Annotated in this window: 58 protein-coding genes and 1 tRNA gene (2 of these 59 cut by a window edge); 45 read left to right on the top strand and 14 right to left on the bottom strand. The window is 64.2% G+C overall.

Translation table 11 applies throughout. From position 1 onward, the window contains the following. The 4 genes in view from Q9K02_RS00860 to Q9K02_RS00845 are tightly spaced (at most 41 nt apart) and all read left to right on the top strand, a layout consistent with a single transcriptional unit that may run on beyond the window. Positions 1-608, top strand: partial view of a glycerophosphodiester phosphodiesterase family protein gene (locus Q9K02_RS00860; protein ID WP_305931173.1) — the 3' portion only. The gene continues 445 nt to the left of window position 1, outside the view; only the last 608 of its 1,053 coding nucleotides appear in the window; its start codon lies off the left edge, out of view; the stop codon is at positions 606-608. A 41-nt stretch (positions 609-649) separates the two neighbouring features. Further along, positions 650-3,469, top strand: a complete 2,820-nt coding sequence (ileS, locus tag Q9K02_RS00855; RefSeq protein ID WP_305931172.1) for an isoleucine--tRNA ligase — start codon at positions 650-652, stop codon at positions 3,467-3,469. Next, entirely contained in the window at positions 3,466-4,014 is a 549-nt protein-coding gene (gene lspA / locus Q9K02_RS00850; RefSeq protein WP_305931171.1) for a signal peptidase II, read from the top strand. Before ileS ends, lspA begins: the two co-directional genes overlap by 4 nt. Then, the gene (locus Q9K02_RS00845) at positions 4,014-4,424 is read left to right on the top strand and encodes a DUF3035 domain-containing protein (RefSeq protein ID WP_278329498.1); all 411 of its coding nucleotides are present in this window, start codon (positions 4,014-4,016) and stop codon (positions 4,422-4,424) included. Before lspA ends, Q9K02_RS00845 begins: the two co-directional genes overlap by 1 nt. A 249-nt stretch (positions 4,425-4,673) precedes the next feature. Here Q9K02_RS00845 and Q9K02_RS00840 read toward each other — a convergent pair whose 3' ends face one another. After that, complete coding sequence (locus tag Q9K02_RS00840) at positions 4,674-5,570, bottom strand: SDR family oxidoreductase (protein WP_305931170.1); 897 nt, start codon at positions 5,568-5,570, stop codon at positions 4,674-4,676. 85 nt (positions 5,571-5,655) lie between these two features. Here Q9K02_RS00840 and Q9K02_RS00835 point away from each other — a divergent pair, with 85 nt between their 5' ends. After that, a complete protein-coding gene (locus Q9K02_RS00835; protein WP_305931169.1) occupies positions 5,656-6,120 on the top strand; it encodes a PH domain-containing protein in 465 nt (154 codons plus the stop codon). Further along, positions 6,117-7,643: a PH domain-containing protein gene (locus tag Q9K02_RS00830; protein ID WP_305931168.1), complete on the top strand. Its 1,527-nt coding sequence runs from the start codon at positions 6,117-6,119 to the stop codon at positions 7,641-7,643. Before Q9K02_RS00835 ends, Q9K02_RS00830 begins: the two co-directional genes overlap by 4 nt. On the opposite strand, the gene Q9K02_RS00825 is transcribed toward Q9K02_RS00830, so the two are convergent. Next, the gene (locus Q9K02_RS00825) at positions 7,632-7,931 is read right to left on the bottom strand and encodes a GNAT family N-acetyltransferase (protein ID WP_305931167.1); all 300 of its coding nucleotides are present in this window, start codon (positions 7,929-7,931) and stop codon (positions 7,632-7,634) included. The two genes, Q9K02_RS00830 and Q9K02_RS00825, sit on opposite strands and share 12 nt — an antisense overlap. A gap of 51 nt (positions 7,932-7,982) precedes the next feature. On the opposite strand from Q9K02_RS00825, the gene Q9K02_RS00820 reads away from it, so the two are divergent. Continuing rightward, positions 7,983-8,978, top strand: coding sequence for a threonine aldolase family protein (locus Q9K02_RS00820; protein WP_305933414.1), 996 nt, complete (start codon positions 7,983-7,985; stop codon positions 8,976-8,978). Next, entirely contained in the window at positions 8,975-9,910 is a 936-nt protein-coding gene (locus tag Q9K02_RS00815; protein WP_305931166.1) for a DMT family transporter, read from the top strand. The genes Q9K02_RS00820 and Q9K02_RS00815 overlap by 4 nt, the downstream gene beginning before the upstream one ends. On the opposite strand, the gene Q9K02_RS00810 is transcribed toward Q9K02_RS00815, so the two are convergent. Beyond that, positions 9,894-10,679 carry a Rossmann-fold NAD(P)-binding domain-containing protein gene (locus Q9K02_RS00810; protein WP_305931165.1) on the bottom strand — a complete coding sequence of 262 codons (786 nt, stop codon included), beginning with the start codon at positions 10,677-10,679 and terminating at the stop codon, positions 9,894-9,896. The two genes, Q9K02_RS00815 and Q9K02_RS00810, sit on opposite strands and share 17 nt — an antisense overlap. 42 nt (positions 10,680-10,721) lie before the next feature. On the opposite strand from Q9K02_RS00810, the gene pepN reads away from it, so the two are divergent. The 9 genes from pepN (at position 10,722) to Q9K02_RS00765 (ending at position 20,375) form a co-directional block, all read left to right on the top strand. After that, complete coding sequence (gene pepN / locus Q9K02_RS00805; RefSeq protein ID WP_305931164.1) at positions 10,722-13,373, top strand: aminopeptidase N; 2,652 nt, start codon at positions 10,722-10,724, stop codon at positions 13,371-13,373. Then, positions 13,366-14,028, top strand: coding sequence for a peptidoglycan editing factor PgeF (gene pgeF / locus Q9K02_RS00800; protein ID WP_305931163.1), 663 nt, complete (start codon positions 13,366-13,368; stop codon positions 14,026-14,028). The genes pepN and pgeF overlap by 8 nt, the downstream gene beginning before the upstream one ends. Positions 14,029-14,240: 212 nt before the next feature. Continuing rightward, complete coding sequence (gene petA, locus Q9K02_RS00795) at positions 14,241-14,813, top strand: ubiquinol-cytochrome c reductase iron-sulfur subunit (protein WP_305931162.1); 573 nt, start codon at positions 14,241-14,243, stop codon at positions 14,811-14,813. A 23-nt stretch (positions 14,814-14,836) separates the two neighbouring features. Beyond that, entirely contained in the window at positions 14,837-16,132 is a 1,296-nt protein-coding gene (locus Q9K02_RS00790; protein ID WP_278329508.1) for a cytochrome b, read from the top strand. Positions 16,133-16,151: 19 nt separating this feature from the next. Then, on the top strand, positions 16,152-17,003 hold the full coding sequence (locus Q9K02_RS00785; protein WP_305931161.1) for a cytochrome c1: 852 nt from the start codon (positions 16,152-16,154) through the stop codon (positions 17,001-17,003). An 87-nt stretch (positions 17,004-17,090) separates the two neighbouring features. Then, positions 17,091-17,621, top strand: a complete 531-nt coding sequence (locus tag Q9K02_RS00780; protein WP_305931160.1) for an adenine phosphoribosyltransferase — start codon at positions 17,091-17,093, stop codon at positions 17,619-17,621. A 98-nt stretch (positions 17,622-17,719) separates the two neighbouring features. Further along, positions 17,720-19,585, top strand: coding sequence for a cation:proton antiporter (locus tag Q9K02_RS00775; RefSeq protein WP_305931159.1), 1,866 nt, complete (start codon positions 17,720-17,722; stop codon positions 19,583-19,585). Next, positions 19,582-20,214, top strand: coding sequence for an OmpA family protein (locus Q9K02_RS00770; protein WP_305931158.1), 633 nt, complete (start codon positions 19,582-19,584; stop codon positions 20,212-20,214). Before Q9K02_RS00775 ends, Q9K02_RS00770 begins: the two co-directional genes overlap by 4 nt. Positions 20,215-20,301: 87 nt before the next feature. Beyond that, positions 20,302-20,375 (top strand) — tRNA-Gly (locus Q9K02_RS00765). Positions 20,376-20,383: 8 nt separating this feature from the next. Here the strand turns inward: Q9K02_RS00765 and panC are convergent. Together panC and Q9K02_RS00755 are read right to left on the bottom strand one after the other, a co-directional pair. Then, positions 20,384-21,232, bottom strand: coding sequence for a pantoate--beta-alanine ligase (gene panC, locus Q9K02_RS00760; protein WP_305931157.1), 849 nt, complete (start codon positions 21,230-21,232; stop codon positions 20,384-20,386). Positions 21,233-21,322: 90 nt separating this feature from the next. Further along, positions 21,323-22,096: a CsgG/HfaB family protein gene (locus Q9K02_RS00755; protein WP_278329515.1), complete on the bottom strand. Its 774-nt coding sequence runs from the start codon at positions 22,094-22,096 to the stop codon at positions 21,323-21,325. Positions 22,097-22,319: 223 nt separating this feature from the next. Between Q9K02_RS00755 and Q9K02_RS00750 the strand changes: the two genes are divergently transcribed. From Q9K02_RS00750 to Q9K02_RS00725, 6 genes are read left to right on the top strand one after another with little or no spacing between them, the layout of a single operon-like run. Beyond that, the gene (locus Q9K02_RS00750; RefSeq protein ID WP_305931156.1) at positions 22,320-23,129 is read left to right on the top strand and encodes a division plane positioning ATPase MipZ; all 810 of its coding nucleotides are present in this window, start codon (positions 22,320-22,322) and stop codon (positions 23,127-23,129) included. Further along, entirely contained in the window at positions 23,129-23,431 is a 303-nt protein-coding gene (locus tag Q9K02_RS00745) for a J domain-containing protein (protein WP_305931155.1), read from the top strand. The genes Q9K02_RS00750 and Q9K02_RS00745 overlap by 1 nt, the downstream gene beginning before the upstream one ends. Then, positions 23,428-24,834 carry a phosphoglucomutase/phosphomannomutase PgmG gene (pgmG, locus tag Q9K02_RS00740; RefSeq protein WP_305931154.1) on the top strand — a complete coding sequence of 469 codons (1,407 nt, stop codon included), beginning with the start codon at positions 23,428-23,430 and terminating at the stop codon, positions 24,832-24,834. Before Q9K02_RS00745 ends, pgmG begins: the two co-directional genes overlap by 4 nt. Before the next feature lie 22 nt (positions 24,835-24,856). Continuing rightward, a complete protein-coding gene (locus Q9K02_RS00735; protein WP_305931153.1) occupies positions 24,857-25,705 on the top strand; it encodes a DUF2059 domain-containing protein in 849 nt (282 codons plus the stop codon). A gap of 40 nt (positions 25,706-25,745) precedes the next feature. Continuing rightward, the gene (locus tag Q9K02_RS00730; RefSeq protein ID WP_305931152.1) at positions 25,746-26,975 is read left to right on the top strand and encodes a hypothetical protein; all 1,230 of its coding nucleotides are present in this window, start codon (positions 25,746-25,748) and stop codon (positions 26,973-26,975) included. 35 nt (positions 26,976-27,010) lie between these two features. Next, positions 27,011-29,476 (top strand): ligase-associated DNA damage response DEXH box helicase, encoded by a 2,466-nt coding sequence (locus Q9K02_RS00725; RefSeq protein WP_305931151.1) that lies wholly within the window; start codon positions 27,011-27,013, stop codon positions 29,474-29,476. Here Q9K02_RS00725 and Q9K02_RS00720 read toward each other — a convergent pair. From Q9K02_RS00720 to Q9K02_RS00690, 7 genes are all read right to left on the bottom strand, one after another. Continuing rightward, positions 29,467-30,000, bottom strand: coding sequence for an ExbD/TolR family protein (locus Q9K02_RS00720; protein ID WP_305931150.1), 534 nt, complete (start codon positions 29,998-30,000; stop codon positions 29,467-29,469). The genes Q9K02_RS00725 and Q9K02_RS00720 overlap by 10 nt on opposite strands. After that, complete coding sequence (locus tag Q9K02_RS00715) at positions 29,969-30,355, bottom strand: ExbD/TolR family protein (RefSeq protein ID WP_305931149.1); 387 nt, start codon at positions 30,353-30,355, stop codon at positions 29,969-29,971. The genes Q9K02_RS00720 and Q9K02_RS00715 overlap by 32 nt, the downstream gene beginning before the upstream one ends. 203 nt (positions 30,356-30,558) lie before the next feature. Further along, positions 30,559-30,780 carry a colicin V family bacteriocin gene (locus Q9K02_RS00710; RefSeq protein WP_305931148.1) on the bottom strand — a complete coding sequence of 74 codons (222 nt, stop codon included), beginning with the start codon at positions 30,778-30,780 and terminating at the stop codon, positions 30,559-30,561. Positions 30,781-30,999: 219 nt separating this feature from the next. After that, positions 31,000-31,437, bottom strand: a complete 438-nt coding sequence (locus Q9K02_RS00705; RefSeq protein WP_278329523.1) for an ExbD/TolR family protein — start codon at positions 31,435-31,437, stop codon at positions 31,000-31,002. Positions 31,438-31,475: 38 nt separating this feature from the next. After that, the gene (locus Q9K02_RS00700; protein ID WP_305931147.1) at positions 31,476-32,006 is read right to left on the bottom strand and encodes an ExbD/TolR family protein; all 531 of its coding nucleotides are present in this window, start codon (positions 32,004-32,006) and stop codon (positions 31,476-31,478) included. 77 nt (positions 32,007-32,083) lie between these two features. Further along, complete coding sequence (locus Q9K02_RS00695) at positions 32,084-32,908, bottom strand: MotA/TolQ/ExbB proton channel family protein (RefSeq protein WP_305931146.1); 825 nt, start codon at positions 32,906-32,908, stop codon at positions 32,084-32,086. A 51-nt stretch (positions 32,909-32,959) separates the two neighbouring features. Further along, the gene (locus tag Q9K02_RS00690; RefSeq protein WP_278329526.1) at positions 32,960-33,637 is read right to left on the bottom strand and encodes a TonB family protein; all 678 of its coding nucleotides are present in this window, start codon (positions 33,635-33,637) and stop codon (positions 32,960-32,962) included. 369 nt (positions 33,638-34,006) lie between these two features. Between Q9K02_RS00690 and Q9K02_RS00685 the strand changes: the two genes are divergently transcribed. Further along, on the top strand, positions 34,007-34,846 hold the full coding sequence (locus tag Q9K02_RS00685) for a hypothetical protein (protein WP_305931145.1): 840 nt from the start codon (positions 34,007-34,009) through the stop codon (positions 34,844-34,846). A gap of 127 nt (positions 34,847-34,973) precedes the next feature. Beyond that, positions 34,974-36,284, top strand: a complete 1,311-nt coding sequence (locus Q9K02_RS00680) for a homoserine dehydrogenase (protein WP_305931144.1) — start codon at positions 34,974-34,976, stop codon at positions 36,282-36,284. Here Q9K02_RS00680 and Q9K02_RS00675 read toward each other — a convergent pair. Together Q9K02_RS00675 and Q9K02_RS00670 are read right to left on the bottom strand one after the other, a co-directional pair. Then, positions 36,238-36,834: a hypothetical protein gene (locus Q9K02_RS00675; RefSeq protein ID WP_305931143.1), complete on the bottom strand. Its 597-nt coding sequence runs from the start codon at positions 36,832-36,834 to the stop codon at positions 36,238-36,240. The genes Q9K02_RS00680 and Q9K02_RS00675 overlap by 47 nt on opposite strands. After that, entirely contained in the window at positions 36,831-37,250 is a 420-nt protein-coding gene (locus tag Q9K02_RS00670) for a hypothetical protein (RefSeq protein ID WP_305931142.1), read from the bottom strand. Before Q9K02_RS00670 ends, Q9K02_RS00675 begins: the two co-directional genes overlap by 4 nt. 101 nt (positions 37,251-37,351) lie before the next feature. On the opposite strand from Q9K02_RS00670, the gene glpX reads away from it, so the two are divergent. From glpX to Q9K02_RS00570, 20 genes are all read left to right on the top strand, one after another. Continuing rightward, a complete protein-coding gene (gene glpX / locus Q9K02_RS00665; protein ID WP_305931141.1) occupies positions 37,352-38,326 on the top strand; it encodes a class II fructose-bisphosphatase in 975 nt (324 codons plus the stop codon). A gap of 157 nt (positions 38,327-38,483) precedes the next feature. After that, positions 38,484-39,419, top strand: a complete 936-nt coding sequence (locus Q9K02_RS00660) for a ribose-phosphate pyrophosphokinase (protein WP_305931140.1) — start codon at positions 38,484-38,486, stop codon at positions 39,417-39,419. 49 nt (positions 39,420-39,468) lie between these two features. Next, positions 39,469-40,284, top strand: coding sequence for an inositol monophosphatase family protein (locus Q9K02_RS00655; protein WP_305931139.1), 816 nt, complete (start codon positions 39,469-39,471; stop codon positions 40,282-40,284). 25 nt (positions 40,285-40,309) lie between these two features. Beyond that, positions 40,310-41,068, top strand: coding sequence for an SDR family NAD(P)-dependent oxidoreductase (locus tag Q9K02_RS00650; RefSeq protein ID WP_305931138.1), 759 nt, complete (start codon positions 40,310-40,312; stop codon positions 41,066-41,068). Between the two features lies 1 nt (position 41,069). Further along, complete coding sequence (locus tag Q9K02_RS00645; RefSeq protein ID WP_305931137.1) at positions 41,070-41,822, top strand: SDR family oxidoreductase; 753 nt, start codon at positions 41,070-41,072, stop codon at positions 41,820-41,822. Positions 41,823-41,945: 123 nt separating this feature from the next. After that, positions 41,946-42,149 (top strand): 50S ribosomal protein L35, encoded by a 204-nt coding sequence (gene rpmI / locus Q9K02_RS00640; RefSeq protein WP_278329536.1) that lies wholly within the window; start codon positions 41,946-41,948, stop codon positions 42,147-42,149. A 32-nt stretch (positions 42,150-42,181) separates the two neighbouring features. Beyond that, positions 42,182-42,541 carry a 50S ribosomal protein L20 gene (gene rplT / locus Q9K02_RS00635; protein WP_278329537.1) on the top strand — a complete coding sequence of 120 codons (360 nt, stop codon included), beginning with the start codon at positions 42,182-42,184 and terminating at the stop codon, positions 42,539-42,541. 116 nt (positions 42,542-42,657) lie between these two features. Beyond that, positions 42,658-43,527 (top strand): AraC family transcriptional regulator, encoded by an 870-nt coding sequence (locus Q9K02_RS00630; protein WP_305931136.1) that lies wholly within the window; start codon positions 42,658-42,660, stop codon positions 43,525-43,527. Between the two features lie 87 nt (positions 43,528-43,614). After that, positions 43,615-44,505, top strand: a complete 891-nt coding sequence (locus tag Q9K02_RS00625; RefSeq protein ID WP_305931135.1) for a helix-turn-helix domain-containing protein — start codon at positions 43,615-43,617, stop codon at positions 44,503-44,505. A gap of 84 nt (positions 44,506-44,589) precedes the next feature. Next, complete coding sequence (locus tag Q9K02_RS00620; protein WP_305931134.1) at positions 44,590-45,492, top strand: helix-turn-helix domain-containing protein; 903 nt, start codon at positions 44,590-44,592, stop codon at positions 45,490-45,492. 89 nt (positions 45,493-45,581) lie between these two features. After that, positions 45,582-46,682, top strand: coding sequence for a phenylalanine--tRNA ligase subunit alpha (pheS, locus tag Q9K02_RS00615; protein ID WP_305931133.1), 1,101 nt, complete (start codon positions 45,582-45,584; stop codon positions 46,680-46,682). After that, on the top strand, positions 46,679-49,072 hold the full coding sequence (gene pheT, locus Q9K02_RS00610) for a phenylalanine--tRNA ligase subunit beta (RefSeq protein WP_305931132.1): 2,394 nt from the start codon (positions 46,679-46,681) through the stop codon (positions 49,070-49,072). Before pheS ends, pheT begins: the two co-directional genes overlap by 4 nt. Next, complete coding sequence (locus tag Q9K02_RS00605; protein WP_305931131.1) at positions 49,069-49,815, top strand: SDR family NAD(P)-dependent oxidoreductase; 747 nt, start codon at positions 49,069-49,071, stop codon at positions 49,813-49,815. The genes pheT and Q9K02_RS00605 overlap by 4 nt, the downstream gene beginning before the upstream one ends. A gap of 7 nt (positions 49,816-49,822) precedes the next feature. Further along, positions 49,823-51,358, top strand: coding sequence for a peptide chain release factor 3 (locus tag Q9K02_RS00600; protein ID WP_305931130.1), 1,536 nt, complete (start codon positions 49,823-49,825; stop codon positions 51,356-51,358). Between the two features lie 37 nt (positions 51,359-51,395). Continuing rightward, positions 51,396-52,265, top strand: coding sequence for an alpha/beta fold hydrolase (locus Q9K02_RS00595; RefSeq protein ID WP_305931129.1), 870 nt, complete (start codon positions 51,396-51,398; stop codon positions 52,263-52,265). Continuing rightward, the gene (locus Q9K02_RS00590; RefSeq protein WP_305931128.1) at positions 52,265-52,822 is read left to right on the top strand and encodes a pyridoxamine 5'-phosphate oxidase family protein; all 558 of its coding nucleotides are present in this window, start codon (positions 52,265-52,267) and stop codon (positions 52,820-52,822) included. The genes Q9K02_RS00595 and Q9K02_RS00590 overlap by 1 nt, the downstream gene beginning before the upstream one ends. A 6-nt stretch (positions 52,823-52,828) precedes the next feature. Then, a complete protein-coding gene (locus tag Q9K02_RS00585) occupies positions 52,829-53,530 on the top strand; it encodes an endonuclease/exonuclease/phosphatase family protein (RefSeq protein ID WP_305931127.1) in 702 nt (233 codons plus the stop codon). A 146-nt stretch (positions 53,531-53,676) separates the two neighbouring features. After that, positions 53,677-54,015 (top strand): P-II family nitrogen regulator, encoded by a 339-nt coding sequence (locus Q9K02_RS00580; RefSeq protein WP_278329546.1) that lies wholly within the window; start codon positions 53,677-53,679, stop codon positions 54,013-54,015. A 17-nt stretch (positions 54,016-54,032) separates the two neighbouring features. Then, complete coding sequence (locus Q9K02_RS00575; protein ID WP_305931126.1) at positions 54,033-55,376, top strand: ammonium transporter; 1,344 nt, start codon at positions 54,033-54,035, stop codon at positions 55,374-55,376. Between the two features lie 270 nt (positions 55,377-55,646). After that, on the top strand, positions 55,647-56,467 hold the start of the coding sequence (locus tag Q9K02_RS00570; RefSeq protein ID WP_305931125.1) for a TonB-dependent receptor. Its footprint extends 1,561 nt past the window's final position; 821 of the gene's 2,382 nt are visible here — the first part of the coding sequence; its start codon is at positions 55,647-55,649; its stop codon lies beyond the right edge, outside the window.

Raw genomic sequence — 56,467 nt, 5'->3', positions numbered from 1 at the left:
GCGTGGGCGCGATTCCCTCGCTCGAGGAAGCGATGCAGGCATCTGGCCGGGCGCAGTTGCTCTACAATTTCAAGAGCAAGAACCCAGCGGAGGCCGACCTGCTGGCGGCGAAGATGAAAACGGCCGATCGCGACACCGGCCCGCGCGGCGACGCGTTTTACGGTGCGCAAGCGCCGGTGGACCGCATCCGCACGCATTTCCCCGATGCCTGGGCCTTCTCGCTGGAGGAGGGCGAGCAATGCTCGCGCGATTACCTTCTGCTCGGCTGGAGCGGCTATGTACCCGACAGCTGCCGCAACGGCACCGCCTTCGTACCGCTGGACTACCAATGGGCGTTCTGGGGCTGGCCCAACCGCATGATCGCACGCATGGAATCGGTCGGCGCGCACATCGTGGTGCTCGGACCGCAGGGCGAAGGTCGCCCGCGCGGGCTCGACCTGCCCGAACAGCTCGGCGAAATCCCGGCCAGCTTCAACGGCTATATCATGGGCGACGACAGCCTCGCGGTGATCCCCGCCCTGATCCAGCGCTTCGACGACCGCACGCCAGAGGAATTCGAGCGCTTGCAGGCCGGGCTGGAGCGCAGGCGGGCGCGGCGGGGCGATTGACGCTTCACCCCGGGGGCCAAATCCCCTAACGGCTCGCCTGTATGTCCGAACAGCGCGATTATAGAGACACGGTCTTCCTGCCCAAGACCGATTTTCCCATGAAGGCCGGCCTGCCGCAGAAGGAGCCGGGTATCCAGTCGCGCTGGGAGGACAAGCAGCTCTACACCCAGCTGCGCGAGGCCCGCATCGGCCGCGAAAAGTTCATCTTCCACGACGGCCCGCCCTACGCCAATGGCGACATGCATATCGGCCATGCGCTGAACCATGTGCTGAAGGACATGGTCTGCCGCACGCAGAACCTGCTCGGCAAGGATGCGCCCTATGTGCCCGGCTGGGATTGCCACGGCCTGCCGATCGAATGGAAGGTCGAGGAGCAGTATCGCAAGAAGAAGCTCGACAAGAAGGCCGTTCCTCCGGCGGAATTCCGCGCCGAATGCCGCGCCTATGCGCAGCACTGGGTCGATGTGCAGCGCGAGCAATTGAAGCGCCTCGGCGTGATGGCGGACTGGGACAATCCCTATCTCACCATGCAGTTCGACAGCGAGGCGACCATCGTGGCCGAGCTGATGAAGTTCGCCGAAGCGGGCAATCTCTATCGCGGCTCGAAGCCGGTGATGTGGAGCCCGGTCGAGGAAACCGCGCTGGCCGAGGCGGAGGTGGAGTACGAGGACATCGTCTCGACCCAGATCGACGTGGCGTTCGAGATCACGGAGAGCCCGATTCCGGAGCTGGTCGGCGCGCATGCGGTGATCTGGACGACGACGCCGTGGACGATTCCGGTGAACCAGGCTTTGGCGTATGGCGAGGCGATCGAATACGCTCATTTTATGGGCGCAGACGCTAAACATTACTTGGTCGCAATAACCTTGCTTCCCGAATTTCTTGCGCGCTCAGGCCTATGGCCAAACGTGAAGGAGGTTCGCTCTGGCGAGGATACTGGGATCGACTACACAACTTATAAAGGCTCCGACCTCGCCGGAACCGTCGCGCGCCACCCAATGCACAAACTCGGCGGGTTCTACGCCAAGCCCCGCCCTTTCCTGCCGGGCGATTTCGTCACTACCGATAGCGGCACGGGCCTCGTCCATATGTCGCCCGACCATGGCGAGGACGACTTCCTGCTGTGCCGCGAATACGGGCTGGAGCCGCAATTCGCGGTCATGGCCGACGGGCGCTATCGCGACGACTGGCCGTGGCTGGGCGGGGACGACGATCGCCGCCGCGCGGTGATCAACAAGACGTTCAACTCGCCCGACGGCCCGATCTGCTCCGACCTGCGCGAAGCGGGCGCACTGCTTTCGGCAAGCGACGACTACGAACACTCCTACCCGCACAGCTGGCGCTCCAAGGCCAAGGTCATCTACCGCTGCACGCCGCAGTGGTTCGTGCCGATGGACAAGGAGCTGAGCGGCGGCGGCACGCTGCGCGAGCGCGCGACACAGGCCATCGCCGACACGCGCTTCGTGCCGGAGAAGGGCCGCAACCGCATCGGCAGTATGGTCGAAGGCCGCCCGGACTGGGTGCTCTCCCGCCAGCGCGCCTGGGGCGTGCCGATTACGCTGTTCGTGAAGACCGGCACCGGCGAGTATCTGCAGGACCCCGCCGTCAACGCGCGCGTCGTCGAGGCGGTGCGCGAGCAGGGTGTCGATGCCTGGGACGAAAGCCGCAAGGCCGAATTCCTCGGGGCCGACCACAATCCCGACGATTACGAGATGGTCACCGACATTCTCGACGTCTGGTTCGATTCGGGATGCACCCATGCTTTCGTGCTCGAAAGCGGGCGCTGGCCGGAAATGCAGTGGCCGGCGGACCTCTATCTCGAAGGCAGCGACCAGCATCGCGGCTGGTTCCAGTCTTCCCTGCTGGAAAGCTGCGCCACCCGCGGCCGCGCGCCCTATAACCAGATCCTGACCCACGGCTTCACCATGGATGCCAAGGGCAAGAAGATGTCAAAGAGCCTCGGCAACACCATCGATCCGCTGAAGGTCATGGAGCAATACGGCGCGGACATCATCCGCCTGTGGGCGCTCTCCGTCGACTATACCGAGGATCACCGCATCGGCGACGAGATCCTGAAGGGCGTCGCCGACCAGTATCGCAAGCTGCGCAACACCTTCCGCTATTTGCTGGGCGCGCTCGACGGCTTCGTCGGCGACATGGGCGATGCGGGCGAAGTGCCGGAGCTGGAACTCTATGTGCTCGCCCTGCTGGCTGATCTGGACGGCAAGCTGCGCAAGGCGGTCGATGAGTACGACTTCAATGCCTATACGCGCCTGCTGGTCGATTTCTGCAACGAGGACCTGTCGGCCTTCTTCTTCGATATCCGCAAGGACGTGCTCTATTGCGACGGGCCGGACAGCACGAAGCGCAATGCCTATCGCACCGTGCTCGACCTGCTGTTCCACGCGCTGGTCCGCTATGCGGCGCCGGTGCTGGTCTTCACGGCGGAAGAGGTTTGGAGCACACGCTACCCCGATGGCGGAAGTGTTCACCTGCTCGAGTGGCCGCAAGTCCCGGGTGTGACTGCCGACGGCGCGAAATGGGCCAAGCTGCGCGACCTGCGCGAAGACGTGATGGAAGCGATCGAACCGCTGCGCCGCGAGAAGGTGATCCGCTCCGGCCTCGAAGCCGATGTGACCGTGCCCGCCGATGCGGTGCCCGAAGGTTTCACTGACGAGGATCTCGCCGAATTGTTCATCACCGCGTCAGTCACGCGGGGGCAGGGCGACGCGGTGACCGTGAGCCGGACAGACGAAAACAAATGCGGGCGCTGCTGGCGCCTGCTGCCGAGCGTGGCCGAGGACGGCGCACTGTGCGACCGCTGCGAGGACGTCGTCGCCCGGCAGGACGCAGCCGCATGAACCCGGTCATGAAGAACCGCCTGATCGGCTGCATCGTCGCGCTGGTGCTGTTCGCACTCGACCAGTGGTCGAAGAACTACGTCACCAAGACTCTCGGTATAAACGAGATCGGCAAATCGATGGAGCTGCTGCCGATCTTCGACCTGCGCTTCACCCGCAATTTCGGCGTCTCGCTCGGCATGTTCGAGGCGACCAGCCCGGAGATGCGCTGGGGCCTGGTGCTGGTGACGGGCCTGATCGCGCTGGTCGTGACGGTGTGGATGCTGCGCGAGAAGCTGCTCGGCGACATCATCGCGCTGTCCTTCATCCTCGGCGGGGCGCTGGGCAATATCAAGGATCGCTACGAACTCGGCTATGTGGTCGATTTCGCCGATCTGCATTTCGGGGATTTCCGCCCCTTCCTGATCTTCAATGTCGCCGATGCCGCCATTACCATCGGCGTCGTCATCGTCCTTGCGCGCGCCTTCTTCATGCGCGACAATGACGATAAGGAGGTCGACGACCTCATGAACACCAAGGCGGCCGATGCCGCGGAGAGCAAGTGATGACCAAATTCGCCCGTATCGCCCTCATCGCCGGGCTCGGCGCCATGACCGCAGCCTGCGGCAGCGGCGGCCTGCTCAATCGCGACCGGCCCGACGAATTCGCCGTGCAGCGCCAGGCGCCGCTGGTGGTCCCGCCCGATTTCAACCTCGAACCGCCCGCCCCCGGCGCCCCGCGTCCGGCCGAAGGCACCACGGCGGAACAGGCGCTCGACGCCCTGTTCGGCGGTCCGGCCCCGCGCTCCAGCGTGGAAACCAGCGTCCTCGACCGCGCCGGTGCAGCAGCGCCCGGCATCCGCTCGAGCGTGGGCGATCCCGGCACTGCGACGGTGGCCAAGGGTTCGGTCACCCGCGACATCATCGCGGCACCCGAAGGCGACGGCGCAACCGCGGTCGCGGTGATACCGGGTTGATTTAGCCTCAGGCTATCCTCGCTCATGCGACCTGCGGTCGCGTCGCTGCGGGCGGCCGGTCGGCCTTGCCTCGCTGCGCTCGGTGCTCTGGGAGAGGAGGGCTCGCGCAAAATCCGGGCCGGCGGAGGCCCGGCAAGGGCGACCGCCCGCCCGCAGGTGCCTGTCCGAGCGAAGCGAGGGAAGATCAGCGCCGAGGACGCACCGACGGATGTCGGTGCGAAAAACAAAAATCAGAAAGCGCAGCGAAACCTAAATACTCCGCTCCGCCTTATCCTGCGCATTCGTCCCCTTGATCATGTCGCGCATGGCGCTCCATTCCTCGTCGCCGAGGCCGTGCAGCGTGCCCCAGAAGGTGCCGCCGGTCGCCTGGTAGCCTGCTCCGTCGATGGCGATGGTCTGGCCGTTCACCCATTCCGCGCCCGGCCCCATCAGGAAGGTCGCGAGGTTGGCGAGTTCGTGCATCTCGCCGTGGCGGCCCATCGGGTTCATTTCGTCGTTCGAATTGCCGCCGCGCCCGCCGGGTGAGAGCCGCGCGCTCATACCCTTGGTCGGGAAGAGGCCGGGGGCGATCGCGTTGAAACGCAGGCCGTAGCGGCCCCATTCGACGGCGAGGCTCTGCGTCATCGCGTTGATGCCCGCCTTGCTCATCGCACTCGGGACCACGAAAGCGCTGCCGTTCCACACCCATGTCGTGAGGATCGAGAGGAAGCTTGCCTTGCGCTTTTCTGCGATCAGTCGCTTGCCCACTTCCAGCGTGACGTAAAACGTGCCCCGAAACACGATATCGCTGATGGCGTTGAAGCCGTTCACCGACAGATCCTCCGTCCGGCTGACAAAATTGCCCGCCGCATTGTTGACCACGCCGGTCAGCGGCCCGCGCTCCCAGATGGCATCGACCATCGCCTTGATCGCGTCGGCATCGCGGATGTCGCAGGCATGGCCGATTACCGTGCCGCCGTGCGCATCCATCAGCTGTTGCGCGGTTTCGTCCAGCTTGCCCTGCCGCCGTCCGCAAATATGAACCTCTGCGCCCAGCTTGAGGAAAGCCTCGGTCATTACCTTGCCGAGGCCCGTCCCGCCGCCGGTTACCAGAATGCGCTCCCCCTCCATCAGCCCGTCGCGGAACATCAGTCTGTCGATTTCCATAACTCTCTCCTTCGCTGTCGGAGCCTAACGAAACGGGCGGCGGAAACAATTGAAAGCGCGCGCTGTATTGCGTAGCTATGACGGTATGGAAGACCAACCGCTCACGCCGCTCGACCCGGCCTATGCCTCCATGCTCCGCCTGCAATTCGCGATTTTCGCGCTGGTGCTGCTCGCCGGAGCGACGGCGGCGGAAATCGCGATACCGGGCTATACCGGAGCGGTCTGGATCCCGGTCATCGTCATTTCGCTCTGGCTGCTGATCCGCATGCCGATGCGCCGCTATGCCGCGCGCGGATACTCGCTGGCCGAAGAGCGGCTGCGCGTGGTGCGCGGGATATTGTTCCGCTCGGACACGGTCGTGCCGTTCGGGCGGGTGCAGCACATAGATGTGAACCAGGGTCCGCTGGAGCGCTTGTTCCACCTCGCCACGCTCACCGTGCATACCGCCGGATCGCATAACGCCTCGGTGTCGCTGCCCGGCCTTGCGCAGGAGGACGCGGCTGCGATGCGCGAGGAAATCCGCGCTGCCATCCGGCGCGACACGCAATGAGCCCCGAAGCGGCCGGCAAGCCGCAGCGCACCCATCCGAAGACCTTCGCGGTCAAGGCGGCGACGATGCTCACGCAGCTGGTCGTGCCGATCGTGGTGGGCGGCTACACGATTCTCGACGATGGCGATCTGGCGGATCTGCTGACCTATTTCCTGCCGCTGATCGTGGTCGTGATCGGCCTGAACTTCGTGCTTGCCTATTTCCAGTGGACCCGGCTCACCTACGAGGTGCGCGAAAGCGACATCCGGGTCGAAAGCGGCTTGCTGTCGCGCGCTGCGCGCTCCGTCCCCTACGAGCGCATTCAGGACGTCAGCGTCGAGCAGAAGCTCATCCCACGGCTGTTCGGCCTGGTCGAGGTGAAGTTCGAAACCGGCGCGGGTGGGGGCGACGATCTCAAGCTCGCCTACCTGACCGAAGCCGAGGGTGATCGCCTCCGCGATACCGTCAAGGCGCGACGCGAGGGGCGCGAGGTCCCGGAAGCAGCAGTCGAGGTCGAGCGCGCCGAAGCCGACGTGCTCTTTGCCATGCCGCCCCGCCGCGTGCTGACCTTCGGCCTGTTCGAGTTTTCGCTGGCAGTCGTCGCCGTGGTTTTCGGCGCGGTCCAGCAGTTCGATTTCCTGATCGATTTCGACCTGTGGGATATCGACGAATGGCAGCAGCGGCTGGCCGGGCCGGGACAGTATCTGGCCGGGCTCGGCCCTCTCGCCCAGTTCGTGGGCATCGCGGCAGGGGTCGCGGCGCTCCTCGCGGTCGGAGTCGCGACGGGGGTCGTGCGCACGGCCCTTCGCGAATGGGATTTCCTGTTGGAGCGCACCGAGACCGGGTTGCGGCGACGGCGCGGCCTCGTCACGCGGACCGATGTCGTCATGCCGATCCACCGCGTGCAGGCCTTGCGGCTGAAAACGGGCCTCGTGCGGCGCTTCTTCGGTTGGTACGGGCTCGGCGTGGTCAGCCTCGCCAGCGACAGCGCGTCGGCCAATCACGAAGCCGCGCCTTTCGCAAAGATGCGGGAGATCGAGCCGATTGCCGCGACCACCGGCTTCGCCCTACCGAGCAAGGATTTGTACTGGAGCAGGCGCAGCGCCAAGGCGAGCGTCGATGGCGCGCTGATCGATCTCGCCATCATGGGCGCGATCGCCGTTCCCGTGTGGCTGTTCTCGCCGCTGTGGTGGAGCGCTCTCCTGCCGCTCGGCATCGGCGTGTTGGGCGCGGTGCGTGAGTATTACCTCTACCGCTTCGACCGTCATTCTCTCGGCGACCGCTTTATCTATTCCCGCCACGGCTGGCTGGCCCCGAAAACCACCATCGGCTCGAGAGTTCGTCTGCAGTCGGTCGAGATAAAACAGGGCCCGCTCGCGAAACTACGTGGTTATGCCGTCCTGAAGCTCGGCCTTGCGGGCGGCACCTTCGAAGTCGAAGCGATGCCGGTCGATCAGGCGCGGCGCTGGCGCAGCGCGATCCTCGACAGCATTGCCACCACCGATTTCTCGCAGATGCTTGAGCGCGAACCCTCAGGCGCGTAAGTCCGACCATTCGGGATTGCGGCGGAAGGCTGCCTCGACATAGGAGCAGTCGGGCGCGATCTTGAAGCCTTGATTGCGCGCATCGGCGATTAGCGCATCGACCAGCTTACCAGCGATTCCCTTGCCGCGCATCTCGGGCGGCACGAAGGTGTGATTGGCATGGCGCACGCCGTTCTGCGTCACCCAAGTGAGTTCCGCCTGCCGCTCGACGCCCTTTAGGTCGACCGTATAGGCGCCCCGGCTCTCGTCGCCCTTTTTCTCGACAGTGATTTCGCTGCTCTCGCTCATGCATGAATTCCTTTCTGTGCAACCAATGCCTGCCTCGTTATGCGCGTTCCCATGCAGTTCCTGTCCGACAATGCCGCCAGCGTTCACCCTGCCGTGTGGGAGGCGATGCGCGCTGCCGACGAGCCGGACAGCCCCTATGACGGCGACGCGCTGAGCGGCGCGCTCGACGAGAAACTCTCGGCGCTGTTCGGCCGCGAATGCGCGGGACTTTGGGTCGCAACCGGCACGGCGGCCAACTGCATCGCGCTCGCCACCATGGTGCAGCCCCATGGCGGGGTGGTCTGCCACCGCGAGGCGCATATCGAGATGGACGAAGGCGGCGCACCCGGTTTCTACCTCCACGGTGCGAAGCTGCTGCTGGCCGAGGGCGAGGGCGCGAAGCTGACTCCCGAAAGCATTCGCGCGGTGATCGACCCGATTCGCGACGATGTGCACCAGGTCCAGCCACATGCAATCTCGATCACCCAAGCCAGCGAATACGGCGGCAGCTATCGCGCGGACGAAGTCGCCGCGATTGCCGCGCTGGCGAAGGAACGCGGGCTCGGCCTGCATATGGACGGCGCGCGCTTCGGCAATGCCGCGGCTTTCCTCGATTGCAGCGCCGCGGATGCCGCTGGCCCGGTCGATGCGCTCAGCTTCGGCTTCGTGAAGAACGGCGCGATGAGCGCGGAGGCGATCGTGTTCTTCGACCCGCAGGCCGCCGATATTGCGCGCTATCGCCGCAAGCGGGCAGGCCATCTGCAGTCCAAGGGCCGTTTTCTCGCCGCGCAGGTCCATGCGATGCTGAAAGACGATCTGTGGCTTGCCAATGCGCGCTCCGCCAATGCGGCGGCGGCGGAGATCGCCGGTGCGTGCGGCGAGCGCCTGATGCACCCGGTCGAGGCGAACGAACTGTTCGTGCGCTGCACCGCCGCCGAACGCGAGACGCTGCGCGAACAGGGCTTCGGCTTCTACGACTGGGGCGCGGATGCCGCCCGCTTCGTGACCGCCTGGAACACGCGCGAAGAGGATGCGCGGGCACTGTCGAAGGCTATCGCCGACCTATGACGCCAAGCGAGAGCCTGTTCACCCCGCGCAACTTCGGGGCCTTCCTGCTCGTCAGCGTCATTTGGGGCGGGACCTGGCTGGTCATCCGCGACCAGATCTCGAGCGTCCCGCCTGCCTGGTCCATCACCTATCGTTTCATCGTCGCCGCGCTCGGCATGTTCGCGCTGGCCAAGTTGCGCGGCGAGAGCCTTCGTGTCGCAGCTGGCGGATGGCGCTGGGTTGTCGCTCTGGCGCTGTTCCAGTTCTCGCTCAATTTCGGCTTTGTCTACAATGCGGAGCGGTTCATTACCTCGGGGCTGGTGGCGGTGATGTTCGCGCTGCTTGTGGTGCCGAACGCGATGCTGGGGCGCATGTTTCTCGGCCAGCCGATCAGCCGCGAATTCGTGCTTGGTTCGTCGATTGCCGCGGTCGGCGTAGCGATGTTGTTCGCACAGGAGTATCGCGCCTCTCCGGCCACGCTCGGCGAAGTGTTGACCGGCGCGGCGTTGACTGTCGGCGGAATTCTCGCCGCCAGCGCTGCCAATATCGTGCAGGCGATGGAGGGGGCGAAACGCCAGCCGCTGCTCACGCTGCTCGCTTGGGCAATGCTGGTCGGTGTCGCGATCAATGCTGTCTTCGCGCTGGTCGTCTCGGGACCGCCGGTGTTCGACCAGCGACCGGCTTATACGCTCGGCATCCTCTATCTCGGGCTTGCCGGATCGGTGGTGACCTTCCCGCTCTACTACGGCCTCGTCCGCAAGGTCGGCGCTGGCAAGGCAGCCTACAGCTCGGTCATCGTGCCGGTCGTGGCCATGATCCTGTCCACCCTGTTCGAGGGCTTCGTGTGGGGGCCACTGCCCGCAACAGGTGCGGCGATCACGCTGACCGGGATGATCGTGGCCATGCGCGGCCGAGCGGCCCCGCCACCGAGACGCGCTACTCCCGAGCCTTGATCGCAACGAGACCTTTCTGGAAAGTCGGATATTCCGGCTGCCAACCCAGCACCCGTTTCGCCTTGGCGTTCGCCACCCGGCGGTTTTCGGCATAGAAACCGCGCGCCATGGGCGACAGGTCGGCTTCGTCCATCGTCTGAAGCGGCGGGGGCTCGACCCCGAGCAGGCGGCACGCTTCTTCGATCACCGCATTCTGGCCGGTCGGCAGGTCGTCGGCGAGATTGTAGGCGCCGGGCGGTGCATGGGTCTCGACGGCAGCGACCACGCCGCTCACGATATCGTCGACGTGTACGCGGCTGAAGACCTGCCCCGGCAGATCGATCCGGTGGGCCTTGCCCTCGCGTATCCGCTCGAAGGCACTGCGTCCCGGCCCGTAGATACCCGGTAGACGGAAGACCCGCGCGCCCATTTCCAGCCAGCGCGCATCGCAGTCGCTGCGCGCGGTTCGCCGCCCGCCGCCGGTCGGGGTTGCCTCGTCCACCCACGCGCCTTGCCAGTCGCCGTAAACGCCGGTCGAGGAAAGGTAGCCCAGCCATTTGTCGCCGAGCGCCGCGCCATAGCGGTCCAGCACCGGATCGCTGCCATCGGAGGGCGGGACGGAACTCACAACATGGCTCGATGCGGCCAGCGCGGAAAGCACGGCAGGCTCGTCATCGAAGGCGATCGTCCCGTCGCTTCCGGTAGCCTCGACTGACCAGCCGGCGTTGCTCAGCGCTTGCGCGATCCGCTTGGCCGTGTAGCCGAGGCCGAAGATGAACATTTGTGGCATCGGGGCGTATTACCCGAAGACACGCAAAAGCACAGGATTTCCATGGATATCGCCCGCACCCCCGCCACGCCCGAAGGCAATGTCGCGATGGCCGATGCAGCTCCCGAGCCGCATGAGCCCGCGACCATCCGGCGCGAGGACTACACCCCGTTCCCCTGGCTGGTGACCGAAACGCGGCTCGATTTCGAGCTCGGGCTGGAGCGGACCCGGGTCACCGCGACCCTCTCGGTAGAGCGCAATCCCGATGCCGAAGCCTCTCCCACGATACGCCTGAACGGCGATGGGCTGGAGCTGTTTTCGCTGTCCTGCGACGGAGCCGAATGCGCCGGCCACACGATGGATGGCGACGATCTGGTCGTAACGCTCGAGGGCTACAGTCACACGATCGAGATCGTCACCGAGATCGATCCTTCGGCCAATTCGCAGCTGATGGGCCTCTACGCCTCGAACGGCATGCTCTGCACGCAGTGCGAGGCCGAGGGCTTCCGCCGCATCACCTTCTTCCCCGACCGCCCCGACGTGCTCAGCACTTATACCGTTCGCATGCGCGGCCCGAAGGCGCAGTTCCCGGTGCTTCTGTGCAACGGCAACCGCGTCGAGACCGGCGAAGATGGGGAGCAGCATTGGGCCGAATGGCACGATCCCTGGCCCAAGCCCTCCTACCTCTTCGCGCTGGTCGCCGGCGATCTGGTGGCGCGGACCGACAGCTTCACCACCATGGGCGGGCGCGAGGTCGAACTGAACGTCTATGTCCGCGACGGCGATCTCGAACGCACCGCGCACGCCATGGAGAGCCTCAAGCGCTCGATGAAATGGGACGAGGAGGTGTTCGGGCGCGAATACGACCTCGACCTGTTCAACATCGTCGCGGTGAGCGATTTCAACATGGGTGCGATGGAGAACAAGGGCCTCAACGTCTTCAACACGAAATACGTCCTCGCCGACCTGGAAACCGCGACCGACGGCGACTTCGATGGCATCGAGGGCGTCATCGGCCACGAGTATTTTCACAATTGGTCGGGCAATCGCATCACCTGCCGCGACTGGTTCCAGCTGAGCCTGAAGGAAGGCTTCACCGTCCTGCGCGACCAGCTGTTCAGCGCCGACATGGGCAGCGCGCCGGTCAAGCGGATCGAGGATGTGCGCATCCTGCGTAGCGTGCAATTCCCCGAGGATTCCGGTCCGCTGGCGCACCCGATCCGGCCCGATTCCTATCGCGAGATCAACAACTTCTACACCTCGACCGTCTACAACAAGGGTGCCGAGGTCATCCGCATGATGCGGACGATGGCCGGCGAAGAGCGTTTCCGGCAGGGCACCGACCTCTATTTCGAGCGCCACGACGGCGAGGCGGCGACCTGCGAGGATTTCGTGAGCTCGATCGAGGAAGGGGCCGGTCTCGATCTAAAGCAATTCCGTCTGTGGTATTCGCAAGCCGGCACCCCCAAGGTCACGGCTGAGTTGCATCATGAGGGGCAGACCGCCAGGCTGACGCTCTCGCAGGATGTGCCGCCGACGCCTGGCCAGCCCGACAAGCAGCCCATGCCGATCCCCCTCAAGATCGCGCTGTTCGACCGCGAGGCGGGCACGCATTCGGGCGAGGAGCTGGTCGTGCTCGATTCGGCGAAGGCGGAGTACGAGTTCGAAGGTTTCGAGCGCAAGCCTGTGCTTTCAATCAACCGGACTTTCTCTGCGCCAGTCACGATCGAGCGCGACATCCCGCGCGAGGATCTGGTGTTTCTCGCTGCTCATGACGATGATCCCTTCGCTCGCTACGAGGCGATGCAGGAGTTGATGACCGGCCATCTAGCCGCGGCAGCGGGCGGCGGACTGGAGGAGCAGGAACGCGAAGAAGCGGTCGGCGATATCGCCGAAGCGATGCGTGCTGTGCTGGTGGACGAAAGGCTCGACGACCTGATGCGGGGCGAGCTGATGCTGCTCCCGAGCCAGACCTATCTCGCCGAGCAGATGCTCGTTGCCGATCCGGCCCGCATCCATAGCGAGCGCGAACAACTCAAGCGCGAGTTGGGCAAGCGACTGCAAAGCGAAATGCACCGTCTGTACGAGCGGGCGGAGCAACTACCGTATTCGCTCGATCTGGCCGCCCGTGGCGCGCGCAAGGTCAAGACCCAAGTGCTGACCTATGCCGCCGCAAGCGATCCGGCGAAGGCGGTCGAACTCGCAGCGCATCAATACGATCGCGCCGACAACATGACTGACCGGCAGGGCGCGCTGATGGTGCTGGCCGGGACCGACAGTGCCGAGCGGACTGCGCGGCTGCTCGATTTCTACAACCGCTTCCAGGGCAATGCGCTGGTGATCGACAAGTGGTTCGCGCTGCAGGCCTCGTCGCTCCATCCGAATGCGATCGAGCACGTGAGGGCGCTGGCCGAGCATCCGGATTTCACGCTGAAGAATCCCAATCGCGTCCGATCGCTCTACATGGCGTTCGCGGCCAATCCGCACGCCTTCCATGCCGAAGACGGCGAAGGCTATCGCATGATCGCCGACCTCATCCTCGCGCTCGATCCGATCAATCCGCAGACGGCGGCGCGCTTCGTGCCGCCGCTTGGCCGTTGGCGGCGGATCGAGCCCGGACGCGCTGCGCTGATGCGCAAGCAGCTCGAGCGGATCGCGGCCTCGCCCAAGCTGTCGCGGGATACCTATGAGCAGGTGAGCCGCTCACTTGGCTGAGGCACTACAATCGAACCTGCTGAAAGGGATACCGCACGCCTTTTCGACATGCGCGCCGCTCGATCTCGAGGAGATCCTGCCGGACGGCGTGCTCGTCCGTGTGGAGCAAGTCCATTCGCCGGAAGTGGTTTTCGCAACGGAGGCCATGGCCTCACCGCTCGAGGCCGATGCATTGGTCACCGACCGGCCGGGCTTGCTGCTCGGCATCGTCACCGCCGATTGCGCGCCGGTCTTGCTGGTGGACGAACAGGCGGGCGTCGTCGGGGCTGCTCATGCGGGCTGGCGCGGTGCGGTATCCGGCGTACTCGAGAATACGGTAGCGGCGATGGCGCGATCGGGAAGCGATCCGGCCGATATCCGCGCTGCGATCGGGCCGACGATCGCGCAGCCAAGCTACGAAGTGGACGAGGCCTTCAGGGCGAACTTTTCCGACGCGGACGATCAATTCTTCGAGCAGGGGCGCGAGGGCCATTGGCAATTCGATCTACCCGCATTTGCCGCCAACCGGCTGGTTCGGGCAGGTGTCACACAAGTTGATGACCTGCGAGAGGACACCTACTCCCAACCGGACCGTTTCCACTCGTTCCGGCGTGCCAGCCATCGCGGCGAAAATACGACAGGTCGGCAGCTCAGCGTCATCGGCCTGCCACACTGATTGCACCCCATGCCACAAAGCTTGCCAAAATCGCGGTTGGCAAGGGGGCGTTGACCCGCTAGAGGCCCCTCCAAACCGGCTTGCCGGGGGCTTTCGCGCAGGTTTCTCGCAGACGTGCCAATAGCGCCCCTTCGCAGGGTCGGAAGCAATCGCAAACGCACTGTGCGGGCCACCCGCCGGTGCTTCGACAAGGCAGGCAAGGCATAGCGCTGATGGCAGACACGGCTGCAACCGCAACACCCGAAACCGCAGGCGAACCCGGCGACGGCATCCGCCGCCGCGATTTCATCGACATCGCTGCTGTGAGCGCCGCCGGCGTCGGCGGTCTGGCGGTGCTTTATCCGCTGATCAGCCAGATGGCGCCGTCGAAAGACGTGCTCGCCGCGAGCACGACCGAGGTCGACGTCTCGGCGATCCAGCCGGGGCAGGCGATCAAGGCCGTGTTCCGCAAACAGCCGCTATTCGTGCGCCGCCTGACGCCCGCCGAAGTCCAGGCAGCGAACGCCACGCCCGTGGGCGCGCTGCGCGATCCGCAGACGCTCGCCGAGCGTACGGAGGAAGGGCACGAGGACATGCTCGTGACCATGGGTGTGTGCACCCACCTCGGCTGCGTTCCGCTGGGTGCCGCCGAAGGCGAGGTCAAGGGCGAGTTCGGCGGATACTTCTGCCCCTGCCACGGATCGCACTACGACACTGCCGGACGCATTCGTAAGGGGCCGGCTCCGACCAATCTCGAAGTGCCGGAATACACCTTCACCTCCGACACCACCATCCAGGTCGGCTGAGCCAAGAGACGAGAGATACGATCATGAGCTTTCCCTGGGCCAAGGAATATACGCCGGCCAACGGCTTCACCAAGTTCCTCGACGAGAAGCTGCCGCTGCCGCGCCTTGTCTACAACGCCGTGGGTGCGGGCTATCCGGTGCCGCGCAATCTCAGCTATTTCTGGAATTTCGGCGTGCTCGCCGGCTTTTTCCTCGTGCTGCAGATCGTCACCGGCATCATCCTGGCGATGCATTATGCCGCGAACGCTCAGGTCGCCTTCGCGACGACCGAGCACATCATGCGCAACGTCAACTGGGGCTGGCTAATGCGCTATGCCCATGCCAACGGGGCGAGCTTCTTCTTCATCGTCGTCTACCTGCACATCTTCCGCGGCTTCTACTACAGTTCGTACAAAGCCCCCCGCGAAATGATCTGGCTGCTCGGCGTCACGATCTTCCTGCTGATGATGGCGACCGCATTCATGGGCTACGTCCTGCCCTGGGGCCAGATGAGCTTCTGGGGGGCAAAGGTCATCACCGGCCTGTTCGGAGCTATCCCGCTGGTGGGCGAGCCGATCCAGATCTGGCTGCTCGGCGGTTACGCGCCCGACAATGCCGCGCTCAATCGCTTCTTCAGCCTGCACTTCCTGCTGCCCTTCGTGATTGCAGGCTGTGTCATCCTGCACATCTGGGCGCTGCACATTCCGGGGTCCTCGAACCCGACCGGCGTCGAAATCAAGAGCGAGAGCGACACGCTACCCTTCCACCCGTATTATACGGTGAAGGACGGCTTCGGCCTCGGTGTCGCCCTGATCCTGTTCATGACCATGGTCTTCTTCCTCCCGAACGCGCTCGGTCACCCGGACAATTACATCGAAGCAAACCCGCTCTCGACCCCGGCGCATATCGTCCCGGAATGGTACTTCTGGCCGTTCTACGCGATCCTGCGCGCCTTCACGGTCGACTTCCTGTTCATTCCGGCGAAGCTGCTTGGCGTGATCGCGATGTTCGGCTCGATCCTGCTGTGGTTCATCCTGCCGTGGCTCGACCGGTCGCCGGTGCGCAGCGGCCACTATCGCCCGCTGTTCCGCAAGTTCTTCTGGTTCGGCCTGATCCCGGCGATGATCGTCCTGTTCATCTGCGGCGGTGCGCCGGCGGAAGAGCCCTATGTCATGCTCAGCCAGCTGGCGACGGCGTATTATTTCCTTCACTTCCTCGTGATCCTGCCGATCGTCGGCCAGATCGAGAAGCCCGAACCGCTGCCCTATTCCATCACCGAAGCCGTGCTGGGATCGGACAAGAAGGCAGTGCTCGGCGAAAACGCTTCGCCGGCCGTCTAAGCGAGTAACGAGAAAAGACATGACCAAGCTTCTCAGCATCCGCCTCGTTGCCATTCTCGCGGGGCTCGGCTTCGCCCTTGTCGCGCTCTATTCTTTCGTCGTTGGCGCTTTCGCCTTCCTGACCGAAGAGACGGCCCCGCACCTTCCCTACGAGGAACCGCGCGACTTCGCCTTTTCCTTCGACGGTCCTGCCGGCAAGTGGGACGTGCAGCAGCTGCAACGCGGCCTGAAGGTCTATGACGAGGTCTGTTCGGCCTGCCATAGCCTCAAATTTGTCGCGTTCCGCAACCTTTCGCAGATTGGTTACGATGAAGGCCAGGTGAAAGCTTATGCCGCCGCCAAGCAGGTCCCGGGAATCGATCCTGTGACTGGTGAGGCCACGACGCGTCCGGGCTTGCCGACCGACTATTTCCCGTCGCCCTATCCCAATGCGGTTGCCGCTGCAGCGGCGAATAACAACGCTATTCCGCCCGATCTCTCGCTGATCACCAAGGCGCGTGGAGATGGCACCAATTACGTCGCATCGCTGCTTTCGGGCTATCAGGAGCCGAGCGCAGAGCTCCTTGCCGAGCATCCAGAGGCCGCACCCGGCCCGGGCCTTTACCACAACCCGTATTTCCCGAATCTCAATCTAGCCATGGCGCCGCCGCTATCGATGGACGGGCAGGTGACCTATGACGACGGCACCGAAGCGACCATCGAGCAGATGTCGAAGGACGTCGCGGCCTTCCTGACGTGGACGGCTGAGCCTACGCTGGTGCAGCGCAAGCAGACCGGCTGGCCGGTGCTGATCTTCCTTCTGTTCGCCACTGTGCTGGCTTATCTGTCGAAGAACCAGATCTGGGCCGCGGTGAAGCCGAAGAAGAAGTAGGCCGACAAATCATCGCGAATATCGCAACAACGGGCGCCCCTCCATCCACCGGATGCGAGGGGCGCTTTCGGTTTTGGGAGAGAGCAGATGACTCCGACAGAGTTGAAAGCACTGGTGCGCACCATTCCGGATTTTCCCAAGCAGGGCATCCAGTTCCGCGACATAACGACCCTCATCGGCCACGGGCCGGGTTTTTCCGCGTCGGTAGACTGGCTGGCCGAACAGGTGGAGGGCAGCGAGGCGGTCGCGGGCATGGAGGCGCGAGGTTTTATTTTTGGCGCGGCAGTGGCAGCGCGCCTCGGCCTGCCCTTCCTGCCGATCCGCAAGCCCGGGAAACTTCCTTGCGAGGTTATCGGTGTCGATTACGAGCTCGAATACGGAATGGATCGGCTCGAACTCGATCCCCAATCTGTGAGCGACGGGCCATCCGTTGCGATTGTCGATGACCTCTTGGCGACCGGCGGGACTGCCCGGGCCGCGACGAAGCTTTTGCGCGAGGCGGGGGCTACGGTGACCACCGCGGCATTCGTGATCGATCTGCCCGATTTGGGCGGCAGCAGCAGACTGCTGGCAGAGAACGTGGCCGTCCGCGCCCTCATGGATTTCGAAGGCGACTAATCCTCGCTGGAAATTTGGAAATATCCTCGGCTTAGGGCATTGACGTAGGAACACACCTGCGAAGTCCTGTCGCAGGCTCAGCCATAAATGCGAGGGGCATGGAACAGACACTAGTCATTGCGATGGTCGGCATACTGGGCATTGGCGCCCAATGGCTTGCCTGGCGGACCGGCTGGCCGGCCATCGTCCTCATGCTCGCCGCAGGTTTTCTTGCCGGGCCGGTTTTGGGGGTATTCGATCCAGAACATGCTTTTGGCAGCCTGCTTGAACCGATGGTCGCTATCGGTGTCGCCCTCATCCTGTTCGAAGGCGGGCTGAGCCTCGATTTCCGAGAGCTCCGCCATACTGGCAGCGCCGTTATCCGGCTTGCGACAATCGGCGTCATTCTCGGCTGGCTCTTCGGCGCATTGGCCGGCATTTATATCGCCGGACTCGCTCCCGAAGTCGCAATCCTGTTCGGCGGTATCCTGGTGGTTACCGGCCCGACAGTGGTCATTCCGCTACTCCGGCAAAGTTCGATTAAGTCGCGCCCCGCATCGATCCTCAAATGGGAGGCGATCGTCAACGATCCCACCGGCGCGCTCTGTGCCGTGATCGCTTACGAATACTTCCGCAAGGTCGCCGAGTCGCCGGGCGCCAGCCTTTTCGAAGTCGTGCCGCCGCTCATCATCGCAGCCATCATCGCAGGGCTCATCGGCTATGTTGCGGCCGTAGCCATCGCCTGGGCCTTCCCGCGCGGGGCAGTTCCGGAATATCTCAAGGTGCCCGTGCTTCTGACCACGGTAATTTGCGTCTTCGTGATCTCGAACCTGATCGAGCATGAGGCCGGCCTCGTCGCCGTTACTGTCATGGGCGTTGCCCTGGCAAATATGAACGTCTCCAGCCTACGCAGCATTCATCCCTTCAAGGAAAATGTCGCGGTCCTGCTGGTGTCGGGCATATTCATCCTGCTCTCGGCCTCGCTGGAGCCGGCCGATGTCCGCTATTTCAACTGGTCGATCGGTCTGTTCCTGCTGGCGCTGCTCTTCGTCGTGCGCCCGGCGACGATCATTCTGAGCCTGCTCGGCAGCTCGATCCCCTGGAACGAGCGCCTCTTCCTCGCCTGGATCGCACCGCGCGGGATCGTGCTGGTCGCCATCTCCGGCCTGTTCGCGCTGCGCCTTTCTGAACTGGGCTTCAGCGACGGGAATTTGCTAATCGGGCTGAGTTTCGCCGTCGTCGTGGTAACAATCGTGGCGCATGGCTTCACCGTCGACATCGTTGCGCGATGGCTCAACGTGAAGGGAGCAAGCCGCCCCGGCATCCTGTTCGTCGGCAGCACGCCATGGACGATCGCGCTGGCCGAACAGATCCGCGATCTGAAGGCGCCGGTGCTGGTGGTCGACGCCAGCTGGCAGCGGCTGGGCCTCGCCCGCCAGAAAGGCCTGCCGTTCTATCACGGTGAAATCCTGAACGAGGCGACCGAGCACAATCTCGAGCTGGCACCTTACCAGAACCTCGTCGCGGCCACCGAGAACGAGGCGTACAACACGCTCGTTTGCAACGAATTCGCGCATGAAATCGGGCGCGACAAGGTCTTCCAGCTCGGCGAATCCGCCGACGAGGACGACAAGCACGCGCTCCCGATCGGTCTGCGCGGGCGCGCGCTGTTCGAATCCGGTTTCGGCGTCGAGGACGTAAACGAACGGCAGGCGCAGGGCTGGGTCTTCCGCAAGACCAAGTTGTCCGACGAATTCGATTTCGAGGCAGCTCAAGAGCGGTTGCCCGAAGCGGCCAATATGCTGCTGTTGATGCGGGAGAACGGGACGATCCGTTTCTTCACCCATGCCGCGCGCCCCGAACCGCGCGCCGGCGATACTATCATCAGTTTCTCCCCGCCGCAGGAGCGCAGCCCGGAGGGCGTCGCGGCGAAACGTGCAAGCAAGAAGAAGCCGCGTGAAGGTGGCAAGGAGGCACCGGCGTGAGGCCAATCATTACTCTTAAAGCAATGTTTTCGCTGGCCGCCGGCTCGGCTCTGCTTGTCGCGTGCGGCGACCGTGAAAGCGAACCGCCCCCGCCGCCGCAACCGAGCGACGAACCGCGCTCCATCTTTACCGATGGCGAAACCGGCGAGGGTGCCGAGTCAGCGCCGCTCATCGCCCCGCTCGAGACGACGATCGCCTTCCCGGACGGAGCCGAGCTGACCGAAGCGGCCCGGGCCGAACTCGCCACCATCCTTCGCTCGCCCCAGATCGCGCAAGGCGGGGAAATCGTCCTGCGCGGGCATTCGGACGCAGGTGGCAGCGACGAGGCGAACATGACTGCTTCGCAGGAGCGAGCCGAAGCGATTGCGGCGTTCCTGATCGATGGCGGTGTGGCTGAAGACCGGATCGAGATTATCGCGTTCGGCGAGCAGAATCCCGTAGCTCCGAACGCGCTGCCGGATGGAACTCCCAACGAAGAGGGGCGTCGCCGAAACCGGCGCGTCGAAATTTACGTCGCCGCGCCCGATGGCCAGGAAACGTCTGCCGCACCGGAAGAGCCGACTATTGCGGAATCGCTGGCCGGTGAACTGGAAGCCGAGACCGCCGAGGCGGACAACTCTCCACAATAGCAGTCCGACGAAGAAGCCTTGTTGACGAAAGGCCCGAAGCAGTGGCAAGGGCGCTGTTGTCGCACAGGTCATGCGCACCGAGGTCGGGCGGGTATAGCATAGTGGTAATGCTCCAGCCTTCCAAGCTGGCTAGAGGGGTTCGATTCCCCTTACCCGCTCCAAGTTCTCCTCATTCCACCGCCATATTGTCGATCAGTCGCGTGCCGCCGATACGGGCCGCGACGAACAGCCGGGCATTGCCATTGTCGCTGTCCAGCGGGCCCAGGCTCTCCGCATCGCGTAGCTCGGCATAGTCCACCGAATCGAAGCCGGATACGTTCAGCACTTCGCGCAGATTGCCGAGCGGTCTTTCGGGATCCCCACCCTCCGCCAAGACGGCAATCGCATCTCGCATCGCTCTGGGCAGGGCCGCAGCGGCCGCCCGCTGTTCCGCCGAAAGATAGGCATTGCGGCTGCTCATCGCGAGCCCGTCGCTCTCGCGTACGATGGCAACGCCATGAATCGCATCGACATGCGGGCGGACGAGGTCGAGGTCGCGCGCCATTCGCCGGATCACGGCCAGTTGCTGCCAATCTTTTTCGCCGAAGAACGCCATGTCGGGCCGGACTTGGTTGAACAGCTTGCAGACCACGGTCGCCACACCGTCGAAATGGCCCGGGCGGCTGCCACCGCACAGCCCTTCGCTGACGCCCGCCACCGAGATATTGGTCGCATAGCCCGGCGGATAGACTTCACTGGGAGGCGGCGCCCACAGCAGCGCCACGCCCTCGTGTTCGAGCAGTTCGGAATCCCGGGCGAGCTGGCGCGGATAGGCGTCCAGATCCTCGCCTTCGCCGAACTGCCGCGGATTGACGAAGATCGATACCGCCACATGGTCGGCTGCCGCTTTCGCCGCGCGCACCAGAGTGAGGTGGCCTTCGTGGAGCGCGCCCATCGTAGGCACCAGCGCCAGCGTGCCCTCGCTTCGCAGTGTATCGGTCGCGGGGCGTAGCTCGGCGAGCGTCGTGATGGTATCCAAGGCAATTTCTCCGGCGGATAGGCAGCGGATAAAGAAAGGGCGGCGCGACCGTAGCCGCACCGCCCCTCTATCGCGTGTTGGGCTATCGGACTAGCGGGCTTCCGGCGCCGCTGCGGCCGCATCTTCCGGCAAGCCGCCCAACTGGTAGACGAGGTCGCTATAGGCGTTGAGATAGGCGAGCACGATGATCTGTCCGATCGCCGTGTTCTCATAGCTGCCGAAGCCTCCCGCAGCCCCGCCGCCGCCACCAAACAGGCCGCCGCCGGCTGCCCAGCCGAGGTCCTTCTTACGGAAATAGCCTTCGACCAGCGCTTCCTCCACTGTGGTGCGCGCGTTGACGATCGAGAGCGTAACATTGGCCTCGCCCTTCTTGACTCGGATCCCACCGGCCAGCGCGCCTGCGGTGCGGCCGAATAGGCCGCCAACGACGCCGCCAAGCACGCCGCCGCCACCGCCGGAGTTCGAATTGGCCGAGACGATGTCGGGCTGGAGGAAGTAATCGGCTGCCTTCACCTGGCCGCGACCGAGGTTCGAGCCTTCCTGCAACTCGCCCTGGTCGGCCAGCGCTCGCTCCATCGCGCGGCTCTGCATGGACCGACCGCGATTGACGAGCGTGAAGCAGCCAGATCGCTGCACGAATACGCGGATGATCGCTTCGGGGCTGCCGAGATTGAACTCGCGCCACCATTGATTGTCGGGCTCGACGATTGCGACAGTGCCCAGGTTGCGCGTGCAACGCGGAATTTCCATCGTGGCGCGATCCTGCGCCTTGCGGCCGGACGAGCGGCCCTGCGCATTGACCGGCTCGGCTGCCATGCTGAAGGACGCGACCACGGCCAGCGCCGCCACTGCGAACTTGTTCATTGTAAGGTATCCCCCATTCCAACTTTACGGCAGCCGGCTCTTGCCGCGACCACCGATCCATTGCGCCCCTGATGCTCGAGATACGCCAGACTTATGCAGAAGGCTTGTATAGCAACGCCAAATCCCGATTATTCCTCGGTCGGCCAGCTTCGGTGCGTTGCGGCCCGGCGGCGGGTTGGATAGGGGAAAGGGCGATAACTCGTTTTACAGGTATTCTCGCTCGATGACGTCCGTCCCCCACCGTATTGTTTTCGCCAATGAAAAGGGCGGTACGGGTAAGTCGACGACCGCCGTCCATGTGGCTGTCGCACTGGCGTTTCGCGGGGCCCGCGTAGTCGCTTTCGATCTCGACCATCGCCAGCGCACCATGTGCCGCTATTTCGAGAACCGTGCCGACACGATGGCCCGGCGGGGCATCGAGTTGCCTACCGCCGAGTGCCATGTGGTGGACGGAATGGACGAGAGTCAGTTCGAGGCTTTCGTCGGCGAGCATTCCGACGGCGCCGACATCGTCGTCATCGACACGCCGGGGCGCGACGATCCGCTAGCGCGCCATGCCGCCACTACGGCCGACACGCTCGTAACCCCGATGAACGACAGCTTCGTCGATTTCGACCTCATCGGCCAGGTCGAGGGCGAAAGCTTCAAGGTCAAGAAACTGTCCTTCTATGCCGAGTTGATCTGGGAGGCGCGGATCAAGCGCAGCCGCGCAGGCCTCGAGCAGAACCGGCGCGAGATGGACTGGGTCGTCGTGCGCAACCGGACGGGCTATACCGAGGCGCGCAACATGGCGCGCATCGAACAGGCGCTGACCGAGATGTCGAAACGTGTGGGCTTCCGTGTCGCGAAAGGATTGTCCGAGCGCGTGATTTATCGCGAGCTGTTCCCCTCGGGTCTGACCTTGCTCGACAAAGGGCACCTCGGCGATCTCGGCACCAGTCACCTCGTCGCGCGACAGGAATTGCGCACGCTGATCGCGCATCTCCGCTTACCGGGCGCGTCCGGTGCCCAACCTGCCGAAAGCGCCGCCTGATGCTTCGCCTCATCGCCCTGGCCGTGCTCCTGTCGGTCGCCTGTCGGTGGATATTCGGGCGCTGGCCTTGGGAATATCTGCGGGCACGGGACACCCGCTCGCAGGCGTTGTTCAGGGCACGCAAATTGCTGGGCGTGCGCAAGGGGGCAAAGGCGCGCGACATCCGTGACGCCCACCGCCGAATGACTGCCATGATCCATCCGGATCGCGGCGGAACGAATGCCGCAATGCAGGACCTCAACGCCGCGCGCGACCTGCTTCTGGGCGACCTGCCCCACGAACCACCGGAGCGACCCGAATGAGCCACGACTTCGATCCCACCGTGCTGCGCGAATACGACATTCGCGGAATTATCGGCGAAACCCTTAGCCCGGATGATGCGCGCGCCATCGGGCGGACCTTCGGGTCGATGCTGCGCGAAGCGGGCGGCTCGCGCGTGGCAGTCGGCTACGACGGGCGCGTGTCCTCGCCGATCCTCGAACATGCTCTCGTCGAAGGGCTGACGGCGGCGGGCTGCGACGCGGTCCGCGTCGGCATGGGGCCGACCCCTATGCTATATTATGCCGAGGCATCAGACGATAAGATCGACGGCGGCATCCAGATTACCGGTAGCCATAATCCCGCCAATTACAATGGCTTCAAGATGGTATTCCAGGGGCGTCCGTTTTTCGGCGCGGACATTCAAGAATTGGGTCGCCGGTCTGCCGCCGGCGAATGGGCCGACGGGAGGGGCGAGGTCGAAACCCGAGATGTGATGGACGCCTATATCGCCAAGATGGTCGATGCGCTGGTCGATATCGACGGGACGGCGCTCGCAAAGCTGCGCGTCGGCTGGGACGCGGGCAACGGCGCGGCCGGTCCGGCGCTGGAGCAACTCGTCGAGCGGCTGCCGGGCGAGCATCACCTGCTGTTTACCGAAGTCGATGGCAATTTCCCCAATCATCATCCCGATCCGACGGTGGAGGCCAATCTCGAAGACCTGCGCACGCTTGTCGCGGAGAAATCGCTCGATTTCGGTATCGCTTTCGACGGGGACGGGGACAGGATCGGGGCGATCGACGGGCAGGGCCGGGTCATCTGGGGTGACCAGCTGCTGATGATCTATGCCGAGGACCTGCTGGCGCGCCGCGGTGATTCGCCCGTGATCATCGCCGATGTGAAGGCCAGCCGTGCGCTTTACGACCACGTCGCCGCCTGCGGTGGCAAGCCGCTGATGTGGAAGACCGGCCACTCGCTAATCAAGTCCAAGATGAAGGAAACGGGATCGCCGCTGGCGGGCGAAATGAGCGGCCACGTGTTCTTTGCCGACGAATATTATGGTTTCGACGATGCGCTCTATGCCGGGGTGCGGTTGCTCGCGGCGTCGGCGCGGCTCGGCAAGTCGGTCACCGATCTGCGCAGCGCGATGCCGGATATGATCAACACGCCCGAAATGCGCTTCCAGGTCGATGAGAGCCGTAAATTCGCCGCGATCGAGGAGGTCAAGGAGCGTCTGAAGGACAGCCCGGACGAGGTCGACGGCACCGATGGTGTGCGTGTGACCAATGACGATGGCTGGTGGCTGCTACGCGCTTCGAACACGCAGGACGTGCTTGTCGCCCGCGCTGAAAGCGAAACGCAGGCGGGGCTGACCCGCTTGATGGCCCAAATCGACGAGCAACTGGCGCTGAGCGGGCTGGAGCGCGGCGAAAGCGTGGGGCACTGATAGTCAACTAGGGGGATCGACGATGCGCAATGTTCTGAAAACGGCAACCTTCAGCCTGACTCTTGCCATGACGACACCGGCTTTGGCTCAGGACCAAGTCGAGGTTACGAGCGAGGTTCCGGCCGGCGATGGCATGGCCGAGTTCGCAAAGATGATGGGAGGTATTTTCCAGACCGAGCCACTGACTGCCGAGCAGGCGGCGCGGCTGCCGCAGGCCGAGGCACTGGTTGGCACCATGATGCCGGAAGGGTTCTATGGCACCATGATGAGCGACATGATGGACAAGATGTTGCGTCCGATGATGTCGATGTTCACTCAACCGAAATTCGTCCTCGCGGGCCGGCTGGAGATCGACGAAGAGCGGATTGAGGCGCTTGACGATGGCCAGCGTGCCGAGCTCGCCGGCCTGCTCGATCCCGGTTATGCCGAACGCGCCGATGCGATCATCACCGTGATGACCGACAAGATGGGCGGCGCCTTCTCCGTCATGGAAAAGCCGATGCGGGAAGGCTTGTCGAAGGCCTATGCGGTGCGGTTCGACGAGGACCAATTGGCTGACATTGCCACTTTCTTCGCGACGCCGACGGGGGAGATCTATGCGCGCGAGCAGATGGCGCTGTTCGCCGATCCACAGGTCATGCAATCGAGCATGCAGGCATTGCCCGCGATGATGGGCAGTTTTGGGGACATGGAGACCGCAATGACGGAGGCGATGGCGACATTGCCGGCAGAACGCAGCTATGCCGATCTTACCGACGCAGAGCGAGCGAGGATGGCCGGATTGCTGGGAGTTGATGCAGCGACATTGGAAGACGTGGTCAAGCCACCCAAACCGATGGATGAAGCCGACGGCGAACTGGAAGAACTGTAGGGGTACGGTGTCCGGGTAGCACTGGTGGTTTTGACAAGCTGTGGCTGAGTGGCCCTGGTCCGCACTTGGTATCGGAGAAACTTCCGACAAGGAGGCAATCCGCACAGCCTATGCGGCGCAAAAGGCCGAGCTCAACAAAGCGATGCAGATCTCGGCCTTCGCGCGCCTGACCGAGGCGCGCGAGAAGGCCCTGTTTCTGGCTTCCGAGATGCTCCGCGCGGCAGAGCGCGGGGATTGTGGCCCGGCAGGGCGACCGAGCGTTGTGGCGCCGCCGCCGATCGCGGATCTCGCACCGCCCCCAGTTCCGCCCGAGATCGCTCTGCCCGAAGCCGAGGAACTCGATGCGGAGGATTTCAGGCCCGCTCCGGTTGACGCGACGGCGCTGGAAACAGAGTCACCCGCTCGCGCTCCCGAAACAGGTTCGGGGCGTATCCCCCGACTGCCAGTGGCCGAGTATGTCGATCCCTCTTTCGAACAGGCCGGTCGGCTCGTCGTCGGGAGGCCGAAGGATGTGGCGCAGTCGAGCGGGGCTCCGTCGAAGGAGCGGACATCATCCGGTTGCGTAGTGCTCGTCCTCCTTCTTGTGGCGGTCTTCGCGTTCACCGAGTTCGCCGAATACGCTGCGGATCGATCCGATCCTTCGGAACGCGTCGTCCAGGATTTGCAGGACCGCGCGTCGTCGGAGGATCTAGCCGAGGCGGACCGGCTGCTGGCCGAGGCTCTCGGGGCGGATGCGACCGTGGCCTATGTCGGCGAGCGAGAGCCACGTCTGGTTGCCGGAGTGCTCGGTAATATCATGCGCGGCAACGACCCCCATTTCAGGCTGCGCGAAGATCTGAGGGTCGGGATCCTATCGGCGCGCGACATTGCCGATCGGGAAACACTGATCGCCATCGACAGGCTCTATCTCGACTGGCTTCGCGCAGCGCGGGACTCAGGCAATGGCAACTGCCGCGAGGTGCTCAGTCGCAGCTTTTTCGAAGGCATACCGCAGCTGTCGGGCGAGTCGGCCGTGCGCGAGCGGCAGGTGGCGCGAGACTTGCTCGATCGAGGCTGGCTGCGGCCGCAGCTTCAGGAGGAGGAAGGCTACACCATACCGGAAGACATTGCGGCTGCCGCCACTGCCGAGACAGGCCTGAGCGTCACCGAAATCGCTCGGGCCCTCGGCGACGAAACCCATCCTGCCGCCTGCGACGCGCGCATCGCAGTCGTCGAAGCGGCGCTGGCCGATCCGGAGGAAGCGCCGACTGCTTTGCTCCGCGCCATCTGACGGGAACGCTCGCCTTGCGCCAGCGCTCTATTCTGATGAAGCCCGGTGCCGTGCCTCCCGAAATCGCCGAATGGTTTGCGGCGCGTGACTGGCGCGTTCGGCGACATCAGGCGGAGATGCTCGGCGCCAGCGATGCGGGGCGGCATGCGCTGCTGGTGGCCGATACGGGGGCGGGCAAGACGCTGGCGGGCTTCCTGCCGACTCTTGCCGACTTCGCGTCTTCGCGGCTTGATGGCGCCGCGCCACCTGATGGTCTCCACACGCTCTATGTCTCGCCTCTCAAGGCGCTGGCGCATGACGTTCAGCGCAACCTGCTGACGCCGATCGAGGAGATCGGCCTGCCGATCCGCGTCGAAACCCGCAGCGGCGATACACCGTCGGGTCGCAAGAAACGCCAGCGGACGAAGCCGCCGCATGTGCTCCTGACCACGCCGGAAAGCCTGTCGCTGCTGCTCAGCTATCCCGATAGTTTCGAGCTGTTCGCCGGTCTCAAACGCATCGTAATCGACGAGGTGCATGCTTTCGCCACCGGCAAGCGCGGCGATCTTCTGGCGCTGGCCCTGTCGCGCTTGCAGGGGATTGCGCCGGACCTCCAGCGCGCCGCGCTATCGGCCACCGTCGCCGAACCGGAGAAATTTCGCGAATGGCTTGCGCCTTGGGGCGATATCGACACGGTCGAACTGGTCGAGGGCGAGGCCGGCGCGCCGGCGGAGGTCGAGATCCTGCTGCCCGACGAAGAGCGCGTGCCATGGGGCGGGCACGCCGCGACCTGGGCGATCCCGCAGCTCTACGAGCAGATCAAGACCAACCGTACCTCGCTGATCTTCACCAACACCCGCTTCCTTGCGGAATATATCTTCCAGCACCTATGGGACGTGAACGAGGACAACCTCCCCATCGGCGTCCATCACGGCTCCCTCTCGAAAGAGGCGCGGCGCAAGGTGGAGGGCGCGATGGCGCGCGGCGAATTGCGCGCGCTGGTGGCGACGGCCAGCCTCGACCTCGGGGTCGACTGGGGCGATATCGACCTCGTCGTGCAGATGGGCGCGCCGAAGGGCTCGAGCCGCCTGCTCCAGCGTATCGGCCGCGCGAATCACCGGCTGGACCAACCGAGCCGCGCGCTGCTGGTGCCGGGCAATCGCTTCGAATTTCTAGAGGCGACGGCAGCGCGCGAGGCGGTGGACGAGGGGCAGCGGGACGGCGAGGATTTTCGCCCCGGCGGGCTGGACGTGCTTGCCCAGCATGTGATGGCGTGCGCCTGCGCGGCGCCGTTCCATGAAGACGAATTGCTCGCTGAAATACGCTCCAGCCTTGCCTATGCCTGGGTCGACGAAGAGGCATGGCAGCGGGTGCTCTCCTTCGTCGAAACCGGCGGCTATTCGCTCAAGGCCTACGACAAGTTCAAGCGCATCTTGCGCGACAAGCAGGGCGTCTGGCGGCTCACCCATCCCGAACAGGCGCAGCGGCACCGGATGAACGCCGGGATCATCATCGACAGCGAGATGCTGGAGGTGCGGATCAACTCGGGGCGCGGGCGCGGCGGGCGCAGTCTCGGCAAGATCGAAGAGCGGTTCGCCGCCTCGCTGTCACCCGGCGACACCTTCGCCTTTGCCGGGATGAGCCTGGAGGTCGTCAAGCTGCAGGACATGGAAGTGCTGGTGAAGGCCGCGACGTCCAATGCGATGATCCCGAGCTATGGCGGCCAGCGCATGCCGTTGACAACGCACCTTGCCGAGCGGGTGCGCGAAATGCTGGTCGATCGCGCTGGCTGGGCGCGTTTCCCGGACGATGTGCGCGAATGGCTGGAGGTGCAGGACTGGCGCAGCCGGATGCCGGGGCCGGGCCAACTGCTGGTCGAAAGCTTCCCGCACGCCAAGCGCCACTACAGCGTCTATTATACGTTCGAGGGGTGGAACGCGAACCAGAGCCTCGGCATGCTGATAACCCGGCGCATGGAAGACATGGGGCTGCTACCGGGCGGCTTCGTGGCGAACGATTACTCGCTGGCGGTGTGGGGTTTGAAACCGGTAACCGACCCGGCGCCGCTGCTGTCGCCGGATATCCTGCAGGACGAATTCATCGATTGGGTGCAGAACTCGCACCTGTTGCGCCGTGCTTTCCGCGAGGTGGCGGTGATCGGCGGTTTGGTCGAACGGCAGCATCCGGGCAAGCGCAAGACCGGCAAGCAGGTCACCTTTTCGACCGACCTGATATACGACGTGCTGCGAAAATACGAGCCCGACCACGTGCTGCTGGAGGCCGCTTGGGCCGACGCGCGCACGAGGATGACCGATGTCGGGCGGTTGGGCGATTTGCTCGACCGTTCGGCCGAGCAACTGGTCCATGTCGAGCTCGACCGGGTTAGCCCGCTGGCGGTACCGGTGATGGTGATGATCGGGCGCGAGGCGACACCGCAGGGGGCGGTGGACGATGAACTTTTGTTAGAGGCAGAGAGCCTTGCCGGTGCGGCGATGCGGGTGGACGAGTTGCCTCAGCCATAGGGGAGGCATTCGACCGTTTCGGGAGAGACGAGGTTGTCGAAGGTTTCGGGCCTGTCGTAGCGCGCAAAGCGGGCATTTCCGGAGAAACGAAAGCATCGGTCGTTCAGCCCTGCGGCGGCGACAAGGCGGAGTATTTCGAGGACGCGCGGATAGGGAGTTTGCGCGTCGGGCGTCAGAAGGAGGCTATGCTGCAGCGGACGCATGGCGGACTGATCGAGAATGAAACGAAGCTGCGCATCGTTCACCGGAACCGAATTCCATCGGGCATTCCCGTTGGCGGCGATCACGATCCGGTCATAGCTCGGTGTCAGGACTTCTAAATAGCCGGGTGGATACGGAGCCGGCAGGTCCACCTTCAGGAAGTGCGTGGCGCGCGGCGACATTGCGAGCAGGGCCGCGATGAGCGCAAAGACGAAAAGCAGGATCGGCAGGCTGTCGGGCCTGCCGATCGGCTCGCCGTGGCAGTAGCGGCGGCGTGGCCGCCTGCACCGATCAGTCGGCACCGAGAGCGCGATACCGTTCATTGCCGACGAAGGCGAATTTTTCGATGCCCGAGTCCTTGATGAGCGCGATCGTGCGCGAGCTGCGATCGTAGCTGGCGCGGGGATCGGGATCGAAGCGGATCTGCGGTTGATCGGTGAGGGCTGCGGCTCCGGCAAGCTGGTTTAGGAGCTGCTGGCGATCGAGCGACTGCCCGTTCCAGTAGAGACGGTCGCGCGCATCGATATGGACCGTATTGATGGCTTCGGTCCTGAAGATGCCTTTGCCATTGGGCAGGGGGATGGCGAGCGCATGCGTTGCGATTGGGATCACGATGATGAACATGATCAACAGGACGAGCATAACATCGATCAACGGCGTGATGTTCATCTCGGACATTGGTTGCATCGGTGGTGTAGACGATCGGCTGCGATAGGACATAGAGCGCTCCTGTTCCGTTCGACCCCAGAATTAATGTTATAGCATAACGCAACTCAGCGATAAAGCGGTTCTCGCTGTGCAGAATGAGGCAGTGATACGCACAAATGGCAGAGGGCGGGGGATGTGGGCACCTTCTCCCACACCCCCTTGAGCATCGCTCATTACTGTTGGTAGCGGTCGTAGCGATCGCTCACCGAAGCCACGTTGCTACCGCCGACAGATTCGGCCCAGTCGTACCAGAGACCGCCGGCAAAGCCGCCGATCGCACCGCCCACAGCACCACCATAGGTTCCGCCGAATGCTGCGCCAGCTGCTATCGCCGCTTCTCGGGCGTAGTCGCCGCCACCGACGATTTCGATTTCCTGGAGTTCGAGAGTCTGCATTGGGTCATCCTTCCTGCTGTCTGCGCCAACTTTAGCGCCGAAAGATGGTGGAAGGATTAGACGGTGCGCGCGATAGGTCGGCCGGACTAGTTCGTTCGTCAGAGGGCAGGTGTCGCCCTGACCCTACTAAGTCCATCCGGCGCAGCTGACGAGAACGTCAGGCCAAAAAAAGGGGCGGATCGCTCCGCCCCTCTTGTGGTCTCATGCATTTGGTCCGGATCAACCGGCGGAGCCGAAGGTCCGGTACCGCTCGTTGCCGACGAAGCCGAACTTGGTCACGCCGCTGGCCTTGATGATCTGCAGCACGCGCGCTGCCAGATCGTAACTGGCGAGCGCTTCAGGCTCGAACTGCAGTTCGGGCTCGACGGCCATCTGCGTCGACTGGGCGAGGAGCGTGCGCAACTGGCCGTCGTTGATCGTATTGCCGTTCCACAGGATCTCGTCGGTCGCGGTGAGGACGAGCTTGTTCTTCTCCGGCTCGACGATCACGTCGGGCGGGGTCGGGCTCGGCGCCGGGAGGTCGATATTGACCGCGTGGGTCGCAACCGGGATCGTGATGATGAACATGATGAGGAGCACGAGCAGGACGTCGATCAACGGCGTCATGTTCATTTCCATCATCGGGGCGCCATCATCCTTGCCGCCTGACATTGCCATAGTGGGTTACTCCTAATTCTTCTCTGCCGGACCCGCGATTACGCGTTCGGGTCGACCGGGTTCGAGATGAAGCCGACGGTCGGATAACCGGCCGCCTGTACATTATAAATGGCGCCGGCCACGCAGGACCACGGCGCGTTCACATCGCCGCGGATATGCACCTGCGGGATGGCATCCGGATCGTCCATGATCGCTTCCGGGCCACCTGCGCGCTGCACGATTGCATCGAGACGTTCGAATGCCTGGTCGTACAGTTCTTCCGAGGTCACCGGCGAGATATTGTTGAAATACACGCGGCATTCGCCGTTCCGCGAGGCACCTTCGAAACCGGGTTCGCCCGCGCTGCGGCCTGAACTATCGGTGGTGCTGACGGTCAGAAGCAGATTCTCGACCTTGTCTTTCGATTCCACCGATTCGAAAACCGGGATCTCGAGCTTTTCGATCGTCTGGATCGCGACCGGGACCGCGATGAGGAAGATGATGAGAAGCACCAGCATCACGTCCACGAGCGGCGTGGTGTTGATGTCCGACATCGGCGTATTAGCGCCCCCTCCTGTCGAAATCGCCATGGTTTAAATCCTATCGTTCTAGCTTGGGTTCACTCGACGGATGGGCGGGGTCGCCTCGCGCCCCGCCCGATGCCGAATTACTTCTTGATCGCGCCGGTGGTGCCTGGGTTGGTCGTGGCAGGCTTCGCACCAGCGGTCGTGGTCGTCTTGGTTGCCGACGCAGCCTTGGCGGTTGAAGGGCGAGCCGCAGCAGTCGTGGTCACCGGCTTGACGGTACCGTTCGAGTTGATGTTCGCCAGCAGGTCGGTCGAGAAGCCGTTGAGCATCTCGGCGATCCGGCGGTTGCGGCTCTGCAGCCAGTTATAGGCGAACACGGCGGGAACCGCGACCAGCAGGCCGATGGCGGTCATGATCAGCGCCTCGCCGACGGGGCCGGCAACCTTGTCGATCGAGGCCGACCCGGCGATGCCGATGTTGATCAGCGCGCGGTAGATCCCGATCACGGTGCCGAGCAAGCCGACGAACGGTGCAGTCGCGCCGACGGTGGCGAGGAACGGCAGGCCGCTGGCGAGCTTCGCGTTGATCGCGTCTTCCGAACGTGCGAGCGAGCCGTGCATCCAGTCGTGCGCTTCGAGCTTGTCGGTCATCTTCGAGTGCTGGTCTTCAGCCATCAGGGCATCGTCGACCAGCTGGCGCCAGGCGCTGTTCTTTTCCAGCTTGGCCGCGCCTTCCTTGAGGCTGTTCTGCTTCCAGAACTGGTTACGCACGGCACCGTACTGGTTCATCACCTTGCGCTGTTCGAACAGCTTGGTGAACAGAATGTAGAACGAGCCGACCGACATGATGACCATGACGCCGAGGATGAACCAGGCGACGAAGCCGCCCTGTTCCATTGCCTCGAGAAAGCCGAAGGAGTTCTGCGGGGCCGCTTCGCCGGCGGCAGCAAGGAATTGAAAGGTCATAGCGAGTAGTCCTCTTGAGTAATTGGGTTCCGCCGCGGACGACGGGAAAGCCTAGTTGAGCTGGTAGACGATCGTCGTCCGATAGGTATCCGTGATCGGGTTGCCCGCCCGGTCGAGTGCCGGGTTGAACCGCGCATAGCGGGTCATACCGTCGCAGGCGGCCGAATCGAGATCGCTCGATCCGCTCGAACTGGTGACGGAACAGCTGGCTACGCGGCCATCGGTTCCGACCGTCACCGAAACGCCGACATTGCCCTCGGTGCCTTCGCGTTCCGCACGGCGCGGATAGTTCGACTGGATGCGGCGCGCCCAGCCGGCCTGACCACGGGGCGTAGCGCCCTGGGCCTTGGACGGAGGAGGCGGAGCCGGCGGCGGCGGCGGCGGAGCCGGCGGCGCAGGCGGCGGGATGCGCAGCGCAGGCGGGGCCGGCGGCGGGATCGTCTGCTGCGTACGGATCGGCGGCGGTGCCGGCGCGATACTGATCGGCGGCGGGGGCGCCACCGGCGGCGGCGGTGCCGTATCGGGCTCAGGTGGCGGCGGAGGCTCATCCTCCGGCTCGGGCGGCGGCGGCTCCTCGATATCGATCGTGGTCACGCGCTCCACCACCTGCTGCACCGCATTGTATGCGAGGCCGGTGATGAGAGCGTAACCGAGAGCGATATGGATGAGAGCAACGATGATAATCGCGACAATGCGATTGCCGCTCATCTCCTGGTCAGCATATGCCATTCGGTCGCTTCACTCCATCGGTCATCCCGGTGCGAGGCCGGGATTGAGAGGCTTAATGCGGGGGTGCAACATGCATGCGACCCGCTGCCTCGTTTTTCATTCAGAACATCTAATGGACCCTGAGGTCCATAGCGATGCAGAAGACCCGAAGTTCCTCAAAGAACCCCAAGACCTCTCCCCCAAGCAACAATGTATCATCGCTTGGGCCCGCCAACCCCTTACCCACGATGCCCGCGCACCGCAAACGCTTTGTCGGTTAAGGACCGATTCAGTGCGTTACCCCGAACCTGTCAGGGAACCTCGGGCCCTCGCCTGCCATTGACCGAATCGCCCGCCCGAACAATTGGCATTCCCCCAGCTGGAAACATCATGATCCGATCTACCTTATTTACCCCGATAGCGCTCGCTGCCGCTTTGGCAGTAACCCCGCTTGCTGCGCAGGAACCTGCGCCGCAAACGCAGCTGACCTACGCTGACATTGTGGATCTGGCGGACAAGTCGCCCTTGGTCCTTCGTGCCAAAATCCGCGATCAGGCGACGGTCGAGCCGGAGCGCTCGCCGGGCCTCGCCCCGGGCCATGTCCGGCTTTACATCGAAGCGGAGACTACAGCCCTGATCGCCGGGAATGTTCCGGTTGGCGAATCGCTGCGCTACCTCGTCGATCTTCCGCTGGACGAGAAAGGCAAGGCCCCGAAACTGAAGAAGCAGGACGTCGTCCTGTTCGCGCACACCGTGCCCGGCCGACCAGCCGAAATCCAGCTGGTCGAGGCCGATGCTCAGTTCCCCTATAGTGACGCGTTTGCCGACAGCCTGCGGTCGGTTCTGGCTTCGTTGCTTGCGCCAAACGCCCCGCCACGCGTTACCGGCGTGCGTGATGCGCTCGCAGTCGAAGGGACGCTGGTCGGCGAATCCGAAACCCAGCTGTTCCTCGATACCGAGAACGACGGGCCGGTTTCCGTGACCGTCGTGCGGCGGCCGAACCAGGCACCGCGCTGGGGTGTTTCATGGACCGAAATCGTCGACCAGGCCGCCCGTCCGCCGCGCCGGGACACGCTCGAATGGTATCGCCTCGCCTGCTTCCTGCCGTCGGAGTTGCCGGGAGAGGCCAATATCTCGCGCGATCCGCGTGCCCGTGAGTTGGCCGAACAGGACTACGCGCTGGTTATCGAGCAATTGGGCGCCTGCCCGCGCACCCGCTCACCAAGTTGAGGGCCGAAAGCTTCGCCTTGGCGCGGGGCAAGACAAACTGGTTCCAAAGCACCCCGGCGCTGCGCTAGTCGGCAGCGCATGATCTTCTACTCATATATCCCCCTCCTGACTGTGACTCACTCGAGCCATGGCTGAGCCGCTGCGCCTTGCGATCGCCGGTCTCGGTACGGTCGGCACCGGCGTCATTCGCCTGCTCGAAGCCAATCGCGAGGTCGTGGAGCGCCGTGCGGGCCGCGCGATCGAAGTAGTCGCAGTCAATGCGCGCGAACGGGGCAAGGATCGCGGCGTCGACCTTTCCCGCTTCGCCTGGGTCGACGACATGCAGGCCATGGCGACCCGCGCGGATGTCGATGTCGTGGTCGAGCTGGTCGGCGGATCGGACGGACCGGCGCTGACGCTCGCCCGCTCCGCACTCGATGCGGGCAAGGGCTTCGTCACCGCGAACAAGGCGATGGTGGCGCATCACGGGATGGAGCTGGCCGAACTGGCCGCGATCAAATCCGCGCCCTTCGCTTTCGAGGCGGCGGTCGCCGGTGGCATTCCGGTGGTGAAGGGCCTGCGCGAAGGAACGGCCGCCAATGCGCTCACTCGCATCTACGGCATCCTCAATGGCACCTGCAATTACATCCTGTCGGAGATGGAGCGGACCGGTGCCGATTTCGGCGAGATGCTGAGTGCGGCACAGGAAAAGGGCTATGCCGAGGCCGATCCGACCTTCGACATCGAGGGCGTGGACGCCGCCCACAAGCTGGCGATCCTCGCCGCAATCGGCTTCGGCACGCGCATCGATTTCGAAGCGGTGCGGTGCAGTGGCATCACCCAAGTCAGCGCTACCGATATCGCGCAGGCCGATGCGCTCGGTTATGTCGTGCGGCTCGTTGGGATCGCCAGTATGGAGAACGGCGACGAGGCGACCGGACGGTTGCTGCAGCGCGTGCGCCCGTGCCTCGTCCCCTTCCGCCACCCGCTTGCCGCAGTGACCGGACCGACCAATGCCGTCGTGGCAGAGGGCGATTTCTCCGGGCGCCTGCTGTTTCAGGGCGCGGGCGCGGGCGACAAGCCGACGGCCAGCGCCGTCGTCGCCGACCTGATCGACATCGCGCGCGGGCAGGCCGGAGCTCCTTTCTCGGTGCCGGTGAACCAGCTCGCTACAGCAGAGCAGGGCGATCCCGGCGAGCGCATGGGGCGCGACTATATCCGCTTTACTGTGGCCGACCGGCCGGGCGTGCTTGCGGAAATCACGGCCGCGATGCGGGATGCGGGGGTCTCGATCGAAAGCCTCATCCAGCGCGGTCGCGATCGCGACGGCGGCGAGGTGCAGGTCGCAATGGTGACGCATGAGGGGCCGGAACGCTGCGTGACCGCCGCGCTCGAATTGCTCGAAGGATCGCCTAGTCTTGCGGCGGATCCTCTGGTGATGCCGATTCTGGGGAACTGACCTCGTCGGTGTCCGGCTGCGGCAGGCCGAGTTGCTCGGCGCGAGCTCTCGCTGCGGCTTCAGGCGTCGCAACGTCGCGCCCCAGCGGCGGCAACCCCCGCGCAATACGATCGGCGTCAGATCCTGGCGGCGCGTCCGGCAGGCTCTCGAAGTCGATGATGTAGGCCGGCGAGGGCGGGCATGGCGGAATGAAGCAGCCCCGGGCTGCGACCACGCCGTGATCGGGTATGCCGAAGACATCGGGCGCGCTTGGGTTGCCCTTGTTCATCGTCTCACGGGCGTAGCGACGTTCGGCCCGCTCCTTGTCGTAGCCATACTCATCGAGGTCGCTGCGACGGCGGCAGACGATGATCTCGCCGGACAGAAGCGCAGCTTCCTGCTCCTCGCTACAGTTCTCGAGCGGCTCGTCCGCCTCGCGCGCTGCGGCAAGCAAATCGATCCGTTCGGGAGGCGAGCCTTGCTGCGGTGGCAGCGCCTCTTCACTGTCTTGCGCCACGAGCGGTGTGGCCATGAGGAAAGCCAAGGTGGAGGCGATGCACATGCCCCTCATTGCCGCAACTCTCCTTTTGCGATCCGGTCCGCGTCCGATCCTTCCGGTGCTTCGGGCAGGGAGTCGAAATCGACGAGGACCGGGCGGTCTCCCGCGGTTCCCAACTCGGGGCACAACGTCAAGAGGCTCGGTCGGCAGGGAGGTGGTTTGAAATCGGGGGCCAAGCCGAGGCCGCGATCCATGGTCTCTTCTGCATAGCGTTTGCGCGCCTCGCCCGGCGGGCTGAGCCGATATCGGTCATTCTCCGACCGGTCGCCGCAGACCACGATTTCGCCGGAGATAAGCGCCGCTTCCTGTTTGCGTTGGCAGTCGCGTTCGTCTGCCGAGAGGCTTTCCGATTGCGTGCCCTGCGCAAGGGCGGGTCCGGGAGCGAATGCGACCAGGACCGGGGTCAGCACGACCAGTCGTCTCGACAATGCATGGCTCCCTGTCTATCGGGCGCTCGCGCATACGATTGCATGATCGAAGCTCCACCCGACTTCCGGGTCCGATACACCTATCAGGGACTGAACCGCTTATGAATTCGCCTGCCGACAACCCGCTCGACCGCATCCTCGTGCTTGAAATGGTCCGCGTCACCGAAGCGGCTGCGGTCGCGGCTTCCAAGCTGATCGGTCGCGGCGACGAGAAGGCCGCCGACGCCGCCGCCGTCGAGGCGATGCGCAAGGCGTTCGACACGCTCTATATGGACGGCACCGTCGTGATCGGCGAGGGCGAACGCGACGAAGCGCCGATGCTGTATATCGGTGAAAAGGTCGGCGGCGCGCCGGGCAAGGGCCCGAAAATCGACATCGCGCTCGATCCGCTCGAAGGCACCACGATCACCGCCAAGGCCGGCCCGAATTCGCTGGCCGTTCTGGCCGCCAGCGCCGAGGGCTGCCTGCTCAACGCGCCCGATGTATACATGGACAAGATCGCGGTCGGGCCGGGCTATCCCGACGGCATTATCGACCTCGCCAAGACCCCGACCGAGAACGTCACGGCGGTGGCCGACGCCAAGGGCGTGAAGCCTGCCGACATCATCGTCTGTGTGCTCGACCGGCCGCGTCATGCGGACCTGATCGCGGAACTGCGCGGGATCGGCTGCGGTGTCGTTCTGATAGGCGACGGCGACGTGGCGGGCGTGATCGCCGTGACCGACGAGGACACCACGATAGACATGTACATGGGACAAGGCGGCGCGCCCGAGGGCGTGCTGGCAGCGGCCGCGCTGCGCTGCGTCGGCGGGCAGTTCAACGGTCGCCTCGTCTTCCGCAACGAGGACGAGAAGGCTCGCGCCCGCAAATGGGGCATCGAGGATTTCGACCGCATCTACACGCGCGACGATCTGGTGAAGGGTGACTGCATCTTCGCCGCGACCGGCGTGACCAGCGGCAGCCTGCTCGAAGGGGTGAAGTACCGCCGGGGCGGCACGATGACGACCGAAAGCGTGGTGATGCGCGCCAGCAGCGGCACAGTTCGCTGGATCAAGGGCGAGCACAAGGTAGGGTAGTTGGCTGCGTGCGGAAAGCGCATCCGCGCTTTCCGCACGCAACAAAAATCCCCCACACAGCCAACCCGCTCCTCTTCAAAACCCTCTATCCCATGTTGCAATCCCATGACGTGTCGCTAGGCGAGTGGCACTGCCAGCCGACGGGGATTCGCCAGCAATGAAGATCATGGCCGCCAACTCGAACCTGCCGCTCGCCCGCGCGATCGCAGCCTACCTCGAGATGCCGCTCGTCGATGCGCAAGTGCGCCGTTTTGCGGACGAGGAAATCTTCGTCGAAATCCACGAGAACGTGCGCGGCGAGGATGTCTTCGTCGTCCAGTCGACCAGCTATCCGGCGAACGACAATCTCATGGAACTGCTGATCTGCATCGACGCGCTGAAGCGCGCCTCGGCGCGGCGGATCACGGCGGTGGTGCCCTATTTCGGCTATGCGCGGCAGGACCGGAAGCCCGGCCCGCGCACACCGATTTCGGCCAAGTTAGTGGCGAATTTGATTACCGAGGCCGGGGCCGACCGCGTCCTTTCGGTCGATCTGCATGCGGGTCAGATCCAGGGTTTCTTCGATATTCCGACCGATAACCTCTACGCCGCGCCCGTCATGGCTGCCGATATTCAAGCGCGTTACGGCGACCAGGCGCTGATGGTGGTCTCTCCCGACGTTGGCGGCGTGGTGCGCGCCCGGGCGCTCGCCAAGCGGCTCGATAATGCGCCGCTCGCCATCGTCGACAAGCGCCGCGACCGCCCCGGCGAGAGCGAGGTGATGAACATCATCGGCGATGTGAAGGGCAACCACTGCATCCTGATCGACGACATCATCGACTCGGGCGGCACACTCTGCAACGCCGCACAGGCCCTGCTCGACCAGGGGGCCAGCTCGGTCGCGGCCTATATCACGCACGGCGTCCTCTCGGGCGGAGCGGTGGCGCGGGTCGACGGCTCGGCGCTGAAGGAACTGGTCATCACCGACACGATCCGGGCGACCGATGCGGCGCAGGATTCCAGCCGCATCCGCATCCTCACCATCGCGCCGCTGATCGGCGAGGCGGTGCGCCGCATCGCCGACGAAAGCTCGGTCAGCTCGCTGTTCGACTGACGCCGAACGCGCTGCTTGACCGCTGCGGCGGGCATTGCAAAGGCGCCGTATGGACATGCAAGACGATATCGCGCTCGCCAATCGCCTGGCTGACGCTGCCGGGGACGCGATCCGGCCACTGTTCCGCGGGGACTGGCAGGCGGATCAGAAGGAAGATCACTCCGCCGTCACCGAAGCGGACCGCGCTGCCGAGGCCGCCATGCGTTCCCTGCTGGAAGCCGAACGCGCGGATGACGGCATTATCGGCGAGGAATACGGCAGCGTGCGCGAAGGCGCGGCGCGCCAATGGGTGCTCGACCCGATCGACGGGACGCAGAGCTTCGTTGCCGGCCGACCGATCTTCGGGACATTGATCGCCCTGCTTCAGGACGGTTGGCCGGTGCTAGGGATCATCGACCAGCCGATCCTCGGCGAGCGCTGGGTGGGCGCTATCGGACAGCCGACAACGCTCAACGGCAAGGCGGTCACGACGCGTCGGTGCCGCGCGCTGGAAGGCGCGTCGATCGCTACGACCAGCCCGCATGCTTTTGCCGAGGACGACGTCGACGCTTATTTGCGGGTGGTGGCCAAAGCCTATCCGCAGCGCCCGTGGCCGGTATATGGCGGGGACTGCTACAATTACGGCCTGCTTGCAGCGGGCCATCTCGACATCGTCATCGAAAGCGGCCTCAAGCTGCACGATTTTGCCGCGCTGGTGCCGGTGGTCGAAGGCGCCGGCGGGACGATGAGCGACTGGCAGGGAAATCCGCTCGACGCGAACAGCGATGGCCGTGTGCTGGCGCTGGGCGAACCCGCCCGCCTGGAGGATGTGCTCGAAGCGATGGGCGGTATTGGCAGCGACAGCCATAATCACGACGGGCACTGAGCGAGGCGCGGCACGTTCCGCCACAATGAAAACGATTTGCGTAACCGGAGCGGGCGCGGGCATCGGCCGGGCGACCCTGATGCATTTTCACGGGGCTGGCTGGCGGGTGGTCGGCCTCGACAAGGATGCCGAAGCTCTGGCCGAACTGCGGTCAGCCCTGCCGCGCGATACTGCGCTGCTGCTGACGTGCGATGTCGGCAAGGAAGGTGATGTGACGCGCAGTTTCGCGCGGATCGAGGATTGGCTCGATGGCGCAGCGCTCGATTGCCTCGTCAACAATGCCGGCGTCGCCGATCCCTATTGCGGGCCGCTGGAGGACCTTGCGTTGTCCGACTGGCAGGCGTGGATCGATGCGAGCCTGACTGCCGCCTTCCTGTGCAGCCGGGCCGCTGTGCCGCTGCTCCGCTGCGCCGAGACCGGGGCGAGCATCGTCAATATCTCCAGCACGCGCGCGGTGATGAGCGAGCCGGAATGTTTCGCCTACGCCTCGGCCAAGGGCGGGCTGGATGCGCTGACCCATGCGATGGCAGTCTCGCTCGGCCCCGAAGTTCGCGTCAACGCCATCCGGCCCGGCTGGATTGAGACGGGACCATGGCAGAAGACCGGCGAACGACGCGAAGCTAACCACCGCGAAAAGGACTGCGACCAGCATCCCGCCGGACGTGTCGGCACGCCGCAGGACATCGCCGAGGCAATCGAATACCTTCATGGCGCGGGCTTCGTCACCGGCCAGCACATCAATGTCGATGGTGGCATGACACGCAAGATGATCTACGAAGACTGACATGGATCTGGGGGGCAGACTTCGCGGCAGGGTCGCGCTGGTAACCGGCGCAGCACGCGGCATGGGGCTGGAGATCGCGCGGCGGCTGGCGGCCGAGGGTGCGATCGTCTGGCTGGGCGGTCGGGATCGGACGGCGCTCGAAGAAGCGACCGGCACAATTAAGGGTGATGCGCGAGTGCTCACCTTCGATGTCGACGACGAAGCCGCCTGCATCGCAGCTCTTGGCGAAATCGAGAAAGCCACCGGGCTCGACATCCTCGTCAACAATGCCGGAGCACGCGACCGGCGCGGTTTCGCCGAAATCGAACGCGCCGACATGGAGCGGCTGCTGCGCACAAATCTCGTCGCGCCCTTCGATCTTGCGCGGCGCGTAGTGCCGCTGATGCGCGCACGCGGATATGGGCGGATCGTCAATGTCACTTCCATCGCCAGCGAGATAGCGCGCGGCGATGCGTCCTACACGGCGAGCAAGGCGGGGCTCGACGGCGTGACCCGTTCGCTCGCGGCGGAGCTCGGGCCGGACGGCATCACGGTCAACGCGGTCGCCCCGGGCTTCGTGCTGACCGAGGCGAATGCGGAGTGGTTCGAGGAATCGAGCGAGATCGCCGACCATCTCGCGCGCCGCACTTCGCTCGCCCGTTGGGCCAAGCCGGAAGAGATTGCCGGTGCGGTGGCATTCCTGGTTTCGGAGGACGGATCCTACGTCACCGGTCACACGCTGATCGTCGACGGCGGCTACGTCACGCACTTCTGACTGCGCTTGCATTTCCGCCCAGAATCGCTATCTGCGCGCCCTTCACCGACACGTGAATCACCGCCGGTCTGGCCGAAAGGGCTGCCAGGGCTGGTCGGACGTGTCTCTGCAAAGGAGATGAAAATGCCCAAGCTGAAGACCAAGAGCGGTGTGAAGAAGCGCTTCAAGATCACCGCAACCGGCAAGGTAAAGCACGGCGTGGCCGGCAAGCGTCACCGCCTGATGAGCCACAATGCCAAGTACATCCGCCAGAACCGCGGCACCACCGTCCTGTCCGAAAACGACTGGAAAGCGGTGAAGAAGTGGGCCCCCTACGGCCTCGACTAAAGCCCGTCTGCGTTTTTTAGGAGTACAACAGCATGCCACGTATCAAGCGCGGGGTTACCACCCGCACCAAGCACAAGCGGCTTCTGGACCAGGCCAAGGGCTATCGCGGTCGCCGCAAGAACACCATTCGCGTCGCGCGCCAGGCCGTCGAAAAGGCCGGCCAGTATGCCTATCGCGACCGCAAGGTTAAGAAGCGCAACTTCCGCGCCCTGTGGATCCAGCGTATCAACGCCGCGGTCCGCGCCGAAGGCCTGACCTATTCGCAGTTCATGCACGGCACCAAGCTGGCCGGCATCGAGCTCGACCGCAAGGTCATGGCCGATCTCGCCATGAACGAAGGCGCGGCCTTCAAGGCGATCATCGAACAGGCCAAAAAAGCGCTGCCGGCGTAAACTTCGCTTCCAGCGATTGTCTATATGAAAAAGGGCGTCCGGTCGGGCGCCCTTTTTCGTTCCAACTTGTCGAATGCTTCCGCGGCGCTACAATGATACAGTGAGGGAGGTGTCGAGTGGCCAGCGATTGCCAGATCGACGTGCAATTCTTTGCCGCACCGGCGGATATCGCTCCCTGCTTTACCACTATCTATCTCATGACTGTCGATCTTCCGCCCGGCGAGCGAGTGGTCGACATGTTGCTGCCCGAGTGGGCGAACATGCGCTTTTACAGCGATACGGTCGCGGGACCGGACTCGGCTGCGCTGCGGTCCGCCGGGGCGCAACGCTTCCAGGCAACCGGGCCGAGCGCACAGCCGACGCGCTTCGAGATCGGGCGGAGCCGAGTGTGGGGCATGGGCCTCAGTCCGCTGGGCTGGGCGCGCTATGTGGGCGCGGAGGCGGCCGATTTTGTGAACCTGGTTTTCGACGGAGAGGCCGAAGAGGCGTTCGCCAAGCTCAGCACGCTTTGCGAAACGCTATGCTGCGCCGAGCGAGACCTCGATCGGCAATTCGAGTCAGTGTGCGAACAATTGCGAACGGCGGCGCCCATGCCGAAAGACGCCGACAGGATTATCGCCGTACAGGAGGCGATGGCCGATCCCTACCTTACCCATGTCGAGGATTTCGCCGACAGGCTGAACCTGTCGAAACGAACGCTGGAGCGACTGTGTAAACGCCATTGCGGCTTTAGTCCGCGCGTGCTGCTCCGGCGGCAGCGTTTGGTACGCACATTGGGCGCCTTTCTGACGGAACCCGGAAGCTGGACCTCGGTGATCGATCGGCACTATCACGATCAGGCGCATTTCGTTCACGAATTCAAATTCTTCATAGGTATGAGCCCGAGCGAGTATGTGGCGATGCCGCATCCCGTGCTCGGTGCCTTCGCTGCCGAACGACGCAGGGTCTGGGGATCGCCCGTCCAGTCCTTAGACAGGCAGCGATAGTTTCTCGCAAAGCGGTTGCATTTTGCTATTGCCCGTACCGATGTTGTTCCGAACGCCATCGATCCTGCGCATGGGCGGGCCCCGCGCATGAGCGGCTCTGCGTTGGGCAGCGCGGTCAAAGTGCGCTTTTACCTGCCGCCCGAAGACCTGCGCCCTTTCGTAACTACCATCTATCGGCTGGATGTGAGCCCGGATCCGGCCGGACCGATCGAGGATGCCCTGCATCCCGAGTGGGCCAATATCCGCTTGATTACGCAAGGCGACATCGAAGCCTCGGTCGGTGACGCGCGGCTGGAGCGCGTGCCGCGAGCGATCCTGGTCGGACCGACCAGCCGCGCAACCCGCTTCCGCGCTGAAGCGGCACAGAGCTGGGGCATCGGACTCTTGCCGCTCGGTTGGGCGCGGATCCTCGACCAGCCGGCAGACGAGTATGCCGATCTTTTCGCCGACCTCTCGCAGGAGCGCGCACTCGCACGGCTGGCTCCGATTACCGCGTGTCTCGCGATCGAACCGGCTGATCCGCAGACATTCAAGGATTGTCTTGCCGACGCGATCCGCGCGCTGTTGCTCTCCCCACAGTCCCGCGACACGGACATCGTCGGGTTGGAACGTGCCTTGGTGGACAAAAGCGTGCATACGGTTTCGCATCTTGCAGCACATACCGGCATGAGCCTTCGGACGCTCGAACGACTGTCCAAATCCGTATTCGGTTTCACTCCGCAGCTGCTATTGCGGCGTCAGCGATTTCTGCGCAGCCTCGCGCAATTCATGCTCGACCCTTCGCTCAAATGGATCGAAACGCTCGACAGTCACTATCACGATCAGGCGCATTTCGTGCGGGACTTCAAGCGTTTCATGGGCATGAGCCCGAGCGCCTATGCCAAACAGCCTCACCCCGTACTCGGAGCCGCCGCGCATGCCCGCAAGGCGATCGCGGGGGAAGCGATGCAAGTGCTGCACAAACCGCCGGAAGGTTGACCCGCCCGGCGCAAAGCAGCCACCGCCAACAAGTCCTTGCAAAGCTTGAAAATATTTGGCAGGCAGCCGGCCTTCGAGGCGCCCATGCATGACCGTCCCACGAGAATTGTCGAGACAGCAACCGATCAGGTCGCGATGCTCGTTGCCGGACCTCCACCTGACCTGGCGCCATTCCTTTCGGGCTATTACTGCACGCGCATCGAGGCCGGCGGCATCCTGGAAGAATGGATGCCGCCGGAGGAGGCGAACCTGCGCACCGGCGTTGCCGATCACTATTGCGCCGTTATCGGACCGGGCGAGCCCCAACCGGTCCCTCCGATCATCCTGAGCGGCTCGACCGACCGCGGCACTTATGTCCAGGTGTCGTCGGGAGAATATTGGGGGGTCGGCCTCACGCCTGCAGGGTGGGCCCGCTTCATCGGCATGCCGGCCAGCGATTTTGCCAATCGCTTCGACGATCTTGGCTGCTACCCTCACCTGGACGCATTGCATGCCGTGTTCCAGACAGTCCTGTCCGGGACGCTGGACGATAGCGGCGTGATCACCTTGTTCGACACGACGTTTCGCGCGCTTCTGGGTGACAGGATTGACGGCGAGGGCACGATCCACGCAATCCACCTCGCGATAGCTTCCGGAAGACCGATTCCGACCGAACAGCTGGCCAGCATGGCGGGGATGAACGTGCGGGCGATCGAACGGTTCTGCAAACGCCATTTCGGCTTCCCGCCGGGGGTGCTCCGGCGGCGCCAACGTTTTTTGCGCAGCCTGGGTCGCTATATGATGGATCCATCTATGCGCTGGATCGAAAGCCTCGACAGCCACTATACCGATCAGGCGCATTTCATTCGCGACTTCCGCAACATCATGGGCATGACCCCGGGACAATACGCCAAACGTCCTCATCCGGTCGTGTCGGCCGCGGTGCGGGTGACGAGCAAGGCTGCGGGGGTTGCGATGCAGGCGCTCCACACCCCTCGCACCGGCTAGGGTAGTGCGGCAATCGGGGCTTGGGAACGGTGCCCGAAGGCGCTAGAGGGCGCGTTCATCTTTATTGCCGGGGCCATTTCGCACTACCCATGACCGATCTCGAAACTCTCAAAACCGAAGCGCTCGGCAGGATTGCGGACGCCCAGAATGCCGCTGCGCTGGAGGCTTTGCGGGTCGAATTCCTCGGCAAGCAGGGCTCGATTTCGGGCCTCATGAAGACGCTCGGCAAGATGACGCCCGAAGAGCGCCAGACCGAAGCGCCCAAGATCCAGGGCCTGCGCGGCGACGTGGCCGATGCGATCGCTGCCAAGAAAGAGCAGCTCGACGAGGCCGAGCTCGAAGCGCGGCTGGCGAACGAGGTGCTCGACCTGACGCTGCCTGCACCCGCAACGCCGAAGGGTTCGGTCCACCCGGTCAGTCAGGTGATGGACGAGCTGGCGGAGATTTTTGCGGACCTCGGCTTTACCGTCGCCACCGGGCCGGAGATCGAGGACGACTGGCACAATTTCACTGCGCTCAACATGGCGGAAACGCATCCCGCGCGCGCGATGCACGACACGTTCTATTTCCCGGATTTGGACAGCGAGGGTCGCCGTATGCTGCTCCGGACTCACACGAGCCCGGTCCAGATCCGCTCCATGGCCGAGCAGGGTGCGCCGATCCGCATAATCGCACCGGGCCGTGTCTATCGCAGCGACAGCGACGCAACGCACACACCGATGTTCCACCAGGTCGAAGGTCTCGTGATCGACAAAGGCATCCACCTGGGCCACTTGAAGTGGACGCTGGAGACTTTCCTCAAGGCCTTCTTCGAGCGCGACGATATCGTGCTGCGGCTGCGCCCGAGCTACTTCCCCTTCACCGAACCGTCGGTCGAAGTCGATGTCGGCTGGCAGGATGTGAATGGTCGCCGCGTTCTGGGCGGAGACGGCGATGCACCGGGCCACGGCTGGATGGAGCTGCTCGGCAGCGGCATGGTCAACCGCCGCGTGCTGGAATTCGCGGGCGTCGATCCGGACGTCTATTCGGGCTTCGCCTGGGGCCTCGGCGTCGATCGCCTCGCGATGCTCAAATACGGCATGGACGACCTGCGCGCCTTCTTCGACGGCGATTATCGCTGGGCGGAGCATTACGGCTTCTCGCCCTTCGATCAGCCCACCCTGTCTGCCGGCGTAGGAGCGCGCGCATGAAGTTCTCGCTCGAATGGCTGAAGCACTTCCTCGACACCGATGCCTCGGTGGCGGAGATCGCGGCTGCGCTGAACCGGATCGGCCATGAGGTCGAAGGGATCGAGGACCCGGCGGACAAGCTCGCCGGTTTCCGCGTCGCGAAGGTGCTGACGGCAGAAAAGCATCCCGATGCCGACAAGCTGCAGGTCCTCAGCGTCGATACCGGTGATGGCCAGCCGCTACAGGTCGTCTGCGGCGCGCCCAATGCACGCAGCGGCATGAAGGGCGTGCTCGGCCTGCCCGGAGCGGTCGTCCCCGCGAACGGTATGGAATTGCGCAAGAGCGCGATCCGCGGCGTCGAAAGCAACGGCATGATGTGCTCGGTGCGCGAACTCGAGCTCGGCGACGAGCATGACGGCATCATCGAACTGCCAGAGGATGCGCCGGTCGGTACGAGCTTCGCAGATTACAGCGACGCCTCTCCGGTGTTCGACGTGGCAATCACTCCCAACCGCCCCGATTGCATGGGCGTGATGGGCATCGCGCGCGATCTCGCGGCAGCGGGGCTCGGTACGTTTAAGCCGATCGAGGTCCCGAGTATCGACGGCGAGGGTGAGTGCCCGGTCGAAATCCGCACCGACGATCCGGAGGGCTGCCCGGCGTTCTATGGCCGCGTCATCCGCGGCGTCGACAACACCAGACCCTCGCCTGGGTGGATGCAGCGCCGCCTAAAGGCAGCGGGTCAGCGCCCGATCAGCGCTCTGGTGGACTGCACGAATTATCTCATGCTCGCCTGCGGCCGTCCGGCGCATGTCTACGATGTCGCCAGGCTGTCCGGTCCCGTCGTCGCGCGCCGCGCGCAGGATGGCGAGACGATCGAGGCGCTGAACGAGAAGACCTACACGCTCGATGACACGATGACGGTTATCGCCGACGATGCCGGCGTGCACGACATCGGCGGGATCATGGGCGGCGAGCATTCGGGCGCGACCGAGGGCACGACCGACGTATTGCTCGAGATCGCCTATTTCGATCCCGAGCGCATCGGTGTGACGGGTCGCAAGCTGGGCCTCGCGTCCGACGCGCGTACGCGGTTCGAGCGCGGCGTCGATCCCGCGTTTCTCGACGATGGCCTTGCGCTGCTGACAGACCTGATCGCGCAAACCTGCGGCGGCACGCCGACCGAGGCGACGCGCGCCGGAAAGCCGCCGGTCGAGTCGATGGTGGTGCCGTTCGATCCCGCACTGACGAGCCGCTTGGGCGGCGTCGACGTGGCCGAGGACGAGCAGCGTCGCATCCTGACCGAACTCGACTTCAAGGTAGGCCCCGACTGGCAGGTCACCTGCCCGCCGCGTCGCCATGACATCGAAGGCCCGGCCGATCTGGTCGAGGAAGTGGTTCGCATTTACGGCCTTGAGAATGTCGCAAGCGTCGCCCTGCCGCGCGCCGACGGTGTCGCGCAACCGACCGCTTCGCCGCAGCAGAAGCTCGAGCGCAAACTGCGCCGCGCGGCGGCCGCTCGTGGGCTGAACGAGGCGGTGACCTGGTCCTTCCTTCCCACCGGTGACGCCGAGCATTTCGCGGACGGCGCACAGTTGTGGGTGCTCGACAATCCGATCAGCGAGGACATGAAGGCGATGCGCCCCTCGCTCATCCCCGGCTTGCTCGCTGCGGCCAAGCGCAATGCGGATCGCGGCGCGCCGGGTACGCGCTTATTCGAAATTGGACGGCGCTATTTCCGGGGCAAGGACGGCGCGAGCGACGAGAAGCCGACGCTTGGTGTCGTGCTCGCGGGCGAAAAGGCACCGCGGGGATGGGCGCAGGGCAAGGCTAGCCAGTTCGACGCCTATGACGCCAAGGCCGAAGCGCTCGCGCTGCTCGAAGCCGTTGGTGCGCCGGTCGAGAATCTTATGGTCATGGGTGAAGCGGGCGACCAGTTCCACCCCGGCCAGTCCGCGACGCTGCGGCTCGGACCCAAGAACGCGCTGGCGCGCTTCGGCGCGCTGCATCCGAAGACGCTCAAGGCCTTCGACGTCGAGGGCCCGGTCGTCGCGGTTGAGATTTTCCTCGATGCCATCCCGGCGAAGAAGGGTGAGGGGACTTTCGCACGCCCAAGCTACACGCCGCCCGCATTGCAGGCGATTACGCGCGACTTCGCCTTCCTCGTCCCCGCCGATCTCGCCGCCGCCGACCTCGTGCGGGCGGTGAAGGGTGCGGACAAGCAGGCGATCGTCTCCGCGCGCGTGTTCGACGTCTTCGCCGGGCAGGGTGTGCCCGAAGGCAAGAAGTCGGTCGCAGTCGAGACCGTGCTCCAGCCAGACGAAAAGAGTTTCACCGACGAGGAGATTAAAGCGATCTCGGACAAGGTCGTCGCCGCCGCCGGCAAGCAAGGCGCGGAGTTGCGCGGATGACCAGGACTGCTTTCGTAACCGGGGCCACCGCGGGAATTGGCGAGGCGACTGTCCGTGCGCTGGTCGCCAAGGGCTGGCGCTGCGTTGCGACGGGACGCCGCAAGGAACGGCTCGATGCGCTGGTCGCGGAGCTGGGGGCGGACAACATCCATCCCTGCGTTTTCGATGTGCGCGAGGAGGCGGCGATGGATGCCGCCATTGCTGGCCTGCCCGAGGACTTCGCCGGCATCGACCTGCTGGTGAACAACGCCGGTCTCGCGCAGGGCCTCTCGCCCGCGCAGGAGGCGGACCTCGACGACTGGCAGACCATGATCGACACCAATGTGACGGCCATGGTAAAGCTGACGCGCAAGTTGCTGCCCGTGCTGATCGAGCGCAAGGGCGCGATCATCGCAATCGGCTCGGTCGCGGGGAGCTATGTCTATCCGGGCGGCAATGTCTATGCCGGGTCCAAGGCCTTCGCGAACCATTTCACGCTGGCCCTGCGCGCCGACCTCCATGGCACCGGCGTGCGCGTGACGAGCATCGAGCCGGGCATGGTCGAGACCGAGTTCACGCTCGTTCGCACCGGCAGCCAGCAGGCCAGCGACGATCTCTATCGCGGCTCCGACCCGATGACTGGAGAGGACATCGCGAACACCATCCTATGGGTCGCGGAGTTGCCCTCGCACCTCAATATCAACCGTATCGAACTGATGCCGGTGAGCCAGGATTTCGCCGGCTTCCGCGTTGCCCGCGACTGAGTATTACATGACTTCCAATCGCCGTACTTTCGCGATCATTTCGCACCCCGACGCGGGCAAGACGACGCTTACCGAAAAGCTGCTGCTGCAGGGCGGGGCGATCCACCTTGCTGGCGAAGTCAAGGCGCGCGGCGCGGCGCGGCGGGCGCGGTCGGACTGGATGAAGATCGAGCAGCAGCGCGGCATCTCGGTCACTTCCAGCGTGATGACCTTCGAGAAGGAGATCGACGGCGAAGTCATCACCTTCAACCTGCTCGACACGCCGGGGCACGAGGATTTCTCCGAAGACACCTACCGTACGCTGACCGCGGTCGATTCCGCCATCATGGTGATCGACGTCGCCAAGGGGATCGAGAGCCAGACGCGCAAGCTGTTCGAAGTCTGCCGCCTGCGCAACGTGCCGATCATCACCTTCGTCAACAAGGTCGACCGGGAAGGTCGCCCGTTGTTCGAGATTCTCGACGAGGTGGCCGATGCGCTGGCGCTCGATGTCAGCCCGCAGAACGCGCCGCTCGGCATGGGTGGGCTGTTCACCGGCGTACTTGATTTCGCCAGCGACACGGTCACGCGGCCCGAAGGCGGCAGCAAGGAGTTCCTCGGCAAGCGCGAGCCGCTGGGCGATCTGCCGGAGGACCTCGAAGAAGAAATCGAGCTGACGAAGATCGGCTATCCCGAATTCGACCTCGAAGCCTATCGCAATGGCGATCTGACACCGGTGTTCTTCGGGTCGGCGCTCAAGAATTTCGGGGTCGAGGAGCTGATCGAGGCGATCGCCAAATGGGCCCCGCCGCCGCGCCCGCAGCCGGCTGGTGAGGAGCAGATCAGCCCGGAGCGCGACGAGGTTACCGGCTTCATCTTCAAAGTACAGGCCAACATGGACCCCAACCACCGCGACCGGATCGCTTTCATGCGGCAGGTTTCGGGCACTTTCAAACGCGGCATGAAACTGACGCCGAGCGGACTCGGCAAGCCCATTGCGGTCCACTCGCCGATCCTGTTCTTCGCGCAGGATCGCGAGATCGCGGACACGGCCTTCGCGGGCGACATCATCGGCATTCCGAACCACGGCACGCTGCGCGTCGGCGATACGCTGTCCGAGAAAAACGATGTGCGCTTCACCGGCCTGCCGAATTTTGCGCCGGAGATCCTGCGCCGTGTCGTGCTGGCCGATCCGACCAAGACCAAGCAGCTCAGGAAAGCGCTCGACGATCTCAGCGAAGAAGGTGTGATCCAGGTCTTCTACCCCGAGCTCGGGGCGCAGCATATCGTCGGCGTGGTCGGCCAACTGCAGCTGGAGGTGCTGATCTCTCGCATGGAGGCGGAATACAAGGTGAAGGCCAATCTCGAGCCGTCGCCCTTCGCCACCGCACGCTGGCTCAAGGGCGACGACAAGGCGCTGGACGAATTCGAGAAATTCAACCGCGCCAATCTCGCGCGCGACCGCGATGGCGATCTGGTGTTCATGGCCAAGAGCCCGTGGGATGTGAATTATCAGGAAGAGAAGAACCCGGACCTGACCTTCTCCGCCACGAAGGAGCGTTGAGGTTGAAACTGCGCTGGGCTTGTCGCAAACCCCGCACATGACCATTCCCGGCCCGACCTCCCAGACCTTCATTTCGCAGCGCCTGCGCCTCAACTATCTCGACTGGGGCAATCGGGGGAAGCCGCCGCTAGTGCTGGTCCACGGCGGGCGTGACCATGCGCGCAGCTGGGACTGGGTGGCGGAAGAGCTTTGCCAGGACTGGCACGTGGTCGCGATGGATCACCGCGGCCATGGCGATTCCGACTGGGTTTCGGACGGCAATTATTCGGCCAGCGACATGGTGTACGACCTTGCGCAGCTGGTCCACCAGCTCGGCGTCGGACCGGTGACGATCGTCAGCCATTCGATGGGAGGCAATGTATCGCTGCGCTATGCGGGGACTTTTCCCGACATGGTCGCCAAGATCGTCGCCATCGAAGGCCTCGGCCCCAGCCCCAAGCGGCAGGAAGAGCTACGCGCCAAGCCCTATCCCGAGCGGCTAAACGAATGGATCGGCAAGAAGCGCGCCGCCTCCGGTCGATCCCCACGCAAGTATGAAAGTATAGAAGCTGCTTTCGCACGGATGATCGAGGAGAACAGTTACCTCACCGAGGAACAGGCCCGGCACCTCACCATCCATGGCGTCAATCGCAACGAGGACGGCACCTATAGCTGGAAGTTCGATCCGCACCTCAATGTCTGGCCGGTCGAGGACATTGCCGACGAGTTTCTCCACCAGACCTGGGCCGCGATCACGGCGCCCACGCTACTGCTCTACGGCGCCGACAGCTGGGCCTCCAATCCAGAAGGCGATGGGCGGCTCGACCATTTCGCCAATGCCGATGTGATCGAGTTCGCAAATGCCGGACACTGGCTCCACCACGACCAGTTCGACCGGTTCATGAAAACCTTGAGGGACTTTCTGTAATGGCAGACTTCTTCGACCGTCTCGACGACAAGCACATCGCCATGATCGGCCAGCAGCCTGTCTTTTTCGTCGCGACGGCCGCCGAAGATGCCCGCATTAACCTCAGCCCCAAGGGCTACGATGCCTTTCGCGTGATCGCGCCGGATCGCGTCGCCTATCTCGACCTCGCTGGTTCGGGCAACGAGACTCACGCGCATCTCGCCGCGGATGGTCGCATCACGCTGATGTTCTGCAACTTCGGCCGGCCTGCTCTGATCCTGCGCATCTACGGGACCGGCCGCGCCGTGCTGCCGCAAGATGCCGGCTGGAGCGAATTGTCCGGCTATTTCGACATGCTTCCCGGCACGCGGCAGATCTTCGACATTGCAGTGGAAAGCGTGCAGACCAGCTGCGGCTGGGGGGTGCCGTTCATGGACTACCACGACGAGCGTGAGACGCTGAAGAAAGCGCACCGGAAGATGGACCCCGACGCTTGGGTGGCAAAGGCGCAATCGCGGACGCAGAGCATCGACGGCCTCCCGACGCGCCCCACCGAACGCTATATCGCGGGCGACTGAGCAGGCGTGCAACTCACTTTCGCCAGCTACAACATCCATAAGGCTGTCGGCCTCGATCGCAGGCGCGATCCCGAGCGCATCCTGTCGGTACTGCACGAGATAGATGCCGATATCATCGCGCTCCAGGAAGCGGACCGGCGGATCGGCGACCGGGCGACGGTGCTGCCGCGCGCGGCGCTCGACGATACCAGATGGCGCGTGGTCGAGGTCGCACGGCGGCCGCGCAGCATCGGCTGGCATGGCAATGCGCTGCTGGTGAGGAGAGATGTGGAGATCGTCGCGAGTCACGCGCTCGATATTCCGACACTCGAGCCCCGCGGTGCAGCGTGCGGCGAAATTGCGGTGGACGGCAGGTTGTTGCGCGTAATCGGCACGCATCTCGACCTTTCCGGCCTGCGCCGCCGCGACCAGATCCGCTCGCTCCTGACCTATGTCGATACCTGCAAACGCGATTTGCCCTCGGTCATCCTCGGCGATTTCAACCAGTGGGGCCGACATACAGGGGCCATGCGGGAATTCGGCAAGGAATGGCAGCTCGTTACGCCGGGCCGCAGCTATCCTAGCCGCCAGCCGATCGCGACGCTCGACCGGATCGCCGCCACGCGCCACTGGGAATGTGTCGACACGAACGTCCACCACACACCCCTCGCCGCAATCGCATCGGATCACCTCCCGATCGTCGCGCGGCTGAAGCTGCACACAAAATGATCAGCCGATTATAATTTAGGCAGGCCAACTGTTTTTGGGCCTCGCACCTGGGGCCCGTGGCCTTCGCAATTCAATTTGGCACGCTTCATGCTGCACCTGCGAGAGCCGGCATCGGGGCCGGCGGATAGCCAGCAGGGGGTGAACGCGTGAAATTCATCATCGCCGTCATCAAGCCATACAAGCTCGACGAAGTGCGCGAAGCGCTCGGCGCAGTGGGTGTGGCCGGAATGACCGTGTCCGAAGTCAAGGGCTTCGGGCGCCAGAAGGGGCAAACCGAGATTTATCGCGGCGCCGAATATTCGACCAACATGCTGCCCAAGGTGAAGCTGGAGATCGCGACCAGCGATGACCTTGCCCCGCAAGTGGTCGAAACCATCCAGCAAACCGCCAGCAGCGAGGCGATCGGCGACGGGAAGATCTTCGTCTTCGACCTCGCCAGCGCCACCCGCATCCGCACCGGCGAAACCGGCGACACCGCGCTGTGACGATGAAGGAACCAACCATGCTTCGCACTCTTTCCCGCGTGAGCGCCGTCGGCCTCGCGCTTCTCGCGCCGGTTACGGCATTTGCGCAAGATCCGGGGCTCCAGGCGCCCGTCGCAGTCGCGGAAGCGGCAGCAGCCGTGCCCAATCCCGGCAACAATGCCTGGATGATGACCGCGACCGTCTTGGTCATGCTGATGATCCTGCCAGGCCTCGCGCTGTTCTACGGCGGCCTCACCCGCTCCAAAAACATGCTCTCCACCATGACCCAGATCGGCGCGACCGCCTCGCTGGCGATGCTCGTCTGGGTCATGTGGGGCTATTCCACGGCCTTTGGTCCCGAAGGCAATGCCTTCTTCAGCTGGGGCAATCTCTTCCTGGCGCAGACCGATGCGTCGAGCACGGCCGCGACCTTCACCGATGAGGTGATCAGCGAGTTCGTGTTCATAAGCTTCCAGATGACCTTCGCGGCCATTACTGCGGCGCTTATCCTGGGCGCGACGGCAGAGCGGATGAAGTTCAGCGCCGTCATGCTGTTCGTGCCGCTGTGGCTGACGATCGTCTATTTCCCCATCGCCCACATGGTCTGGGCCGGTGGCGGGCTGCTGTTCGAAGACGGCGCGCTCGACTTCGCGGGCGGCACCGTGGTGCACATCAACGCCGGCGTTTCGGGTCTCGTGCTCGCATACCTTCTCGGCAAGCGTCGCGGCTATCCGGCGGAGCCGATGCCGCCGCACAGCCTGACACTCACCATGGTCGGTACTGGCCTCCTGTGGGTGGGCTGGTTCGGCTTCAATGCCGGCTCCGCTCTCGAGGCGGATGCATCGGCCGGCCTCGCCATGATCAACACCTTCGTCGCCACGGCGGCAGGGGCGCTGACCTGGATGGTGATCGAGAAGCTGGCAGGGCACAAGGGTTCGGCTCTCGGCTTCTGCTCGGGCGTCATCGCCGGCCTCGTCGCCGTGACGCCTGCAGCGGGTAACAGCGGTCCTTTCGGCGCGATCCTGCTCGGTATCGTCAGCTCGGCCGTCTGCTACGTCTTCGTAGCGAAGATCAAGGCCAAGCTCGGCTATGACGACAGCCTCGACGCCTTCGGCATCCACGGTATCGGCGGCATCGTCGGCGCGATCGGCACGGCGGTGGTCTACCAGCCGTTCCTCGCCGGTCCCGGCGACGGCTCGACCGCACTCGGCGCCCAGCTCTGGGTCCAGATCTACAGCGTACTCGTGACGATTGCCTGGGCCGGTATCGGCACCCTGGTCGTCGGACTGGTCGTCAAGATGCTGCTCGGCCTCAGGGTCTCCGAGGAAGCCGAAGTCGACGGCCTCGACATCTCCGAACACGGGGAGCGGGCTTATAATTGACACCAAGTTAGGCGGGGCCGCCTCTTCTCTCTCCTCTCCTCTCGGAGGTGGCCCCGCCAAACGATGTTCCTCCTGCGAACATGAGCCTTCAAGGGCCGGGGATCTTTCTCCGGCCCCTTTTTTGTGTCCTGTGTCGATGTGACTCGATTGCTACGCAATATCCGTAAAATGGGTGCTTGCACATTATAACTATTGATAAGTCTCTATCCCGGATTCATCCCGCTTGTTGTTGCAGGGCCGAAAATGCCCGCACGCAGGAGGAGACGGATTATGCAAGTTATCTTCACGCACAGGGTAAGCCGCGCAGCGTCGCTGCTCGCAGGCTGCGGCCTCGTCGCGATCGCGACCCCGGTTGCGGCGCAGGTCGCCGAACAGGTCGAGGGCGATGAAGACGTCATCATCGTGACCGCGACGAAGCGCGACTCAACGATTCAGGACGTCCCCTTCTCGATCAACGCGCAGACGCAGGAAGACATCCAGAAATCGGGCGTGGGCAATCTGGAAGATCTGTCGCGCAATGTCGCCGGGCTTTCGGTCCAGAACCTCGGGCCGGGCCAGAGCCAGGTTTCGGTGCGCGGCGTTTCCGCCGGCCAGGTCGTGCGCGACCAGCCGGGCGTGAAGGAGCAGGTCGGCGTCTATCTCGACGAAAGCGTGATCTCGCTTTCGCTGTTCACGCCGGATCTCGATTTGTTCGACCTCAATCGTGTCGAAACCCTTCGCGGCCCGCAGGGCACGCTGTTTGGCTCGGGCAGCGTCGGCGGCACGATCCGCTACATCACCAACCAGCCGCTGGTCGGGGTGACCGAAGGCCTTGTCGAGGGCAATGTGAACCTTGTCGACGGGGACGATTTGGGCTGGCACGCCAAGGGCATGGTCAATCTGCCGCTCGGTGAACGTGCTGCCATCCGTGCTGTCGGTTATTACACGCAATACGGCGGCTTCATCGATGCGATCGGCCCGGCCGGCGGCGAGGACATCAATGGCGGCGAACGCTATGGCGGCCGCCTCGCGCTGACGATCGACACGGGCGAGGGCTTTAGCATCACCCCGCGCTTCATCTATCAGAAGATCACTGCCGACGGCTTCAACCG

This window comes from Qipengyuania profundimaris (assembly GCF_030717945.1).
Lineage (GTDB): Bacteria > Pseudomonadota > Alphaproteobacteria > Sphingomonadales > Sphingomonadaceae > Qipengyuania > Qipengyuania profundimaris.
This window is presented reverse-complemented; position numbering and strand designations above follow the sequence as displayed.

Coding starts and splice junctions, on each gene's coding strand:
- Q9K02_RS00775 (WP_305931159.1), top strand. CDS start 17,720: ATGGAACAGACACTAGTCATTGCGATGGTCGGCATACTGGGCATTGGC.
- Q9K02_RS00845 (WP_278329498.1), top strand. CDS start 4,014: ATGACCAAATTCGCCCGTATCGCCCTCATCGCCGGGCTCGGCGCCATG.
- Q9K02_RS00650 (WP_305931138.1), top strand. CDS start 40,310: ATGAAAACGATTTGCGTAACCGGAGCGGGCGCGGGCATCGGCCGGGCG.
- Q9K02_RS00655 (WP_305931139.1), top strand. CDS start 39,469: ATGGACATGCAAGACGATATCGCGCTCGCCAATCGCCTGGCTGACGCT.
- Q9K02_RS00690 (WP_278329526.1), bottom strand. CDS start 33,637: ATGGCATATGCTGACCAGGAGATGAGCGGCAATCGCATTGTCGCGATT.
- Q9K02_RS00785 (WP_305931161.1), top strand. CDS start 16,152: ATGACCAAGCTTCTCAGCATCCGCCTCGTTGCCATTCTCGCGGGGCTC.
- Q9K02_RS00725 (WP_305931151.1), top strand. CDS start 27,011: ATGAAGCCCGGTGCCGTGCCTCCCGAAATCGCCGAATGGTTTGCGGCG.
- Q9K02_RS00780 (WP_305931160.1), top strand. CDS start 17,091: ATGACTCCGACAGAGTTGAAAGCACTGGTGCGCACCATTCCGGATTTT.
- Q9K02_RS00820 (WP_305933414.1), top strand. CDS start 7,983: ATGCAGTTCCTGTCCGACAATGCCGCCAGCGTTCACCCTGCCGTGTGG.
- Q9K02_RS00625 (WP_305931135.1), top strand. CDS start 43,615: ATGAGCGGCTCTGCGTTGGGCAGCGCGGTCAAAGTGCGCTTTTACCTG.
- Q9K02_RS00710 (WP_305931148.1), bottom strand. CDS start 30,780: ATGCAGACTCTCGAACTCCAGGAAATCGAAATCGTCGGTGGCGGCGAC.
- pepN (WP_305931164.1), top strand. CDS start 10,722: ATGGATATCGCCCGCACCCCCGCCACGCCCGAAGGCAATGTCGCGATG.
- Q9K02_RS00660 (WP_305931140.1), top strand. CDS start 38,484: ATGAAGATCATGGCCGCCAACTCGAACCTGCCGCTCGCCCGCGCGATC.
- pheT (WP_305931132.1), top strand. CDS start 46,679: ATGAAGTTCTCGCTCGAATGGCTGAAGCACTTCCTCGACACCGATGCC.
- Q9K02_RS00715 (WP_305931149.1), bottom strand. CDS start 30,355: ATGTCCGAGATGAACATCACGCCGTTGATCGATGTTATGCTCGTCCTG.
- Q9K02_RS00695 (WP_305931146.1), bottom strand. CDS start 32,908: ATGACCTTTCAATTCCTTGCTGCCGCCGGCGAAGCGGCCCCGCAGAAC.
- Q9K02_RS00745 (WP_305931155.1), top strand. CDS start 23,129: ATGCTTCGCCTCATCGCCCTGGCCGTGCTCCTGTCGGTCGCCTGTCGG.
- Q9K02_RS00680 (WP_305931144.1), top strand. CDS start 34,974: ATGGCTGAGCCGCTGCGCCTTGCGATCGCCGGTCTCGGTACGGTCGGC.
- glpX (WP_305931141.1), top strand. CDS start 37,352: ATGAATTCGCCTGCCGACAACCCGCTCGACCGCATCCTCGTGCTTGAA.
- Q9K02_RS00705 (WP_278329523.1), bottom strand. CDS start 31,437: ATGGCAATGTCAGGCGGCAAGGATGATGGCGCCCCGATGATGGAAATG.
- ileS (WP_305931172.1), top strand. CDS start 650: ATGTCCGAACAGCGCGATTATAGAGACACGGTCTTCCTGCCCAAGACC.
- Q9K02_RS00605 (WP_305931131.1), top strand. CDS start 49,069: ATGACCAGGACTGCTTTCGTAACCGGGGCCACCGCGGGAATTGGCGAG.
- Q9K02_RS00675 (WP_305931143.1), bottom strand. CDS start 36,834: ATGAGGGGCATGTGCATCGCCTCCACCTTGGCTTTCCTCATGGCCACA.
- Q9K02_RS00835 (WP_305931169.1), top strand. CDS start 5,656: ATGGAAGACCAACCGCTCACGCCGCTCGACCCGGCCTATGCCTCCATG.
- Q9K02_RS00590 (WP_305931128.1), top strand. CDS start 52,265: ATGGCAGACTTCTTCGACCGTCTCGACGACAAGCACATCGCCATGATC.
- rplT (WP_278329537.1), top strand. CDS start 42,182: ATGCCACGTATCAAGCGCGGGGTTACCACCCGCACCAAGCACAAGCGG.
- Q9K02_RS00685 (WP_305931145.1), top strand. CDS start 34,007: ATGATCCGATCTACCTTATTTACCCCGATAGCGCTCGCTGCCGCTTTG.
- Q9K02_RS00755 (WP_278329515.1), bottom strand. CDS start 22,096: ATGAACAAGTTCGCAGTGGCGGCGCTGGCCGTGGTCGCGTCCTTCAGC.
- petA (WP_305931162.1), top strand. CDS start 14,241: ATGGCAGACACGGCTGCAACCGCAACACCCGAAACCGCAGGCGAACCC.
- Q9K02_RS00750 (WP_305931156.1), top strand. CDS start 22,320: ATGACGTCCGTCCCCCACCGTATTGTTTTCGCCAATGAAAAGGGCGGT.
- Q9K02_RS00595 (WP_305931129.1), top strand. CDS start 51,396: ATGACCATTCCCGGCCCGACCTCCCAGACCTTCATTTCGCAGCGCCTG.
- Q9K02_RS00620 (WP_305931134.1), top strand. CDS start 44,590: ATGCATGACCGTCCCACGAGAATTGTCGAGACAGCAACCGATCAGGTC.
- Q9K02_RS00830 (WP_305931168.1), top strand. CDS start 6,117: ATGAGCCCCGAAGCGGCCGGCAAGCCGCAGCGCACCCATCCGAAGACC.
- Q9K02_RS00815 (WP_305931166.1), top strand. CDS start 8,975: ATGACGCCAAGCGAGAGCCTGTTCACCCCGCGCAACTTCGGGGCCTTC.
- Q9K02_RS00840 (WP_305931170.1), bottom strand. CDS start 5,570: ATGGAAATCGACAGACTGATGTTCCGCGACGGGCTGATGGAGGGGGAG.
- rpmI (WP_278329536.1), top strand. CDS start 41,946: ATGCCCAAGCTGAAGACCAAGAGCGGTGTGAAGAAGCGCTTCAAGATC.
- Q9K02_RS00720 (WP_305931150.1), bottom strand. CDS start 30,000: ATGAACGGTATCGCGCTCTCGGTGCCGACTGATCGGTGCAGGCGGCCA.
- lspA (WP_305931171.1), top strand. CDS start 3,466: ATGAACCCGGTCATGAAGAACCGCCTGATCGGCTGCATCGTCGCGCTG.
- Q9K02_RS00600 (WP_305931130.1), top strand. CDS start 49,823: ATGACTTCCAATCGCCGTACTTTCGCGATCATTTCGCACCCCGACGCG.
- Q9K02_RS00790 (WP_278329508.1), top strand. CDS start 14,837: ATGAGCTTTCCCTGGGCCAAGGAATATACGCCGGCCAACGGCTTCACC.
- Q9K02_RS00825 (WP_305931167.1), bottom strand. CDS start 7,931: ATGAGCGAGAGCAGCGAAATCACTGTCGAGAAAAAGGGCGACGAGAGC.
- pheS (WP_305931133.1), top strand. CDS start 45,582: ATGACCGATCTCGAAACTCTCAAAACCGAAGCGCTCGGCAGGATTGCG.
- Q9K02_RS00700 (WP_305931147.1), bottom strand. CDS start 32,006: ATGGCGATTTCGACAGGAGGGGGCGCTAATACGCCGATGTCGGACATC.
- Q9K02_RS00645 (WP_305931137.1), top strand. CDS start 41,070: ATGGATCTGGGGGGCAGACTTCGCGGCAGGGTCGCGCTGGTAACCGGC.
- pgmG (WP_305931154.1), top strand. CDS start 23,428: ATGAGCCACGACTTCGATCCCACCGTGCTGCGCGAATACGACATTCGC.
- Q9K02_RS00735 (WP_305931153.1), top strand. CDS start 24,857: ATGCGCAATGTTCTGAAAACGGCAACCTTCAGCCTGACTCTTGCCATG.
- Q9K02_RS00575 (WP_305931126.1), top strand. CDS start 54,033: ATGCTTCGCACTCTTTCCCGCGTGAGCGCCGTCGGCCTCGCGCTTCTC.
- Q9K02_RS00810 (WP_305931165.1), bottom strand. CDS start 10,679: ATGCCACAAATGTTCATCTTCGGCCTCGGCTACACGGCCAAGCGGATC.